Source organism: Methylibium sp. Root1272, assembly GCF_001425905.1.
Lineage (GTDB): Bacteria > Pseudomonadota > Gammaproteobacteria > Burkholderiales > Burkholderiaceae_C > Methylibium.
The window spans coordinates 223,166-278,211 of sequence record NZ_LMDY01000016.1; the positions used below are offsets into that span (position 1 = coordinate 223,166).

General features: G+C 70.1%; 52 protein-coding genes and 1 other RNA gene (2 of these 53 running past the window's edge). 27 read left to right on the forward strand and 26 right to left on the reverse strand.

The window, feature by feature from the left end; genetic code table 11:
- The 5 genes in view from ASC67_RS16630 to pqqB are tightly spaced (at most 40 nt apart) and all read right to left on the reverse strand, a layout consistent with a single transcriptional unit that may run on beyond the window.
- Positions 1-45, reverse strand: the 5' end (the start) of a protein-coding gene (locus tag ASC67_RS16630; protein ID WP_056323884.1) for an ABC transporter ATP-binding protein. Its footprint begins 705 nt before the window's first position; 45 of the gene's 750 nt are visible here — the first part of the coding sequence; it begins with the start codon at positions 43-45; the stop codon falls past the left edge of the window.
- Positions 46-85: 40 nt separating this feature from the next.
- On the reverse strand, positions 86-1,321 hold the full coding sequence (pqqE, locus tag ASC67_RS16635; protein WP_056323890.1) for a pyrroloquinoline quinone biosynthesis protein PqqE: 1,236 nt from the start codon (positions 1,319-1,321) through the stop codon (positions 86-88).
- A gap of 13 nt (positions 1,322-1,334) precedes the next feature.
- The gene (gene pqqD, locus ASC67_RS16640; RefSeq protein WP_056323896.1) at positions 1,335-1,604 is read right to left on the reverse strand and encodes a pyrroloquinoline quinone biosynthesis peptide chaperone PqqD; all 270 of its coding nucleotides are present in this window, start codon (positions 1,602-1,604) and stop codon (positions 1,335-1,337) included.
- Positions 1,601-2,344, reverse strand: coding sequence for a pyrroloquinoline-quinone synthase PqqC (gene pqqC, locus ASC67_RS16645; RefSeq protein WP_056323899.1), 744 nt, complete (start codon positions 2,342-2,344; stop codon positions 1,601-1,603). The genes pqqD and pqqC overlap by 4 nt, the downstream gene beginning before the upstream one ends.
- Positions 2,341-3,273 (reverse strand): pyrroloquinoline quinone biosynthesis protein PqqB, encoded by a 933-nt coding sequence (gene pqqB, locus ASC67_RS16650; RefSeq protein WP_056323903.1) that lies wholly within the window; start codon positions 3,271-3,273, stop codon positions 2,341-2,343. The genes pqqC and pqqB overlap by 4 nt, the downstream gene beginning before the upstream one ends.
- A gap of 283 nt (positions 3,274-3,556) precedes the next feature.
- Between pqqB and ASC67_RS16655 the strand changes: the two genes are divergently transcribed.
- Entirely contained in the window at positions 3,557-4,537 is a 981-nt protein-coding gene (locus ASC67_RS16655; RefSeq protein ID WP_056323908.1) for an alpha/beta fold hydrolase, read from the forward strand.
- A 70-nt stretch (positions 4,538-4,607) separates the two neighbouring features.
- Here ASC67_RS16655 and ASC67_RS16660 read toward each other — a convergent pair whose 3' ends face one another.
- Positions 4,608-6,740 carry a sigma-54-dependent Fis family transcriptional regulator gene (locus ASC67_RS16660; RefSeq protein WP_056323913.1) on the reverse strand — a complete coding sequence of 711 codons (2,133 nt, stop codon included), beginning with the start codon at positions 6,738-6,740 and terminating at the stop codon, positions 4,608-4,610.
- 413 nt (positions 6,741-7,153) lie between these two features.
- Here ASC67_RS16660 and ASC67_RS16665 point away from each other — a divergent pair, with 413 nt between their 5' ends.
- From ASC67_RS16665 to ASC67_RS16685, 5 genes are read left to right on the forward strand one after another with little or no spacing between them, the layout of a single operon-like run.
- Positions 7,154-7,630 (forward strand): 4Fe-4S dicluster domain-containing protein, encoded by a 477-nt coding sequence (locus ASC67_RS16665; RefSeq protein ID WP_056323918.1) that lies wholly within the window; start codon positions 7,154-7,156, stop codon positions 7,628-7,630.
- A 10-nt stretch (positions 7,631-7,640) separates the two neighbouring features.
- On the forward strand, positions 7,641-9,488 hold the full coding sequence (locus ASC67_RS16670; RefSeq protein ID WP_056323923.1) for an aldehyde ferredoxin oxidoreductase family protein: 1,848 nt from the start codon (positions 7,641-7,643) through the stop codon (positions 9,486-9,488).
- A gap of 43 nt (positions 9,489-9,531) precedes the next feature.
- Entirely contained in the window at positions 9,532-10,950 is a 1,419-nt protein-coding gene (locus ASC67_RS16675; protein ID WP_056323926.1) for an NAD(P)/FAD-dependent oxidoreductase, read from the forward strand.
- A 25-nt stretch (positions 10,951-10,975) separates the two neighbouring features.
- Entirely contained in the window at positions 10,976-11,230 is a 255-nt protein-coding gene (locus ASC67_RS16680) for a MoaD/ThiS family protein (protein WP_011830164.1), read from the forward strand.
- Entirely contained in the window at positions 11,230-11,532 is a 303-nt protein-coding gene (locus tag ASC67_RS16685) for a hypothetical protein (protein WP_056323932.1), read from the forward strand. The genes ASC67_RS16680 and ASC67_RS16685 overlap by 1 nt, the downstream gene beginning before the upstream one ends.
- Before the next feature lie 45 nt (positions 11,533-11,577).
- On the opposite strand, the gene ASC67_RS16690 is transcribed toward ASC67_RS16685, so the two are convergent.
- The 3 genes from ASC67_RS16690 to ASC67_RS16700 all read right to left on the reverse strand — a co-directional run bounded on the left by ASC67_RS16690 (position 11,578) and on the right by ASC67_RS16700 (position 14,206).
- Positions 11,578-13,011, reverse strand: a complete 1,434-nt coding sequence (locus ASC67_RS16690) for an aldehyde dehydrogenase family protein (RefSeq protein ID WP_056323937.1) — start codon at positions 13,009-13,011, stop codon at positions 11,578-11,580.
- A 219-nt stretch (positions 13,012-13,230) separates the two neighbouring features.
- Positions 13,231-13,416, reverse strand: a complete 186-nt coding sequence (locus ASC67_RS20690; RefSeq protein WP_156466807.1) for a hypothetical protein — start codon at positions 13,414-13,416, stop codon at positions 13,231-13,233.
- Positions 13,417-13,426: 10 nt separating this feature from the next.
- Positions 13,427-14,206 (reverse strand): sulfite exporter TauE/SafE family protein, encoded by a 780-nt coding sequence (locus tag ASC67_RS16700; RefSeq protein ID WP_082536081.1) that lies wholly within the window; start codon positions 14,204-14,206, stop codon positions 13,427-13,429.
- A gap of 50 nt (positions 14,207-14,256) precedes the next feature.
- On the opposite strand from ASC67_RS16700, the gene ASC67_RS16705 reads away from it, so the two are divergent.
- Entirely contained in the window at positions 14,257-15,168 is a 912-nt protein-coding gene (locus tag ASC67_RS16705; protein ID WP_235566366.1) for a LysR family transcriptional regulator, read from the forward strand.
- Here ASC67_RS16705 and ASC67_RS16710 read toward each other — a convergent pair.
- From ASC67_RS16710 to ASC67_RS16720, 3 genes are read right to left on the reverse strand one after another with little or no spacing between them, the layout of a single operon-like run.
- A complete protein-coding gene (locus ASC67_RS16710; protein ID WP_056323951.1) occupies positions 15,165-16,160 on the reverse strand; it encodes a cytochrome d ubiquinol oxidase subunit II in 996 nt (331 codons plus the stop codon). The two genes, ASC67_RS16705 and ASC67_RS16710, sit on opposite strands and share 4 nt — an antisense overlap.
- Complete coding sequence (locus tag ASC67_RS16715) at positions 16,157-17,539, reverse strand: cytochrome ubiquinol oxidase subunit I (RefSeq protein ID WP_056323956.1); 1,383 nt, start codon at positions 17,537-17,539, stop codon at positions 16,157-16,159. Before ASC67_RS16715 ends, ASC67_RS16710 begins: the two co-directional genes overlap by 4 nt.
- 24 nt (positions 17,540-17,563) lie before the next feature.
- Complete coding sequence (locus ASC67_RS16720) at positions 17,564-18,130, reverse strand: GbsR/MarR family transcriptional regulator (RefSeq protein WP_200946965.1); 567 nt, start codon at positions 18,128-18,130, stop codon at positions 17,564-17,566.
- 178 nt (positions 18,131-18,308) lie between these two features.
- On the opposite strand from ASC67_RS16720, the gene coaBC reads away from it, so the two are divergent.
- Together coaBC and dut are read left to right on the forward strand one after the other, a co-directional pair.
- Positions 18,309-19,553 carry a bifunctional phosphopantothenoylcysteine decarboxylase/phosphopantothenate--cysteine ligase CoaBC gene (gene coaBC, locus ASC67_RS16725; protein ID WP_056323961.1) on the forward strand — a complete coding sequence of 415 codons (1,245 nt, stop codon included), beginning with the start codon at positions 18,309-18,311 and terminating at the stop codon, positions 19,551-19,553.
- 4 nt (positions 19,554-19,557) lie between these two features.
- Positions 19,558-20,007, forward strand: a complete 450-nt coding sequence (gene dut, locus ASC67_RS16730) for a dUTP diphosphatase (RefSeq protein ID WP_056323965.1) — start codon at positions 19,558-19,560, stop codon at positions 20,005-20,007.
- Between the two features lie 29 nt (positions 20,008-20,036).
- Here dut and ASC67_RS16735 read toward each other — a convergent pair whose 3' ends face one another.
- Positions 20,037-20,558, reverse strand: coding sequence for a peptidylprolyl isomerase (locus ASC67_RS16735; protein ID WP_056323969.1), 522 nt, complete (start codon positions 20,556-20,558; stop codon positions 20,037-20,039).
- Between the two features lie 25 nt (positions 20,559-20,583).
- Between ASC67_RS16735 and ASC67_RS16740 the strand changes: the two genes are divergently transcribed.
- The 3 genes from ASC67_RS16740 to ASC67_RS16750 all read left to right on the forward strand — a co-directional run bounded on the left by ASC67_RS16740 (position 20,584) and on the right by ASC67_RS16750 (position 22,685).
- Positions 20,584-21,732 (forward strand): JmjC domain-containing protein, encoded by a 1,149-nt coding sequence (locus ASC67_RS16740; RefSeq protein WP_056323972.1) that lies wholly within the window; start codon positions 20,584-20,586, stop codon positions 21,730-21,732.
- A complete protein-coding gene (locus ASC67_RS16745) occupies positions 21,722-22,252 on the forward strand; it encodes a hypothetical protein (protein WP_056323978.1) in 531 nt (176 codons plus the stop codon). Before ASC67_RS16740 ends, ASC67_RS16745 begins: the two co-directional genes overlap by 11 nt.
- Before the next feature lie 142 nt (positions 22,253-22,394).
- A complete protein-coding gene (locus ASC67_RS16750; RefSeq protein WP_056324288.1) occupies positions 22,395-22,685 on the forward strand; it encodes a hypothetical protein in 291 nt (96 codons plus the stop codon).
- 103 nt (positions 22,686-22,788) lie between these two features.
- Here the strand turns inward: ASC67_RS16750 and ASC67_RS16755 are convergent, their stop codons facing one another.
- The 6 genes from ASC67_RS16755 to ASC67_RS16775 all read right to left on the reverse strand — a co-directional run bounded on the left by ASC67_RS16755 (position 22,789) and on the right by ASC67_RS16775 (position 27,782).
- Positions 22,789-23,556, reverse strand: coding sequence for an MBL fold metallo-hydrolase (locus tag ASC67_RS16755; RefSeq protein WP_056323981.1), 768 nt, complete (start codon positions 23,554-23,556; stop codon positions 22,789-22,791).
- Positions 23,557-23,594: 38 nt separating this feature from the next.
- Positions 23,595-24,764 (reverse strand): outer membrane protein assembly factor BamC, encoded by a 1,170-nt coding sequence (bamC, locus tag ASC67_RS16760; RefSeq protein WP_056323986.1) that lies wholly within the window; start codon positions 24,762-24,764, stop codon positions 23,595-23,597.
- 109 nt (positions 24,765-24,873) lie between these two features.
- A complete protein-coding gene (dapA, locus tag ASC67_RS16765; protein WP_056323989.1) occupies positions 24,874-25,755 on the reverse strand; it encodes a 4-hydroxy-tetrahydrodipicolinate synthase in 882 nt (293 codons plus the stop codon).
- Positions 25,756-25,814: 59 nt separating this feature from the next.
- Entirely contained in the window at positions 25,815-26,402 is a 588-nt protein-coding gene (locus ASC67_RS16770; RefSeq protein WP_056323994.1) for a bifunctional 2-polyprenyl-6-hydroxyphenol methylase/3-demethylubiquinol 3-O-methyltransferase UbiG, read from the reverse strand.
- Between the two features lies 1 nt (position 26,403).
- Entirely contained in the window at positions 26,404-26,535 is a 132-nt protein-coding gene (locus ASC67_RS21135; protein ID WP_255353692.1) for a hypothetical protein, read from the reverse strand.
- Between the two features lie 20 nt (positions 26,536-26,555).
- Positions 26,556-27,782, reverse strand: a complete 1,227-nt coding sequence (locus tag ASC67_RS16775) for an MFS transporter (RefSeq protein ID WP_056323998.1) — start codon at positions 27,780-27,782, stop codon at positions 26,556-26,558.
- Between the two features lie 155 nt (positions 27,783-27,937).
- Here ASC67_RS16775 and ASC67_RS16780 point away from each other — a divergent pair, with 155 nt between their 5' ends.
- The 3 genes from ASC67_RS16780 to parC all read left to right on the forward strand — a co-directional run bounded on the left by ASC67_RS16780 (position 27,938) and on the right by parC (position 33,190).
- Complete coding sequence (locus ASC67_RS16780; protein WP_056324002.1) at positions 27,938-29,917, forward strand: DNA topoisomerase IV subunit B; 1,980 nt, start codon at positions 27,938-27,940, stop codon at positions 29,915-29,917.
- A 39-nt stretch (positions 29,918-29,956) separates the two neighbouring features.
- Positions 29,957-30,631, forward strand: a complete 675-nt coding sequence (locus ASC67_RS16785; protein WP_056324007.1) for a class I SAM-dependent methyltransferase — start codon at positions 29,957-29,959, stop codon at positions 30,629-30,631.
- A 249-nt stretch (positions 30,632-30,880) separates the two neighbouring features.
- Entirely contained in the window at positions 30,881-33,190 is a 2,310-nt protein-coding gene (parC, locus tag ASC67_RS16790) for a DNA topoisomerase IV subunit A (RefSeq protein ID WP_056324013.1), read from the forward strand.
- A 28-nt stretch (positions 33,191-33,218) separates the two neighbouring features.
- Here the strand turns inward: parC and ASC67_RS16795 are convergent, their stop codons facing one another.
- From ASC67_RS16795 to ASC67_RS16805, 3 genes are all read right to left on the reverse strand, one after another.
- Positions 33,219-33,572, reverse strand: a complete 354-nt coding sequence (locus ASC67_RS16795; RefSeq protein WP_056324019.1) for a hypothetical protein — start codon at positions 33,570-33,572, stop codon at positions 33,219-33,221.
- A gap of 76 nt (positions 33,573-33,648) precedes the next feature.
- Positions 33,649-34,176, reverse strand: a complete 528-nt coding sequence (locus tag ASC67_RS16800; protein WP_056324023.1) for a disulfide bond formation protein B — start codon at positions 34,174-34,176, stop codon at positions 33,649-33,651.
- Complete coding sequence (locus ASC67_RS16805; protein ID WP_056324028.1) at positions 34,173-34,637, reverse strand: RidA family protein; 465 nt, start codon at positions 34,635-34,637, stop codon at positions 34,173-34,175. Before ASC67_RS16805 ends, ASC67_RS16800 begins: the two co-directional genes overlap by 4 nt.
- 101 nt (positions 34,638-34,738) lie before the next feature.
- On the opposite strand from ASC67_RS16805, the gene ASC67_RS16810 reads away from it, so the two are divergent.
- The 6 genes from ASC67_RS16810 to ASC67_RS16835 all read left to right on the forward strand — a co-directional run bounded on the left by ASC67_RS16810 (position 34,739) and on the right by ASC67_RS16835 (position 46,936).
- Positions 34,739-37,279, forward strand: coding sequence for a DNA internalization-related competence protein ComEC/Rec2 (locus ASC67_RS16810; RefSeq protein WP_056324031.1), 2,541 nt, complete (start codon positions 34,739-34,741; stop codon positions 37,277-37,279).
- Between the two features lie 36 nt (positions 37,280-37,315).
- On the forward strand, positions 37,316-40,819 hold the full coding sequence (locus ASC67_RS16815; RefSeq protein WP_056324035.1) for a DUF2126 domain-containing protein: 3,504 nt from the start codon (positions 37,316-37,318) through the stop codon (positions 40,817-40,819).
- A gap of 17 nt (positions 40,820-40,836) precedes the next feature.
- Complete coding sequence (locus tag ASC67_RS16820) at positions 40,837-43,509, forward strand: circularly permuted type 2 ATP-grasp protein (protein WP_056324039.1); 2,673 nt, start codon at positions 40,837-40,839, stop codon at positions 43,507-43,509.
- Entirely contained in the window at positions 43,487-44,446 is a 960-nt protein-coding gene (locus ASC67_RS16825) for a transglutaminase family protein (protein ID WP_082536082.1), read from the forward strand. The genes ASC67_RS16820 and ASC67_RS16825 overlap by 23 nt, the downstream gene beginning before the upstream one ends.
- Positions 44,447-44,519: 73 nt before the next feature.
- Positions 44,520-45,956, forward strand: a complete 1,437-nt coding sequence (locus tag ASC67_RS16830; RefSeq protein WP_056324044.1) for a circularly permuted type 2 ATP-grasp protein — start codon at positions 44,520-44,522, stop codon at positions 45,954-45,956.
- 23 nt (positions 45,957-45,979) lie between these two features.
- Entirely contained in the window at positions 45,980-46,936 is a 957-nt protein-coding gene (locus tag ASC67_RS16835; protein WP_056324049.1) for an alpha-E domain-containing protein, read from the forward strand.
- Between the two features lie 43 nt (positions 46,937-46,979).
- On the opposite strand, the gene ffs is transcribed toward ASC67_RS16835, so the two are convergent.
- Together ffs and ASC67_RS16840 are read right to left on the reverse strand one after the other, a co-directional pair.
- Positions 46,980-47,077: signal recognition particle sRNA small type (gene ffs / locus ASC67_RS20370), an RNA gene on the reverse strand.
- Positions 47,078-47,132: 55 nt separating this feature from the next.
- Positions 47,133-48,248, reverse strand: coding sequence for an AIR synthase-related protein (locus tag ASC67_RS16840; RefSeq protein WP_056324054.1), 1,116 nt, complete (start codon positions 48,246-48,248; stop codon positions 47,133-47,135).
- Between the two features lie 121 nt (positions 48,249-48,369).
- Between ASC67_RS16840 and dnaX the strand changes: the two genes are divergently transcribed.
- The 4 genes from dnaX (at position 48,370) to ASC67_RS16860 (ending at position 51,754) form a co-directional block, all read left to right on the forward strand.
- Positions 48,370-50,202 (forward strand): DNA polymerase III subunit gamma/tau, encoded by a 1,833-nt coding sequence (gene dnaX / locus ASC67_RS16845; protein ID WP_056324060.1) that lies wholly within the window; start codon positions 48,370-48,372, stop codon positions 50,200-50,202.
- Between the two features lie 24 nt (positions 50,203-50,226).
- The gene (locus ASC67_RS16850) at positions 50,227-50,553 is read left to right on the forward strand and encodes a YbaB/EbfC family nucleoid-associated protein (protein WP_011830121.1); all 327 of its coding nucleotides are present in this window, start codon (positions 50,227-50,229) and stop codon (positions 50,551-50,553) included.
- 166 nt (positions 50,554-50,719) lie between these two features.
- Positions 50,720-51,310 (forward strand): recombination mediator RecR, encoded by a 591-nt coding sequence (gene recR, locus ASC67_RS16855; protein ID WP_056324063.1) that lies wholly within the window; start codon positions 50,720-50,722, stop codon positions 51,308-51,310.
- 45 nt (positions 51,311-51,355) lie between these two features.
- Positions 51,356-51,754: an MAPEG family protein gene (locus tag ASC67_RS16860; protein WP_056324067.1), complete on the forward strand. Its 399-nt coding sequence runs from the start codon at positions 51,356-51,358 to the stop codon at positions 51,752-51,754.
- 27 nt (positions 51,755-51,781) lie between these two features.
- Here the strand turns inward: ASC67_RS16860 and ASC67_RS16865 are convergent, their stop codons facing one another.
- Positions 51,782-53,410, reverse strand: coding sequence for a transglycosylase SLT domain-containing protein (locus ASC67_RS16865; protein WP_056324072.1), 1,629 nt, complete (start codon positions 53,408-53,410; stop codon positions 51,782-51,784).
- A complete protein-coding gene (gene gloB / locus ASC67_RS16870) occupies positions 53,407-54,186 on the reverse strand; it encodes a hydroxyacylglutathione hydrolase (protein WP_056324077.1) in 780 nt (259 codons plus the stop codon). Before gloB ends, ASC67_RS16865 begins: the two co-directional genes overlap by 4 nt.
- Here gloB and ASC67_RS16875 point away from each other — a divergent pair.
- Both ASC67_RS16875 and ASC67_RS16880 read left to right on the forward strand, forming a co-directional pair.
- Complete coding sequence (locus ASC67_RS16875; protein WP_056324080.1) at positions 54,185-55,033, forward strand: class I SAM-dependent methyltransferase; 849 nt, start codon at positions 54,185-54,187, stop codon at positions 55,031-55,033. The genes gloB and ASC67_RS16875 overlap by 2 nt on opposite strands.
- A protein-coding gene (locus tag ASC67_RS16880; protein WP_056324084.1) for a ribonuclease H crosses the window boundary here: on the forward strand, positions 55,030-55,046 show its start. Its footprint extends 439 nt past the window's final position; only the first 17 of its 456 coding nucleotides appear in the window; the start codon lies at positions 55,030-55,032; the stop codon falls past the right edge of the window. The genes ASC67_RS16875 and ASC67_RS16880 overlap by 4 nt, the downstream gene beginning before the upstream one ends.

Here is a 55,046-nt window from a genome sequence, read left to right on the forward strand (position 1 = left end):
CGCGCGCTCGCCGTAGCGCTTGGTGAGGCCGCTGACGCTCAGCATCGCGGGCCGATCTCGCGGCGGGCGAGGCCGGGGCGGCGCATCACCGCGTCTCGGCGGCGGCGGGCTCGGTGTCGTGCTGCGGGCCGTGCCCGTCGTCGGACAGCGTGCGCGAGTTCGCGTCGGTGCGGTACCAGAGGTCGCCGCTGCGCGCCGCGCCGGGCACGAAGCGCAGCGGCTGCGGCGTGGCGCTGAGCGCGCTGCCGGCCTGGGCCACCGCGGCATCGAGGGCGGCGTCGATCAGGTGGCGGTCGGGGCTCTTCGGGCACACCGGGTCGGTGGCCGCCGCGTCGCCGGTGACGAGGAAGGCCTGGCAGCGACAGCCACCGTGGTCGACCGGGTGCTGGTCGCAGCTCAGGCAGGTGTCGCTCATCCACGACGTGCCGCGGTAGCGGTTGAAGGCGTCGCTGTCGCGCCAGATGCTGGAGATGCTGTGCTCGGTGACCTTGGGGAAATCGAAGCCCGGCAGCATGCGCGCACTGTGGCAGGGCAGGGCCGTGCCGTCGGGCGCGATCACCATGAACACCGCGCCCCAGCCGGCCATGCAGGGCTTGGGCTTGGCGTCCACGTAGTCGGGCGACACCCACAGGATCTTCATGCGGCCGGCCAGCCGCTGGCGGTGGCTGTCGACGATGGCCTCGGCGGCGTGCAACTCGTCGGGCGTGGGCATCAGCGCGGCGCGGTTGAGCCAGGCCCAGCCGTAGTACTGGGTGTTCGCCAGCTCCAGGAAATCGGCGCCCATGGCTTCGGCCATGCCGATGATGCGGTCCACGTGCGGCAGGTTGTAGCGGTGCATCACGCAGTTCAGCACCATCGGGTAGCCGAGCGACTTGATGATGGCGGCGACCTTGTTCTTGTGGTCGAAGGTGCGGGTGGACGACAGGAAGTCGTTCAGCTCCTTGGTGGAGTCCTGGAAACTCAGCTGGATGTGGTCGAGCCCGGCGTCCTTCAGCGCGCGCGCGCGCTTCTCGGTCAGGCCGATGCCGGAGGTGATGAGGTTGGTGTAGTAGCCGAGCTGGCGGGCCTCGGCCACCAGCTCCTCCAGGTCGTCGCGCAGCAGCGGCTCGCCGCCCGAGAAGCCAAGCTGTACCGCGCCCATCTTGCGGGCCTCGCGGAACACGCGCTTCCAGTCCTCGGTGCCGATCTCGCTCAGGTGGTCGGCGTAGTCGGTCGGGTTGGAGCAGAACACGCAGTGCAGCGGGCACTTGTACGTGAGCTCCGCGAGCAGCCACATCGGCGCACCGGGCGCAGACCGGAGCTGGCCCGAGGGCACGCCCATGTCGTGCACTTCCTCAGACGATCCAGTTGCGTTCATAGGCGTGTTGCAGAAAGTCGTCGACGTCACCGCGCAGTCCCTCGGCGCTGAAGCTGCGCTCGAGGTCGGCCGTGATCTCGATCACGCTCGCCTTGCCGTCGCAGCGCTTGAGGATCTCGCTGGCCGGTCCGTTGAGCTTGACCAGGCCCTCGGGGTAGAGCAGCACCCAGCAGTCCTGCGCGGGCTCGAACTGCAGGCGGTACATCGGCGCGAGGCGCGGGCAGGCGGTGTCGGCGACAGCGCTCATGGTCGGCGGTCCTCCGGCAGGTCGTCGGGGTAGGCGCGCTCCACGGCGTCGAGCATCGACCACAGCACGTCGAGCTTGAACTGCAGGATCTCGATGGCACGCTCCTGTTTCGCACGGGTGTCGCCGAACGCGATGGCGACCTCGAGCCCGTGCTCCACGTCGCGCTGCGCCAGCGGGATGCGGCTGCGGAAATAGGCCAGGCCCTCGGCGGCGATCCACGGGTACATGCTGGGCCAGCCGGCCAGCCGGTCGGCGTGGATCTTGGGCGCGAACATCTCGGTCAGCGAGGAGATCACGCCCTCGCGCCAGGGCGCGCGGCGCGCGAAGTTCACGTAGGCATCGACCGCGAAGCGCACGCCGGGCTGCACGTGGCGGTGCGACCAGAGGTCGTCGCGGCTCAGGCCTACGGCCATGCCCAGGCGCGTCCAGGTCTCGATGCCGCCGGCGTTGGGACCCTCGTGGTCGCCATGGCCATCGTGGTCGAGCATGCGCTCGATCCAGCGGCGCCGCGTGGCGCGGTCCTCGCAATTGGCCATGACCGCGGCGTCCTTCATCGGGATCGCCTGCTGGTAGTAGAAGCGGTTGGCCACCCAGCCGCGCACCTGGAAGGGCTGCAGCGCGCCGCTGTTGAGCCGCTTGTTGAAGGCGTGGTGGATGTGATAGCCGGACTCCTTGGCGCGCAGGCGCGCCTCGAACTCGGCGGGGGACCAGGGCGGGGCGAGCGACTTCTCACCAGTCACAAAACGATCTCCATGCCGTCGTGCGCCACCTCGATCCCGCGGCGCGCCAGTTCGGCGCGCTCGGTGCCGTAGTCGTCGAGGATGGGGTTGCTGTTGTTGATGTGGATCAGCAGCTTGCGGTGGGCGCCGGTGCGGTCGAGCGCGTCCATCATGCCGCCGCGCTGCGGCGAGCCGCTCTGCGGCAGGTGGCCCATGTCGGCGGCGAACTTGCTGCCCAGGCCGGCCTGCACCATCTCGTCCTCGGTCCAGAAGGTGCCGTCGACCAACAGGCAGTCGGCGTCGCGCATCCACTCCAGTTCCACGTCGCCCACGTCGGCCAGGCCCGGTGCGTAGAACAGCCGCTTGCCGGTCATGCGGTCGGTGACCTCGAGCGCGATGTTGTCACCCACCTTGGGGTCGTGGCGGTGCGGCGAATACGGCGGCGCCTTGCCCGGAATGGCGACGGCGCGGAAGCGCAGCGTCTCGAAGCCGTCGACGCTGAACTCGGCCACGCGCTGCTCGCCGGCCACCGGCAGCATGTGCCAGTGCACGCCGCAGTAGTGGTCCAGCACGGTGAGGATGGGCAGGCCGGTGGTGAGGTCTTCGAACACGCAGGGCGTCACGTACAGCTCGATGGGAGGGCCCTCGCGCAGGCTGAGCAGGCCGGTCGCGTGGTCGATCTGTGCATCCATCAACACCACCGCCTTGATCGGTGAATCGCGCAGGCCGTGCTTCGGGTGCAGCGCGGGCTGTACCCGCAGTTGCTGGCCGATGTCGGGCGAGGCGTTCAGCAGCACCCAGCGCTGGCCGTCGGGAGAGATGGCGATCGAACTCTGCGTGCGCGGCCGGATCAGCCGCGTGCCGCTGCGCGCGGCGGCGCACATCGCGCAGTTGCAGTTCCACTGCGGGCAGCCGCCGCCCGCGCCGGAGCCCAGTACCAGCACCTTCATGGCGCACTCCGGCGTCTGCCGCGCCGCTCGATCAGCAAAAACATCGGTCCCCTCGTCTTGTTCTGTCCAGCGCGAGATCGCGCACACTGCGAGCTCGAACCCGAACGCTACTCGCGCCCCGAAGGCAACGCCAGTCGATCATGATTTTCTTCCGAGCCACGGATGGGGCCTTGCGTATGCCGCGCAGGGCGTCCGTGTTACGGCCACGTGCTCGATGGTTGCCGCCATCGATGGACGGAGGTTCGCGCACGCCGGACGACGGCCGCAACCCCGCATTGACCCTGTGAGCCGCAGCGACGATCCGGGGCAAACCCTCGCCCCCGCCGCCCTGCCGGCCGGCGACTGGCTGGCGCCTGCGGACGGGCATCGGGTCTGGTGGTGCGAAGGCGGTGACCCGGCGGGCCTGCCGGTGCTGATCGTGCACGGCGGCCCGGGGGGCGCCAGCCGCCTCGAGCCGGCGCGCTGGTTCGACGGCCTGCCAGTGCGCTGGATCGCGATCGACCAGCGCGGCTGCGGCCGCAGCGAGCCGCTCGGCCAGACCGCCGGCAACGACCTGGGCGCGCTGCTCGACGACATGGAGCGCCTGCGCGCCCGCCTCGGCCTGTCGGGCTGGGCGGTGGCGGGCGGCTCCTGGGGCGCCTGCGTGGCGCTGGCCTACGCCGCGCGGCAGCCGCAGGCGCTGCGTGGCTTGCTGCTGCGCAGCCCCTTCCTCGGCACGCCGGCCGAGACGCGACGCTACATCGCCGGTTGGCTGCCCTGGCTGGGCGGCGCAGGCCGGGACTGGCTGGGCGAGGCCGCCGCGGAGGCCGTGGCCGCGTTGTATCAGGCAGAACCGGGGTTGCTCCACATTGGCGCAATGCAGGCCGACGAGCGGATCGCCCGTGCCTGGTCGGCGTTCGACGATGCGCAATCGGCGCCGGGTGGGGTCGCGGCGAGCGGCGCATGCTGCGATCCCGCCGCCTTGCCGGCCGCGACGCCGCAGCTGATGGCTTCGTGGCGCGTCCACGCCCACTACGCCGCCGCGTCCTGGGGGGTGGCGGGCGCCGGTGCGGCGGGTGTGCCGGCGCTGAACACCGGTGTGCCGGTCAGCCTGGTCTGGGGCGCGGCCGACGCGACCTGTGATCCGGCCGTGGCCCGGGCGCTGGCGGCGGCGCTGCCGGAGGCCCTGTCGAACGAGGTGCCGGAGGCCGGTCACCGCATGAGCGATCCCCGGTTGGCGCCCGCCTTGCGTGCTGCCGCGCGCGACTGGGCGCTGCGGTGCTGAGCCCACCCCTCTCCCCTCAGGCGGGAGAGGGTCGGGGTGAGGGCCGGTCGTCAGTCGCTCAGACCGCCGGTCATTCCGGCTCGCGCCAGCGCAATTTGCGGTAGATGGTGTTGCGGCTGATGCCCAGGCGCTTGGAGGCCACGGAGATGTTGCCGTCGGCGGCGTCCACGGCGTGGCGGATCATCTCGCGCTCGAGCTCCTCGAGCGTCTTGCCGCTGCTGTCGATGCCCGCCGCCGGGGCACGCGCCGCACCCGACGCGGAGGCCGCGGCCGTGCCGCTGGCCGGCGTCGCGCGCAGCAGGGCTTCCTCCAGGAAATCGTCCGACAGGTGCTCGCGGGTGATCACGGTCTCGCCGGCGGCCATCACGGCGGCGGTGTGCAGCACGTTCGCCAGCTGACGCAGGTTGCCGGGCCAGTCGTAGCGCTGCAGCAGGGCCTCGACGTCCGCGGCCAGCATGAGCTGCGCGCCGGGTGCCTCGTCGGCCAGCAGCCGGCGCACCAGGGCCATCAGGTCGGAGCGCTCGCGCAGCGGCGGCAGCTTCACCGCCAGGCCGTTGAGCCGGTAGTAGAGGTCCTCGCGGATGCGGTGGGTGTCGATCAGCTCGCGCGGGTTGCGGTCGGTGGCGCCGATCAGCGCCAGATCGACGTCCTGCGGCTGCAGCGCGCCCAGCGGCGTGACCTGGCGCTCCTGCAGCACGCGCAGCAGGCGCGCCTGCAGCCCGAGCGGCAGGCCGCCGATCTCGTCGAGGAAGAGCGTGCCGCCGGAGGCCTGCACCAGCTTGCCGACCGCGCCCTTGCGCCGCGCGCCCGGGAACACCCCTTCGGCGTAGCCCAGCAGTTCGGCTTCCAACTGCGCCTCGGGTGTCGAGGCGCACTGGACCGAGATGAAGGGCCGGTGCGCCCGCCGCGATTCGCGGTGGATGGCGCGGGCCAGCATCTCCTTGCCGCTGCCGGCTTCGCCGAGGATCAGCACCGGGATGTCGCGGTCGAGCACGCGCTTCAGCTTGGAGATCAACGACTCGACCTGCAGGTCGCCGGTGAGCAGCCGCGCGAAGGTGACTTCGGGTTCCGGGGTGGCTTCGGCCGTTGCCCCGCCTTCGACCGCGGTGGCCGGCCGGGAGCTCCGCAACACGGTGTCGCGGGCGGTCGCGGCCGGCGGCGTCGGGCTGTCTTCTTCTTCGGCGGCGAGCGTGGCAGTGGCGCCGTCGGTCCCCGCGTCGCGCGCGCCGCCGCCCGTGCCGGTCCATTGACCGGGCCACAGCGGCCAGTTGCAGCGCGCCTGCACATGCACCGTCTGACCGTTGGGCAGCGCCATGCGCATCGGGGCCCCCATCAGCGCGCGGCCACGGTCGACGATGGCGCCGAGCGGCGTGCCCAGCAGGCTGGCCACGGTGTGCATGCGCAGCGCGGCGCCGCTCATGCCCAGCAGGTCGAGCGCGCTGCGGTTGGCGCCGAGCAGTCGGCCGTCGCGGTCGATCGCGAGGATGCCTTCGAGCAGCGTGCCGATGAACTCCATGCGCGGGTGGATGTGCAGCCGCAGCGCGTCGCTGAAGTCGTCGTTCAGCCAGTGGTTCTCGATCATGCGCGCCGACATCTTCACCAGCCCCATGGTGTGCTGGTGGTAGCCGCGCCGGTCGCCCGACACGTCGAGCACGCCGAGGATGTTGCCGCGCGGGTCGAGGATGGGCGCGGCCTGGCAGGTCAGGAAGTGGTTGGCGTGCATGAAGTGCTCGTCGGCATGCACCAGCACCGCGGTCTCGTCGACCAGCGCGGTGCCCATGCCGTTGGTGCCCTTGGTGCACTCGGCCCAGTTCACGCCGGGCGCCAGCGCCACCTTGCCGGCCTTCTCGAGGAAGTCCTCGTCGCCGATGGAGTGGAGGATGGTGCCCTGCGCGTCGGTCAGCACGACCATGCTCTGGGTCTTCACGATCTGGTCGAACAGCAGTTCCATCACCGGCGCCGCGTGGGCGAACAGGCGGCGGTTGCGCTCGCGGGTGATGGTGAAATCGGCGCGCCCGAGCGGGGTGTAGTCGGGCGCGCCGATGCGGCTCAGGCCCAGCGCGGCACAGCGCTCGTGGGACTCGTTGATCGACAGCACGTGCTCGCCGTCGAGGGGCAGGGCGCTGGCGATCGGCCGCTGGGCCGCCTCTTCGCGGCGGCGGCGGCTGGTGGTCGGGTTGGGATGCACGCTGGGGATCGACATCGAAGCCTTCCTTTCATGCCGCCATCGGCGGCCAGTGTCTCGTGCGAGAGGGGACCCCTCGCCCGGCGAACGGATCAGCGCCAGATCGGGTGTGGACCTTCACATTCATTGTCAGCCTGCCGATCCTAGGAGATATGGAAATCTTGTTCAATTTCGACGCAGGCCTGGGCGGCGCGGTCAGAGCCTCCGGGCGTGCCCGGTGATACGCGAGGGAGCGACCGCTGGATGCTCCCACTTTTCGGTCGGCATGCTGCATGGGAGCAATTGTTCTGCGCTGGATCAGGGTAAGCACCGGATATGAAGTGGGGTGTTCAATCCAGAACATAGGCAGACTTGTTCCTAGCGCAGGGGCGGATTTGCCCGCGCGTCCGGAATGCCGACCCGATCACGAACCGCCAGCGGAGACGCCAGCCATGCAGAAGACCCTTCACCTTGACCCCGAGAAGTGCACTGGCTGTCTGCAGTGCGAGATGGCTTGCTCGTTCGAGAACTACGGCGTCTACGCGCCGAGCAAGTCGCGCATCAAGGTGTTCGACTTCCATCACACCGGTCGCAAGGTCCCGTACACCTGCACGCAGTGCGACGAGGCCTGGTGCCTGCATGCCTGCCCGGTCGAGGCCATCACGATCGACGGTGCCACCGGCGCCAAGATCGTCAACGAGACCACCTGCGTGGGCTGCAAGGTCTGCACCATCAGCTGCCCGTTCGGCACGATCAACTACGTGCAGGAGACCGGCAAGGTCCAGAAGTGCGACCTGTGCGGCGGCGAGCCGGCCTGTGCCGAGGCCTGCCCGACCGGCGCCATCACCTACGTCGATGCCAACTGGACCGGCCTGAACAAGATGCAGGCCTGGGCCGACAAGCTCGGCAACCAGAACGCTGCGGCTTGAGGAGAACACTATGTCTTGGGCTGGAAAGATCCTTCGCGTCAACCTCACCGCCGGTACCGTTTCCTCGGAGCCGCTGAACATGGAATGGGCGCGCGCCTACCTGGGCTCGCGCGGCATGGCCACCAAGTACCTCGTCAGCGAGATCGACCCCAAGGTCGACCCGCTGGCACCGGAGAACAAGATCATCTGGGCGACCGGCCCGCTGACCGGCACGATGGCCTCGACCGGCGGCCGCTACACCGTGGTCACCAAGGGCCCGCTGACCGGCGCGATCGCCTGCTCCAACTCGGGTGGCTACTGGGGCGCCGAGCTCAAGTTCGCCGGCTGGGACATGGTGATCTTCGAAGGCAAGTCGGCCAAGCCGGTCTACCTGTCGATCGAGGACGACAAGGCCGAACTGCGTGATGCTTCCCACCTGTGGGGCAAGAGCGTCTGGCAGACCGAGGAGATCATCAAGAAGCAGCACCAGGACCCGCTGACCCGCGTGTCGAGCATCGGCCTGGCCGGCGAGAACGGCGTGCTGTACGCGGCGGTGGTCAACGACCTGCACCGCGCGGCCGGCCGCTCGGGCGTGGGCGCGGTGATGGGCTCGAAGAACCTGAAGGCCATCGCGGTGCGCGGCACCAAGGGCGTCGGCAACGTGGCGAACCCGAAGGAATTCATGCGGGTGACCTTCGAGAAGAAGAAGATCCTCGCCGACAACGCCGTCACCGGCCAGGGCCTGCCGACCTACGGCACCCAGGTGCTGATGAACGTGATCAACGAGATCGGCGCCTCGCCGACGCGCAACCACCGCGACGTGCAGTTCGAGGGCGCCAAGGACATCTCCGCCGAGGCGATGGCCACGCCGCGCAAGACCGACGGCAAGAAGCCGCTGGTCACCAACCAGGCCTGCTTCGGCTGCACCATCGCCTGCGGGCGCATCCAGAAGATCGACCAGAGCCACTTCTCGGTCGAGAACAAGCCGCAGTACTGGGGCGCCTCCGGCGGCCTGGAGTACGAGGCGGCCTGGGCGCTCGGCAACGCCAACGGCGTGAACGACCTCGACGCGCTGCAGTACGCCAACGTGCTGTGCAACGAGCAGGGCATGGACCCGATCTCCTTCGGCGCGACCATCGGCGCGGTGATGGAGCTCTACGAGATGGGTGTGCTGACCAAGGAGCAGCTCGGCACCGACGCACCGTTCGGTTCGGCGCGGGCCTTGGTGCACTTTGCCGAGATGACCGCGCAGGGCGTGGGCTTCGGCAAGGAGATCGGACTGGGCTCGGCGCGGCTGACCGCGAAGTACGGTCACCCCGACCTGAGCATGAGCGTCAAGGGCCAGGAGTTCCCGGCCTACGACAGCCGCGGCATCCAGGGCATGGGCCTGGCCTACGCGACCTCGAACCGTGGCGCCTGCCATCTGCGCGGCTACACGGTCGCCTCGGAAGTGCTGGGCATCCCGGTCAAGACCGACCCGCTGGTGGCCGAGGGCAAGCCGGAGCTGGTGAAGGCCTTCCAGGACGCGACCGCGGCCTTCGACTCGGCCGGCATCTGCATCTTCACCAGCTTCGCCTGGGGCCTGGCCGATGTGCAGCCGCAGGTCGCGGCCGCCTGCGGCGAGGAGTTCACGCTCGAGAAGCTCAACGAGATCGGCGAGCGCGTGTGGAACATGGAGCGCGACTTCAACAACAAGGCCGGCTTCACGGCGAAGGACGACACGCTGCCCAAGCGCCTGCTGACCGAGCCGGCGAAGACCGGGCCGGCCAAGGGCCTGGTCAACAAGCTGCCGGAGATGCTGCCGCTGTACTACGAGGTGCGCGGCTGGGACGCCGGTGGCCAGCTCAAGCCCGAGACGCGCGCCCGCCTGGGCCTGTAAGCCGCGGCCGGGCGCCGCGGGCGCCGATGAAGAGAGAGAACGCATGAGACACCTGATCCTCGGCGCCGGCCCCGCCGGCGTCATCGCGGCCGAGACGATCCGCAAGCACGCGCCCTACGACAGCATCACCCTCGTCGGTGACGAGCCGGAGCCGCCGTACTCGCGCATGGCGATTCCCTACCTGCTGATCGGCAAGGTGGGTGAGGACGGGACCTACCTGCGGCGCGACGCGGACCAGTTCCGCAAGCTCAATATCACGGTGCTGCGCCAGCGCGCGACCCACGTCGATGCCGCGCGGCGCACCGTGACGCTCGACAACGGCAGCATCCTCGGCTTCGACAAGCTGCTCATCGCCACCGGCTCGAAGCCGGTGCGCCCGCCGATTCCCGGCATGGACCTGCCGGGCGTGCAGCCGTGCTGGACGCTGGAGAACGCGCGCCACATCGCCGAACTGGCGCAGCCGGGCGCCAAGGTGCTGCAGATGGGCGCCGGCTTCATCGGCTGCATCATCATGGAAGCGCTGGCGTTGCGCGGCGTGGAGCTGACGGTCGTGGAGATGGGCGACCGCATGGTGCCTCGCATGATGGGGCCGGCCGCCGGCAACATGATCAAGGCCTGGTGCGAGAAGAAGGGCGTGCGCGTCTTCACCGGCACCCGCGTCGAGGCGATCGAGGCGGCGCCGTCGACCGTGGCCGAGCCGGCCGCGGCGGCACCGGCCTCGGCCGAGGGGGGATTCATCGCCCGCGCGGCGGCGATGCTCGGCCTCGGCAGCAAGAGCCCGGCTCCGCCCGCGCCCGAGTGGCGCGAAACGGCCCCGGCGCCGCGCGGCAGCGCGATGCGGGTGCGCCTGTCGAACGGGCAGACGGTCGAGGCCGACCTGGTGATCAGCGCCACCGGGGTGAAGCCCAATGTCGCCTTCCTGAAGGACTCCGGCATCGAGTGCGGCCAGGGCGTGCTGGCCGACGAGCGCCTGCAGACCAACGTGCCGGGCATCTACACCGCCGGCGACTGCGCCGAGGCCTTCGACCTAGCGACGAAGGCGCGCGTCATCAGCGCGATCCAGCCCAACGCCGCCGACCAGGCCTACGTGGCCGCGATGAACATGCTCGAACGCGGCGCGGTGCTCAAGCGCGTGCCGCAGATCAACGTGCTCGACACGCTGGGCCTGATCTCGGCCAGCTTCGGCGACTGGCAGGGCGTGCCCGGCGGGCAGCAGATCGAACTCACCGACCTCGAGGGCTTCAAGCTGCTCAGCCTGCAGTTCGACGCGGACCGGCTGGTCGGCTGCAACAGCATCGGCTGGACCGAGCACGTCGGCGTGATGCGCGGGCTGGTGGAGGGCCGTGTGAGGCTCGGCGACTGGAAGGAGCGGCTGATCGCCGACCCGACGCGCCTGACCGAGGCCTACATCGCGCAGGGGCAGGCGCAGGAGCGCTGGGCCCAGGCCGGCGCCCACGTGTGAGCCGGTTCCGGGCGATGATCGCCGCATGAAGATCAGCTTCAAGCTCTACGCCACGCTCACCGACTACCTGCCCGCCGAGGCCCGCAGCGGCAACCGGGTCGAGCTCGACATCGCACCGTCGGCCACCATCGCGGACGTGATCGCGCCCTATGGCCTGCCGATGAAGCTGGTGCATCTGGTGCTCGTCAACGGCCACTACGTGGCGCCCGAGGATCGCGCCGCGCGCACCTTCCAGGAGGGCGACGTCCTGGCGATCTGGCCGCCGATCGCCGGAGGGTGATGCAGGCGCGCTATCCGCCGCGCTTCGAGCGCGAGATGGGCTGCACCGAGGCCGAATGGCTCGGCTGGCTGCCCGGCGCCTGTGGCGCGCGGTCGGTCGATCTGGCGGGTGACGCCACGGCGCAGGTGAGCCTCGGCGAGGGCGTGCTCGACCTGAACTGGTCGCCGCTGCCGGACCGGCAGATCGCACTGATGCGCCTGCCGCGGCTTGCGGTGAATTTCAGCTTCACGGCCGTCGACGAGGCGGACCGGGAGCGCTTCATGCGCTACTTCGACCTCTTCATGCAGCGCGGCGGCGGCTGAAGAGCGCCGAGGGGCCGTCGACCACGACGGCCCGCTCCGCCTGCCTCAGGCCGCCTTCGGTGCGTACCCGAGCACGGCCTTGACTTCCAGGAACTCGCCGAAGGCGTGGTCGCCCCACTCGCGGCCGTTGCCCGACTGCTTGAAGCCGCCGAAGGGCGCCTTGAAGTCGAGCGGCACGCTGTTGATGTTCACCTGGCCGGCGCGCAAGCGCGACGCGACCTTGCGCGTCGCCTCGGGGTCGGTGCCCGACACGTAGGCCGCCAGGCCATAAGGTGTGTCGTTGCCGATCTCGACGGCCTGGTCCACCGTGTCGTAGCCCAGGATGGTCAGCACCGGCCCGAAGATCTCCTCGCGCGCCACCGTCATCTGGTTGTTCACGTTGCCCAGCACGGTGGGCTTCACGTAGTAGCCGGTCTCCAGACCCTTGGGCTTGCCCGGACCGCCGGCGACCACGGTGGCGCCTTCCTCGATGCCCTTGTGGATCAGCGTCTGGATCTTGTCCCACTGCGTGGCCGAGATCACCGGGCCGAGGGCCGCGCCGCTGGCAGGGTCGCCCACCGTGGTGGCCTCGGCGGCCTCCTTGGCGATGGCCAGCGCCTCGGCCAGGCGCGAGTTCGGCACCAGCATGCGTGTGGGGGCATTGCACGACTGGCCGGAGTTGAGCATCACGCCCTGCACGCCGGCGGTGATGGCGTGCTTGAAATCGGCGTCGGGCAGGATGATGTTGGGCGACTTGCCGCCCAGTTCCTGGTGCACCCGCTTCACCGTCGGGGCGGCGTTGCGGGCCACCTCGACACCGGCGCGCGTCGAGCCGGTGAACGAGACCATGTCGACTTCGGGGTGGCTGGACAGTGCTGCGCCCACGATCGGGCCGTCGCCGTTGACCAGGTTGAACACGCCGGCCGGCACGCCCGCCGCGTGCAGGATCTCGGTCCACAGGTAGGCCGAGAACGGTGCGATCTCGGACGGCTTGAGCACCATCGTGCAACCCACCGCCAGCGCCGGCGCGACCTTGCAGGCGATCTGGTTGACCGGCCAGTTCCACGGCGTGATGAAGCCGCAGACGCCGATCGGCTCCTTGACCATCAGCGTGGTGTCGCGCAGTTCCTGGAACTTGTAGTTCTTCAGCACGTCGAGCGCGATCTGCAGGTGGGCGATGCCCATCGCCGCCTGGGCGTCCTTCGACAGCGCGACCGGCGCACCCATCTCCTCGGTGATGGCCGCGGCCATGTCGGCGTAGCGCTTCTTGTACTCGACGATGATGCGCTCGAGCAGCGCGACGCGCTCGGCCACGCTGGTCTGCGAGTAGCTCGCGAAGGCCTTGCGCGCGGCCTTCACCGCATGGTCGACATCGGCGGCCGAACCCATCGAGATGCGGCCCGCCGACGCTTCGGTGGCCGGGTTGACGACATCGAGGCTCTTGGCCTTGACCGGATCGACCCAATGGCCATCGATGTAGAACTTGAGGTAGTCGCGCATGGGGGCTTGCTCCAGGAAGGGATGAAACAACATCGGAAAAAGGACGGTGCCACGTGCGGAACCTGGTTCGTTCACCAGCGTCGTATCGACCCTGCAGGCCTTGCGGTCTTGCCGTCGTCGATCCGTGGGTCGCCCTCGATGGTCAGGGCGCGATGTTCAAACAACCGTGACGTGCCGAAGCCACCCGCACGGGTAGTTTTTCTGGCGAAAATTTCGTAGTTACCCTCGCTCTGCTCGTCGAGCAGGGCCTTGAGGGCGGTCGGCCGCACACGTCGACGCAGGAAGATCCCGGCCGCGGACCATCGCGGCGCGCGCCTCGTCCAGCACGTCGAGCAACTCGAGCGCCAGCCGATAGGCCTGCTCGAGCGCTTCGGCCAGCGCCAGTTCTGTTTCGCGCGTCGGCATGCCGGTTCCGCTACGGAGTCGATCTGAACAGCATCGCAATGCCGAGCAGGACGAACATCGCATAGAGCGCTCGCTGGAAGGTCTCAGCCGGCATGCGCCGCCGCAGCCGGGTGCCGGCCCACAGGCCTGCGAATGCGGCGAGCAGCGCGACGCCGCTGGCCGTCATGTCCGGCGTGGCGGTGCCCGGAGCTGCCGTCCACAGCACGATCGCCAGCGCGACGGTCGCTACCGTGAAGCTGAGGCCCAGGGCCTGGATCAACTCGTCCTTGTCCATCTGCAGTGATTGCAGGTAGGGCACCATCGGCAGCACGAACACGCCGGTGGCCGCGGTCAGCACGCCGGACAGGCTGCCGGCCAGCGCGCCCAGCCAGGCCTCGTGACGACGCGCCGGGCGCGGCAACGCAGGCCTGACCAGCCCCCACGCGCCATACACCACCAGTACCGCGCCGAGCGCGGCCCGCGGCCCGCGGCCTGCGCCGGCGAGGCTCGGCAAGGGGCTGAAGACGGTGAAGCACAGCAGGCCCGCCCACATCGGCCAGAGCCGGCGGCACAGGGCGCGCCAGCGCGGGCCGGCGCATTGCGCCAGGTTCGTGGCCAGCGAGGGCCACACCATCAGCGTGGCCGCGGCGGCCGGTGGCATCACCAGTCCGAGCAGTGCCATCGAGACGGTCGGCAGCCCCAGGCCCGACACGCCCTTGACGCCGCCGGCCAGCGCGAAGATCACGCCGATGACGGCGAGCAGTCCGATGTCCATGCCGGCATCGTCGCGGTGCGGTCGCGTGGTGTCCATCGCGCAGCGGCGCAGCTATCCTCCGGCAACCGCGAAGGATGATGAAGCCGATGGCCCGAGCCCGCACTGCAACAAGTTTCCGCATCGACCCCTTCGATCTGCGCCTGTTCGGCGCCGTCGCCGAGGCGGGTTCGATCACGGCGGGCGCGCGCGAGATGCACCTGTCGCTGTCCGCCGCCAGTGCGCGCCTGCAGCACCTGGAACACGCGCTCGGCGCCGCGCTGCTGGTGCGGTCGAAGCAGGGTGTGGTGCCGACCGATGCAGGGCACACGCTGCGGCGGCACGCCGGGCGGCTGCAGCGCGAGATGGAGGCGCTGCATGCCGAGATGTCGGCCCATGCCCATGGCGTGCGCAGCACGGTGCGCGTGCTGTGCAACACGGCGGCGATGACCGAGTACCTGCCGGCCTTGCTGGGGCGCTTCCTGGTCGCCCATCCGGACATCGACGTGGACCTTCGTGAGCTCGGCAGCGCGGACGTGCTGCGGGCGATGCGACAGGAGAACGCCGACATCGGCATCGTGGCGGACTACGTCGACACCGAAGGCCTGATCACGCGCGTGTTTCGCGAGGACCGCCTGGTGGTGCTGCAACCGGTGCGGAGCGGCAGGGCGGGGCGGCGCGCGCTGCGCTTCGCCGATGTGATCGACCAGCCCTTCGTCGGCCTGCCCGCCGAGAGCGGCCTGAGCCGCTTCCTGCAGGGTCAGGCGCTGCGCCAGGGGCGCGGACTGCACCACCGCGTGCGCGTGCGCAGCCTCGACGCGGTGGCCGGTCTGGTGGCCGACGGGGTCGGTGTCGCGGTGGTGCCGGCCGCGGCCGCCGCGCGGCTGGCGACCTCGCGCATCATCGTGCGGCCCCTGACGGACGCCTGGGCGACGCGCCGGCTGCTGCTGTGCACGACCGACGATGCGAACCCGGGCGCCGGATCAGCCGCGTTGCTGCGTTTTCTCTCGGACGCGTCCTAGCCGTAGCGCAATTCGGTGGCCTTGCCCCAGAACACGCGGTAGGAGAACACGGTGTAGGCCGCGATCGCCGGCACCGAGATGCAGACACCGATGAGGATGACCTTCAGCGCGGCCGGGCTGCTGGCGGCCTGCCAGATCGTCAGCTGGTCGATCACGACGAAGGGATAGATGCTGTAGGCCAGTCCGAGGAAGCCGAACACGAACACCGCGATCAGCAGCACGAAGGGCAGCCAGCACAGTTCCTTGCGAACGATGGGCTGGTCGAGCACGAGGCGGGTGGTGACGAGCGCGATGGCGGTCGTGAGCGGAATGGCCAGCAGCGCGATGATGGCCGGCAGCTCGAACCAGCGGTCGCGCACCGTCGCGCTGATCCACGGCGTGGCCAGCGAGATCAGCACCATGCCGCCGACCACCGGCCACCAGGCCAGCTTGGCCCATCGGATGGCCTTGCGCTGCAGATCGCCTTCGGTCTTCATGATCAGCCAGGCCGCGCCGAGCAGCACGTAGGCCGCCGGCAGCGCGAAGGCGATCGCTGCGGCGAACACCGGGTAGTTCCAGCCCTGGCCGAAGCCGCTGATGTAGCGGCCGAGCATCCAGCCCTGCGACATCGACGCGAGCAGCGAGCCGGCGAAGAACAGCCGGTCCCAGGTGGCCTTGTGCACGTCCTTGGCCTTGACACGGAAGTCGAAGGCCACGCCGCGCAGCATCAGGCCGATCAGCATCAGCGTGACCGGTAGGTAGAGCTGCGACAGCACCAGGCCGTGGGCCTTGGGGAAGGCGATCAGCAGGATGCCGATGCCCAGCACCAGCCAGGTCTCGTTGGCGTCCCAGAACGGGCCGATCGAGGCGATCAGCACGTCCTTCTCGGTGGCATTGGCGCGCGGCATCAGCAGGCCGACACCGAGGTCGTAGCCGTCGCTGACGACGTAGACGAGCATCGAGATGCCCATCAGCGCCATGAAGATCAGTGGCAGCGATTGATCGAACGTCATGTGGCACTCCCCTTGGCCAGTGCGGCGGCGGCGCGGCCCTTGGCCTGCTCGAGCGCGTCGGGCTGGATCACGTCTTCGGGCTTCTCGGCCATGTACTTGAGCACGCTGACGTAGGCCACGATCAGCGCGAGGTAGAGCGTCACGTACAGTGCGAGGCTGAGGGCGATCATCGAGGAAGGCACGTTGGTCGCGGCCACGTCGGCGGTGCGCAGCAGGCCGTAGACGATGAAGGGCTGGCGGCCGATCTCGGTCACGTACCAGCCCGCCACGGTAGCGATCCAGCCGGAGAAGGTCATGCCCGCCAGCACCCACAGCAGCCCGCGCGACAGGCGTTGCGGCGCCCAGCCAGCGCGGCGCCCCATCCACCAGCCGGCCCAGCTCACCAGCAGCATCAGCACGCCCACGCCGACCATCACGCGGAAGGCGAAGAACAGCGGCGCGGCCGGCGGGTGCGCGTCGGGGAAGTCGTTCAGGCCCTTGATCTCGCCGTCGGCATCGTGGGTCAGGATCAGGCTCGCCATCTTCGGGATCGCGATCTCGAAGTGGTTGGTGCGGGCCTTGTCGTCGGGCACCGCGAACAGCAGCAGCGGCGCGCCTTTCTCGGTCTCCCACACGCCCTCCATCGCGGCGATCTTCTGCGGCTGGTGGTGCAGGGTGTTGAGGCCATGCAGGTCGCCGACGAAGATCTGCACCGGGATCAGCAGCGCCGCGACGGTGAGCCCGACGCGCAGCACCTTGGGCGCCGAGCGCTCGGCCTGGCCGCGCAGCAGCTGCCAGGCGCTCAGCCCGGCCATCAGGAAGGCGCAGGTCAGTGCAGACGCCAGCAGCATGTGGGTGAAGCGGTAGGGGAAGGACGGGTTGAACAGCACCTCGGCCCAGCTCTTGACGTGGAACACGCCGTCGATCACCTCGTGGCCGGCGGGCGTCTGCATCCAGGAGTTCAGTGCCAGGATCCAGAATGCGCTGACGGTGGTGCCGAAGGCGACGAAGAAGCTCGCCATCATGTGGATGCGCTCGCTGACGCGGCCGTGGCCGAACAGCATCACGCCCAGGAAGCCGGCCTCGAGGAAGAAGGCCGTGAGCACCTCGTAGCCGAGCAGCGGCCCGGCCACGTTGCCGGCCTTCTCCATGAAGCCCGGCCAGTTGGTGCCGAACTGGAAGCTCATGGTGATGCCGCTCACCACGCCGAGCGCGAAGCTCAGCGCGAACACCTTGGTCCAGAAGCGGTAGGCCGCGAGCCAGGCGCCGTCGCGGGTGCGCAGCCAGCGCCAGCGGAAGAACAGCAGCAGCCAGCCCAGCGCGATGGTGATCGTCGGGAACAGGATGTGGAAGGTGATGTTGGCGGCGAACTGCGCGCGCGCGAGGATCAGCGGGTCCATGCGGTCGGTCCTTTCAGATCGGAGTCAACGCGGCTCGGGCGGCGGCGCGGCGGGCCTCGCCTTGCGGGCGAACTCCAGCAGCCGCTGAACTTTAGAGCCCATCTTCATCAGCTGGGAGAGGGTTTTCGCATCGAGCTTCTGGACGTCGTCGAACCAGGTGCTCATCAGCTCGATCAGTTCGTGCATGCCGCGCAGGCGCTGCTGCGCGATGCGGTCGGCCTCGCTGGTCGGCGTCTCGAGCAGCGCGCTGCGCAGCATCGTCAGCGTGGGTTCGATCTCGCGGCGCCGGCGCTCCTCGGCGAGCGTGCGGAAGATCTCCCAGGCATCGGTCGGGGCCTCGAAGTATTCGCGCCGATCGCCGGACAGGTGGCGCAACCGGACCAGCCGCCAGGCCTGCAACTCCTTCAGCCCCATGCTGACGTTGGAGCGCGAGAACTCCAGTTGCTCGGCGATGTCGTCCGCATGCAGCGGCGCCGGCGACACGAAGATCAACGCGTAGATCTGTCCGACCGTGCGGTTGATGCCCCAGCGGCTGCCCATCTCGCCGAAGTGCGAGACGAAGCTGTGGACGAGAGGGGACAGCGTGCTCATGCGGTGGGTGCGGAAGGTGATCGAAGTCTAGCTGAATTTTCAGTAATTACTGAAAATTCAGACTGTACCGAATGTGGTGGCGAGCGCGTGCCCTCGCGCGAGCGGCGGTGCCGGGCGGCCGCGATAATCGCGCCCATCCGGCGGCTCGACGAGCGGCCTCGACGACGAAAGCCTCACGATGACCGATCGCCCCGAGCCTGGCGGTGACCTCGCGAACCGGCAGCTCGTGCTGGGACTGAGCGGCGGCGTGGCCTGCTACAAGGCGGCCGAGCTGCTGCGCTTGCTGGTCAAGGCCGGGGCCAGCGTGCGGGTGGTGATGACCGATGCCGCGCAGCAGTTCATCACGCCGGTGACGATGCAGGCGCTGTCGGGCCAGCCCGTGCTGACCAGCCAGTGGGACGCCGGCGAGCCGAACAACATGGCGCACATCAACCTCACGCGCGATGCCGACGCGGTGATCGTCGCGCCGGCCAGTGCCGACCTGATGGCCAAGCTGGCCCAGGGCCGGGCCGACGAACTGCTGAGCCTGCTGTGTCTGGCGCGCCCCATCGCCCGCTGCCCGCTGCTGCTGGCTCCGGCGATGAACCGCGAGATGTGGTCGCACCCGGCCACCCAGCGCAACCTGGCGCAGCTGCGGGCCGATGGCGCGACGGTGCTCGGGCCGGCGAATGGCGACCAGGCCTGCGGCGAGGTCGGCGACGGCCGCATGCTCGAGGCCGCCGAACTGTTCGAGGACATCGTGGCGCAGCTCGCGCCCAAGCCGCTGGCCGGCGAGCGCGTGCTGATCACCGCCGGGCCGACCTTCGAGGCGATCGATCCGGTGCGCGGGCTCACCAACCGCTCCAGCGGCAAGATGGGTTTCGCGCTGGCGCGTGCCGCGCGCGAGGCCGGTGCCGAGGTCACGCTGGTGGCCGGCCCGGTGCACCTGCCCACGCCGCGCGGCGTGCGGCGCATCGACGTGCAGAGCGCCGAGCAGATGCTCGCGGCCGTGCTGCCGCTGGCCGCGACGCACGGCATCTTCGTCGCCACGGCCGCGGTCGCCGACTGGCGTCCGGCGCGGCTGGCCGAGCACAAGATCAAGAAGGACGGCAAGAAGCAGGCGCCGAGCTTCGAGCTCACCGAGAACACCGACATCCTGGCCACCGTGGCGGCACTGCCGAAGCCGCCGTACTGCGTCGGCTTCGCGGCCGAGAGCGAGCAGCTCGCCGTGCACGCGCGTGCCAAGCTCGAGCGAAAGAAGCTGCCGCTGGTGGTGGGCAACCTCGGGCCGGCCACCTTCGGCCGCGACGACAACGCGCTGCTGCTGGTCGACGCGCAGGGCGAGCAGCCACTGCCGGCCGACGGCGGCACGGCCGACAAGCTCACGCTGGCGCGTGCGCTGGTGGCCGAGATCGCGCGGCGCCGCGCCACCCTGGATATCTGAACCCATGACGACGATCGACGTGAAAGTGCTGGACCCGCGCATGGCGGACCAACTGCCCGCCTATGCCACTCCGGGCAGCGCCGGCCTCGACCTGCGCGCCTGCCTCGACGCGCCGCTGTTGCTCGAGCCCGGGCAGACGCAGCTGATCCCGACCGGCCTGTCCATCCACATCGGCGACCCGGGCCTGGCCGCGGTGATCCTGCCGCGCTCGGGGTTGGGCCACAAGCACGGCATCGTGCTTGGCAACCTGGTCGGGTTGATCGACTCAGACTACCAGGGACCGCTGATGGTGAGCTGCTGGAACCGCGGGCCGGTCGCCTTCACGGTGCAGCCGCTCGAACGCATCGCGCAACTGGTGATCGTGCCGGTGGTGCAGGCAAGCTTCCGGGTCGTCGACGACTTCGGCGCCTCGGAGCGCGGCGAGGGCGGTTTCGGTTCGACCGGCAAGCGCTGACGGCCCGAAGCGCGCGCAGCGCGGCCGGCTCAGTGCAACTGCGGTGAGGGCGGCACCGCGCTCAGCACCGAGAGCACCGAGGTGGAGACCGACCCGTGCTCGACCTCTTCGTCGCTGGCCGCGCGCACGTCGCGCACCTTGAGCGCGAGAACCAGGGCGATGCCGGCCAGCGGGTGGTTGCCGTCGAGCACCACGTGGCTGTCGTAGACCTCGGTGATCGTGTAGACGGTATCGAGCGGCAGGTCGCGCGTGGTCGTGCCCTCGGGCGGCCCGTCGAACTGCATGCCGGCCTCGATGTGCTCGGGGAACACGCTGCGTTCCTCGAAGAACACCAGGTCGGCGTCGTAGTCGCCGAAAGCGTGCTCGGGCTCCAGATGCAGCGTGGCCTCGAAGCCTTCGGACTGGCCGACGATCGATTCCTCGACCTTGGCCAGCAGGTCGTCGCCACCGACGAAGAACTCCACCGGCTCGGCCAGTTCGTCGATCAGCTGACCGTGCGCATCTTCGAGCCGCCAGGTCAGACTGACGACGCAGGGGGGCGTGATTTGCATGAAAGGATGATCGCACAATGAGGCCATGCCCCTGCCTCCCGCCATCGATACGCCGACCCCGTTGCTGGGCGCCCTGAGCCCGCGCCGGTTCATGCGCCGCCACTGGCAGAAGCAGCCGCTGCTGATCCGCCAGGCGCTGCCCGGCATGCCCCCGCCGCTGGGTCGCAGCGCGCTGTTCACGCTGGCCGGCAACGAGGATGTCGAGTCGCGCCTGATCGTGCGGCAGCGCGATCGCTGGACCCTGCGTTCGGGGCCGTTGCCGCGCCGCGCGCTGCCGCCGGTTTCGCAGGCCGGCTGGACCTTGCTGGTGCAGGGCCTGGACCTGCACGTGCCGGCGGCGCGCGAACTGCTGTCGATGTTTCGCTTCGTGCCCGAAGCGCGGCTCGACGACCTGATGCTGTCCTGGGCCAGCGACGGCGGCGGTGTCGGCCCCCATGTCGACTCCTACGACGTGTTCCTGCTGCAGGTGCAGGGCCGGCGCCGCTGGCGCATCGCGCCACCGGGCGACGACACGCTGAGGCCGGATCTGCCGCTGAAGATCCTGGCGCACTTCGTCCCGCAACAGGAGTGGCTGCTCGAACCCGGCGACATGCTCTACCTGCCGCCCGGCTGGGGGCACGACGGTGTGGCCGAAGGCGAGTGCATGACCGCGTCGATCGGTTTCCGCGCCCCGGCGCGCGGCGAACTGGCGCGCGAGGTACTGGGCCGACTGCTCGAGCGCGAGGACGAGGCGCCGCGGGTGCTGTACCGCGATGCAGCCCAGCCGGCGACCGATGCGCCGGGGCGCATCCCCGAGGCGCTGCAGCGCTTTGCGGCCGATGCGGTGTCGCGCGCGCTGCGCGATCCGCGGGCGCTGCAGGCGGCGCTGGGCGAGGCGCTCACCGAGCCGAAGCCGCACGTCTGGTTCGCACCGCCGGCCGAAGTGGCGGCGCTCGGCTCCGGCGTTCGCCTGGACCCGCGCACGCGCATGATGTACGACGCAGCCCATGTGTTCGTGAATGGCGAGTCCTGGCGCGCCGCGGGGCGCGATGCCGCATTGATGCGCCGGCTCGCCGACCGGCGCGCGTTGTCGACACGCGAATTGGAGCGGGCCAGCGAGCCTGCACGGGAGTTGTTGACGCAGTGGGCCGAAGACGGCTGGCTGCAGGTCGTGGGAGACGAGGATGACTGCTGAACCGACCGATGGATCGCAGGAGGATGCGCCGGCGCCTGCCGGTGGCACGCAGGTGATCGACACGCGCGAGGGCTTCGCCCGAGCCGTGCTGGCCGCACTGGACGAGTGTGCGGAGGCCGGAGCACAGCATCTCTGGTTGTGCGACCGTGACTTCGCCCGCTGGCCGCTCGGGCAGCCCGCGGTGATCGAGGCGCTGACACGCTGGGCCGGCTCGCGACGCCGGCTCACCGTACTGGCCGCCGGTTACGACGGCTTCGCGCAGCGCTTTCCGCGCTGGGTCCACTGGCGGCGCCAGTGGTCGCACATCGTCCAGTGCCTGGCGGTCCACGAGGAAGTGGCCGACAAGCTGCCGACGCTGCTGTTCGCGCCGGAACGGGTGGCCGTCCGCTTGCACGATGGCGAGCGCTACCGGGGCCGGATCTACCGCGAGACGGCGGATCTGGTGTCCTGTCGAGAACTCGTTGAGGCGCTTTTGCAACGAGCCGACGACAGCTTCCCTGTGACGACCTTGGGTCTATGAGGGTATGCACCATGTTCGGGATACACTCTTGGGCTAGGCATGGGGCTGCTCGAGCGGCCCTGGTCTTTGTCAGGAACTCGACGTTGTTCGGCGGGTTCCGCCACACCGGTGTTATTTGAACCCTTCGTTTGAGGACCTCATGATGAAAAAATCGCTCCTGCTTGCCACGCTGATCGCTGCTGCCGCCCTCGCCGCTTGCGGCAAGAAGGAAGAAGTCGCGACCGCCGTTGACGCTGCGGCGTCGGCGACCGCCCAGGCGGCTTCGGCTGCCACCGATGCGGCTTCGGCTGCGGCTACCGCTGCGACGTCGGCTGCCGCTGCGGCGACCGACGCGGCTGCTTCGGCGGCTGCCGGTGCTGCAGCAGGCGCTGCGGATGCCGCTTCGGCTGCCGGCGCTGCTGCTTCGGCCGCCATCGACGCTGCCAAGAAGTAAGTGCAAGCAGGAGGGTGACGGGGCGCAGGCCCCGATCGCTCTTCTGTTCAGGAAGCCGCCCTACGGGGCGGTTTTTTTTCGCCCCACGGATACCCTGTCCGGCTCAGGCCAGGTCCAGCCAGGCGAAACCCTGGCGCGCACTGGCCACCACGATGTCGGCGGCGTCGGTGCCGACCGCCGCGGCCAGCGCGGTGGCGGCCAGCTCCGGGCGGTTGTTCTGCTGGCTCAGGTGGGCCGCGACCACATGGCGCAGGCCGGCGTGCCGGCAGGCCGCCAGCACCTCGGCCGCGGTGTCGTTCGCCAGGTGGCCCAGGCGCCCGCCGACGCGGGCCTTCAACGAGGCCGGGTAGCTCGAGGTCGCCAGCAGATCGCGGTCGTGATTGCACTCCAGCAGCAGTGCATCGCAGCCTTGCAATGCACCCAGAAGGTGCGCCGTGATCGAGCCGGCGTCGGTGAGCACGCCCAGGCGGTGGTTGCCGTCGGTGCAACTCAGCTGCAGCGGCTCGGCGGCGTCGTGGGGCACGGTGTAGGGAGACAGCTCGAGGTCGCCCACCGCGACAGGGGCCCCGTCACTCACGAAGTGCAGCAGGTCGTCGTCGAGCTCGGGGGCGCCGATCGCGCGCCAGGTGCCGCGACTCATCCACAACGGCAGACGGTGGCGCCGGGCCAGGCTCAGGGCGCAGCCGATGTGGTCGCCGTGCTCGTGGGTGACGAACAGGGCCGTGATGTCGCTCGCGGCCAGACCGAGGCGGCCGAGCCGCAGCGCCAGTTCCTTGAGCGTGAAGCCGCAGTCGATCAGCAGGCGCGTTCCGCCTGCCTCCACCAGCGTGGCATTGCCGGTGCTGCCGCTGCCGAGGCTGCAAAAGCGCATGGCCGCGGCCGCCGAACCCGACGTTCAGGCCGCCGTCGTCACTTCAGGTCGGTGGCCAGCAGTTCCAGGATGCGCTGGGCGGCGTCGCCGGTCTCGGAGGCGCCCTGGTTGTTCAGCACCGTCACCAGCGTCGAATCCGCCTGGCTCTTCACCGCGATGCGGTAGCGCGCCAGGCCGCCCTGCGTGGCCGCGTCCTTCTTGCCGCCACCGAACAGCTTGCTGAAGAAGCCGGGCTCGTCCTTGCCGGCTTGCGCCTGGTCGACATAGCGCACGTAGTACAGACCTTGGGCGCGGTCGCGGTCCTCGACCGTGAAGCCGCTGCGGTCCAGCGCCAGGCCGACGCGCCGCCATGCGCGGTCGAAGCCCTCGTCGACCTGCAGCCCGGTGCCGGAGCCGGCCAGCAGCCGTGCACGGGCGGCAGGCGGCACCGGGGCGGCCGAGGCGGCCGCCGCTGCGGCTTCGGCGGCCTTGGCCTGCTCTTCCTTGGCACCGAGCTTGAGCATCAGGCGCGACAGCATCACCGCCTCCAGATCGGGGTCGGCTGGGCGCGGCTGCCATACCGTGGAATCCTTGCGCTCGCTGGTGTAGACCTCGACCATGCCGCGGTGGCTGATGTAGATCTCGGTGCCGCCCTCGGCCGTGCGCTCCAGGCGGGTGCGGTAGCGATCCCGCTCGCCGGTGTCGTAGACGGAATCGAACACCTTGCCGATCGTGCCGCGGATGATGTCCTGCGGCAGCTTGGCGCGGTTCTCGGCCCAGTTGGTTTCCATCAGGCCGGTGTCGCGCTGTTCGAGATCGAGCTGGAAGCCGCGTTCCTGCCAGAAGGCCTGCAGTTGCGGCCACAGTTGCTCGGGTGTCTGACGCGTGGCCAGCCAGCGTTGGCTGCCGGCGCGCTCGAGGCGGACATCGCCGACCACGCTGGGCGCGACGCTCGCGGCCGTGCCGGCGGCCGTGGGCGCCGAACTGTTCGGCGCCGGCGTCTGCAGGGTCGACGCGCTGATCGTGCCGCTGGCGGTCTGGTAGCGCTGATCGGGCGAGAGCTGGGTGAGGTCGGGCGGGATCTCGAGCGAGACGGATTTCGCCCCCTTGGTCTTGTAGTCGACCTTGTCGCCTTCCAGCGCAGTGTTGATCGTGCAGGCCGACAGGCCGGACGCCACCGCGATCAGCAGCAGACGGGCAGGAACGTTGAATCGACTTTGGAAACTCACGGGAGGCTTCTCCGGGGATCGGGCTGGGCAACAAGCCGCCTGGGCGGCGGGGCAGGGGAGCGCAAGGGGTCGTGGGTGAAGCAGCGGTGCGGTTCCGGATGTCGAAGCGCTACAGCAGCCCGGCGTCGCGCAGCGACTGCTCGACGGCCGGCTGCAGTGTCGCGCTCAGCGGCGTCAGCGGGAGCCGCAAGGCGCCGCCGCAGCGGCCCATGCGCTGCAGCGCCCACTTCACCGGAATCGGGTTGGGTTCGCAGAACAGCTGCTTGTGCACCGGCAGCAGCTTCAGGTGGATCTCGGCGGCGCGTTTCGCGTCACCGGCCATCGCCGCGACGCACAGCTCGTGCATCGCACGCGGTGCGACGTTGGCCGTCACGCTGACGTTGCCATGGCCGCCCAGCAGCATCAGCGCCACTGCGGTCGGGTCGTCGCCGGAGTAGATGGAGAAGCCCTTCGGTGCCTGCTTGATCAGCCAGCACGCGCGCTCGATGTTGCCGGTGGCCTCCTTCAGGCCGACGATGCCGGGCACCTGGGCCAGGCGCAGCACCGTCTCGGGCAGCATGTCGGCCACGGTACGGCCGGGCACGTTGTACAGCACGACCGGGATGTCCACCGCCTCGGCGATGCTGCGGAAGTGCTGGTACTGGCCTTCCTGCGTCGGCTTGTTGTAGTACGGCACGACCTGCAGCGTGCAGTCGGCGCCGACCTGCTTGGCGTAGCGGCTCAGCTCGATGGCCTCGCGCGTGGAGTTCGCGCCGGCCCCGGCCATCACCGGCACGCGGCCGGCGACATGCTCGACCGCGACGCGGATGATCTCGCAGTGCTCCTCGGGCGCGACCGTGGGGGATTCGCCGGTGGTGCCGACCACGCCGATGCAGTCGGTGCCTTCGGCGATGTGCCAGTCGATCAGGCGACGCAGCGCGGGGTAGTCGACGCTGCCGTCCTCGTGCATCGGCGTGACGAGCGCGACGATGCTGCCAACGATGGGTTTCATGGGGGATCCTCTGAATCCTGGGATTTTAGCCAGCCGCGGCAACGAGGCTGACGCAGCGGCTACAAGGGATAACGCGGTGGCCCGGCCGACGCCGCCGCGCCGGGGTTCGCCTCGTGCACGGCGGCGATGCGCTGCACGAAGCGCAGCGGCGTCTCCAGCGTGCCGTCCTCGTAGCCCAGCACGCGCCAACCACCGCCGGCGCCGCGCACGGCGTCCAGCAGTTCGCCCGGCCGCAGCAGGAAGTCGGGGTTCGACGGCTTGCCGACGGTCTGGTTGCCGAGCGCGAATGTTTCGTAGATCAGGCGGCCGTCGGGCGCCACGCAGTCGAGGATCGCCGGCAGCAGCGGCCTCCACAGGTAATTGGTGACGATCACCACATCGAAGGTGCGGCCCTCCAGCGGCCACGGACCGGACTCGATGTCGGCGGTGATCAGCTCGGCCTGCGGGCAGGCGGCCGCCAGATCCTCGAGGGCCGCCGCGTCGCGGTCCACGCCGGTGACGTGCTGCCCTTGCGCCGCGAGCCAGCGCAGATGCCGGCCGGAACCGCAGGCCAGGTCGAGCACGCGACGTCCGGCCGGAAGCGCGCGCGTCCAGCGCACCACCCAGGGCGACGCCATGAGCCCGCCATGCAGCGATGCCGCGGTCATCCTAGAAGCAGCTCCACACGCGGTTGGCCAGGTCGACCACCAGGTCAGGCTGCAGATAGGCCATGAACACCGCGGTCAATGCGGCCGCGGCCGCGGCCCAGACCAGCATTCGCTTGAACGAGAGTGCTCTCATCGCGGCCGTGCCACCACGTGTCATGCCGGGACCGGGGCGCCGCCGCGCGTGATCGCGGTCTCCCGCACCGGCAGGTTGATGAGCGCGGCGAACACGCCGAGCGCGACCGCGATCCACCACACCACGTCGTAGCTGCCGGTCGCGTCGTAGAGCTTGCCGCCCATCCATACGCCGAGGAAGCTGCCGACCTGGTGGGCCAGGAACACGAACCCGCCCAGCATCGAGAAGTGCTTGACGCCGAAGATCTGCGCGACAACCGCATTGGTGGTCGGTACCGTCGACAGCCACAGCAGGCCCATCGCGATCGAGAACGCGTAGACCGAGGCGGGCGTCAGCGGCAGCAGCAGGAAGGCGATGATGGCCACCGAGCGCAGCGCATAGATGGTCGCCAGGATGTGGCGCTTGGCCAGATGCTGACCCAGCACGCCGGCCGCGTAGGTGCCGAACACGTTGAACAGGCCGATCAGCGCCAGCGCCGTCGTCGCCACCTGCGGCGACAGGCCGTGGTCCTTCAGGTAGCTCGGCATGTGCACGCCGATGAAGACCACCTGGAAGCCGCACACGAAGTAGCCCGCCATCAGCAGCTGGAAGCTGCGGTAGCCGAAGGCCTCGCGCACGGCCTCGCCGATGCTCTGCTGCGGTTCGGCCGTGGCGACGCTTCGTGGCGCTTCCTTCAGCCCGAAGGCGAGCGGCACGATCGCCAGCGCCGAGCAGCCCAGGACGATCAAGGCCACCTGCCAGCCGAAGGCTGAGATCAGCCCGCTTTCCACCGGCACCATCAGGAACTGTCCGAAGGAGCCGGCCGCTGCGGTGATGCCCATCGCCCACGAGCGCTTCTCGGGCGCAACGTTGCGACCGATCACGCCGTAGACGATGGCATAGGTGCAGCCGGCCTGCGCCATCCCGATCAGCAGCCCGGCACTGCCGTGGAAGGCCAGGCCCGAGGTGGCCAGCGCCATCAGCACCAGCCCGGCCGCGTAGAGCACGGCACCGGCCACCAGCACCTTGAAGGCGCCGTAGCGGTCGGCCAGCATGCCGGCGAACGGCCCGACCAGACCCCAGGTGAGGTTCTGGATCGCCAGCGCGAGGCCGAAGGTCTCGCGGGTCCAGCCGCGGTCCATCGTGACCGGCTGCAGCCACAGGCCGAAGCCGTGCCGGATGCCCATCGACAGCGTCACGATCGCGGCGCTGCACAGCAGCACCTGGGTCATCGAGAGCGTCTGCGGGGCGCGGGTCGGCGAGGTCATCGACGGATTGTCACGACTTTCACGTTCCGACGCTGGCCACCCGGCTTCGCCCGGCCCGCTGCGGTGATGCCACGCACCGGCAACGAGGCGCGCGCGGGCGCTGTGGTAAGCCCGCGCGCCGGTGCACGCGCGGCGGCTCCCTAGAATCTTCCTCCATGGCAACCAAACCTTCTTCGCCGGGCCGTTACGGCGAATCGTCCATCCGCGTGCTCAAGGGCCTGGAGCCCGTGAAGCAGCGGCCGGGCATGTACACCCGCACCGACAATCCGCTGCACATCGTGCAGGAGGTGATCGACAACGCCGCCGACGAGGCGCTCGCCGGCCACGGCCAGCGCATCGCCGTGACGCTGCATGCCGACGGCTCGGTCGGCGTCGACGACGACGGCCGCGGCATCCCCTTCGGCCTGCACCCCGAGGAGCAGGTGCCGGTGGTGGAGATCGTGTTCACGCGGCTGCACGCCGGCGGCAAGTTCGACAAGGGCTCGGGCGGCGCCTACAGCTTTTCGGGGGGCCTGCACGGCGTGGGCGTCAGCGTGACCAACGCGCTGTCGACGCGGCTGCAGGTCGAGGTGTTCCGCGAGGGCAAGGTCGCGGCGCTGGCCTTCGCCGGTGGCGACGTGATCGAGCCGGTCAGCACGCGCAAGGCCGGTGCTGCCGACCGCCGGCAGGGCACGAGTGTGCGGGTCTGGCCCGACCCGAAGTACTTCGAGAGCGCCGAGCTGCCGAAGAACGAACTGGTGCACCTGCTGCGCAGCAAGGCGGTGTTGATGCCGGGCGTGAGCGTGACGCTGGCGCATGAGAAGACCGGCGAGTTGCAGACCTGGCGCTACGAGGGTGGGCTGCGCGACTACCTGATGCAGACGCTGCTGGCCGACCCGGTGATCCCGCTGTTCGAGGGCGCGCACTACGCCGAGGAGGGCGAGACCGAGAACTTCGCCGAAGGCGAGGGCGCGGCCTGGTGCGTGGCCTTCACCGAGGACGGCGCGGCGGTGCGCGAGAGCTACGTGAACCTGATCCCCACGGTGGCGGGTGGCACCCACGAGTCGGGGCTGAAGGACGGCCTGTTCCAGGCGATCAAGGGCTTCATCGAGCTGCACGCGCTTTGCCCGAAGGGTGTGAAGCTGATGCCCGACGACGTGTTCTCGCGCGCCAGCTTCGTGCTGAGCGCCAAGGTGCTCGACCCGCAGTTCCAGGGCCAGACCAAGGAGCGGCTCAACTCGCGCGACGCGCTGCGGCTGGTCTCCACCTACGTGAAGCCTGCCTTCGAGCTGTGGCTGAGCCAGCACGTCGAGCATGGCCGCAAGCTGGCCGAGCTGGTGATCCGCCAGGCCCAGGCGCGCCAGCGCGCCGGGCAGAAGGTCGAGAAGCGCAAGGGCTCCGGCGTGGCCGTGCTGCCCGGCAAGCTGACCGACTGCGAGAGCCGCGACCTCGCGCTCAACGAACTCTTCCTGGTCGAGGGCGACTCGGCCGGCGGCAGCGCCAAGATGGGCCGCGACAAGGAGACCCAGGCCATCCTGCCGCTGCGCGGCAAGGTGCTCAATTCCTGGGAGGTCGAGCGCGACCGCCTGTTCGCCAACAACGAGATCCACGACATCTCGGTGGCGATCGGCGTCGATCCTCACGGTGCCAACGACGAGCCCGACCTGTCCGGCCTGCGCTACGGCAAGATCTGCATCCTCAGCGACGCCGACGTCGACGGCTCGCACATCCAGGTGCTGTTGCTGACGCTGTTCTTCCGGCACTTCCCGAAGCTGATCGAGCGCGGCCACATCTGCATCGCCAAGCCGCCACTGTTCCGTGTGGACGCGCCGGCGCGCGGCAAGAAGCCGGCGGCCAAGCTCTATGCGCTGGACGAGGGCGAGCTCACGGCCATCCTCGACAAGCTGCGCAAGGAAGGTGCCCGCGAGACCAGCTGGACCATCAGCCGCTTCAAGGGCCTGGGCGAGATGAACGCCGAGCAGCTGTGGGACACCACGCTCAATCCCGACACGCGCCGCCTGCTCCCGGTGAGCTGGGGCGTACTCGATTTCGGTCAGACCGAAGGCTCGTTCAACAAGCTGATGGGCAAGGGCGAGGCCGCGTCGCGGCGCGAACTGATGGAACTGCACGGCGATGCGGTCGAGGTGGACGTGTGAGTCGGACAGGTTGACAATCGCCGTGAAGGAGCACGCCACATGAGCATGTTCGATCCAGCCGCGTTCTTGTCGACTCTGAAATCCGCCGTCAATGCGTTTCAGCTTCGTCAAGTCGAGGCAGCGATTCCCAAGGTGCCGCTTCGGGCCGAGCATGTGGCGAATTGCAGGCTGTTGCTCAATCGCCAGGCCTTGTTGCATGAACTCCCGACCCGAAGCGTCTGCGCCGAGATCGGCGTCGATCAGGGTGATTTCACGGACGCCATTCTTCGCGTTGCGCAGCCGAGCCAACTGCATCTGGTCGATACCTGGGGGAGCAGGCGCTACAACGAAACCAAGTTCGAGCAGGTGCGCAATCGTTTCGCGCGGGAACTGCAGTCGGGCACGGTGGTGATCCACCGCAAGCTCTCGCTGGAAGCCGTGTCCGATTTCGAGGATGCGTGTTTCGACTGGATCTACCTGGACACCACGCACGCCTACGAGCTGACGGCGCAGGAGCTGCGCGCCTATGCCGCCAAGATCAAACCGGGCGGTTTGATGTGCGGGCACGATTACTCGATGGGCAACTGGATCAAGGCGTATCGGTATGGCGTCATCGAGGCTGTGCACGAATTCTGTGTGACGGATGGCTGGGAACTGGTCTACCTGACCCTCGAGCCGATCGAGTGCCAGAGTTTCTCGATCCGCCGTATCGCCGCGCCCGTGAGGGCGAGCTGAGGCTGGCTCGGCCCAGGGCCCGCTTGCCACGGGACCGAGGTCCCGCGCCGGTAGACTCGCAGTCTGACCCGTGCCAGTTCGATGGGCATCGCTGTTGAGCATGGCCCGACGCCGTCGGCCAACAGCAAGGTCGTACGCCTGCCTCGCTGCCAGCACGACGGCGTGCAGGCGCTCTGCCCCTCACAGGCAAGATGAGCGCTGCGAGCCGCTGGTCCAGCGCCATCCATAGACCCGCATCCTTCTTTCTGCATGAGCGATCTTTTCGATATTCCTGCCCCCGCTGAGTCCGGCGACGCGATCACCCTCGCCCACTACGCCGAGCGGGCCTACCTCGAGTACGCACTGAGCGTCGTCAAGGGCCGGGCGTTGCCCGATGTGTGCGACGGCCAGAAGCCGGTGCAGCGCCGCATCCTGTATGCGATGGAGCGGCTGGGTCTGGCCTTCACCACCGCCGGTGGCCCCAAGGCGATGAAGAGCGCGCGCGTCGTCGGCGATGTGCTCGGCCGCTACCACCCGCACGGCGACACCGCAGCCTACGACGCGCTGGTGCGCATGGCGCAGGATTTCTCGCAGCGCTACCCGCTGATCGACGGCCAGGGCAACTTCGGCTCGCGCGACGGCGACGGCGCGGCGGCGATGCGCTACACCGAGGCACGCCTCGCGCCGATCACGCGGCTGCTGCTCGACGAGATCGACGAGGGCACGGTCGATTTCATCCCCAACTACGACGGCTCCACGCAGGAGCCGAAGCAGCTGCCCGCGCGCCTGCCCTTCGTGCTGCTGAACGGCGCGAGCGGCATCGCGGTCGGCCTGGCGACGGAGATCCCCAGCCACAACCTGCGCGAGGTGGCTGCGGCCGCGGTGGCGCTGATCAAGCAGGAGAAGCTGTCCGACGAAGAACTGTTCGCCTTGCTGCCCGGTCCCGACTACCCGGGCGGCGGACAGATCATCAGCGCCGAGGCCGACATCCGCGACGCCTACCGCAGCGGCCGCGGTTCGCTCAAAGTGAGGGCGAAATGGAAGATCGAGGATCTGGCCCGAGGCCAGTGGAACCTCGTGGTCACCGAGCTGCCGCCCGGCACCAGCACGCAGAAGGTGCTGGAGGAGATCGAGGAGCTGACCAACCCCAAGGTCAAGACCGGCAAGAAGGCGCTGAGCGCCGAGCAGGCCCAGCTCAAGACCACCGTGCTCACGGTACTCGACACGGTGCGCGACGAATCCGGCAAGGAAGCGGCGGTGCGCCTGGTGTTCGAGCCCAAGAGCCGCGCCGTCGAGCAGCAGGAGCTGATCAACGTGCTGCTGGCGCACACCAGCCTGGAGACCTCGGCGCCGATCAACCTGACGATGGTCGGCGCGGACGGCCGGCCGACGCAGAAATCGATGCGCCAGATGCTGGCCGAGTGGATCGGTTTCCGGCTCGAGACGGTGCAGCGCCGCACCCGCCACCGCCTGGGCAAGGTGCTGGACCGCATCCACATCCTCGAAGGCCGGCAGCTGGTGCTGCTGAACCTCGACGAGGTGATCCGCATCATCCGCAACGCCGACGAGCCCAAGCCGGCACTGATCGAGCGTTTCCGGCTCAGCGACCGGCAGGCCGAGGACATCCTCGAGATCCGGCTGCGCCAGCTGGCGCGGCTCGAGGCCATCAAGATCGAGCAGGAGCTCAGGAACCTGCGCGAGGAGCAGGGCCGGCTCGAGGACATCCTGAACAGTCCGGCCGCGCTGAAGCGCACTGTCGTGAAGGAGATCGAGGCCGATGCCAAGGCGCACGGCGACGATCGCCGCACGTTGATCCAGGCCGAGAAGAAGGCGGTCGCCGAGGTCAGGGTGATCGACGAGCCGGTCACGGTGGTCATCAGCAGCAAGGGCTGGGTGCGCGCGCGCCAGGCCCACGGCCACGACGCTGCGGCCTTCGCCTTCAAGGCTGGAGACACGCTGTACGGCACCTTCGAGTGCCGCACCGTCGACACGCTGCTGGTGTTCGGATCGAACGGGCGCGTGTACTCGGTCGCGGTCAGCGGCCTGCCTGGGGCGCGCGGCGATGGTCAGCCGATCACGTCGATGATCGAACTCGAATCGGGCACCCAGCCGCAGCACTACTTCGCCGGGCCGGCCGATGCGACGCTGCTGCTCGCCAACACCGGCGGCTACGGCCTGCTGGCGAAGGCCGGCGACCTTCAGTCGCGCCAGCGGGGCGGCAAGGGCTTCCTCACGCTGGCCGAGGGCGAGAAGCCGTTGCCGCCCAGCCGTGCCGATGCCGCGGTGCAGATCGCCTGCCTGAGCCTCGCCGGGCGCCTGCTCGTGTTCTCGCTCGGCGACCTGAAGCTGCAGCCCAAGGGCGGCCGTGGGCTGACGCTGATGGACCTGGAGGCCAAGGATGCGCTGGTCAGCGTGGCCGCCTTCGACAAGACCCTGCGCGTGCTGGGCAGCGGCCGTGGCGGCAAGGCCAAGGACGAGACGCTCGGCGCGGCTGCGGTAGCCGTCTACAAGGGCGTGCGGGCGCGCAAGGGCAAGCCGGCCGACATCGGCTTCAAGCCGACCTGGTTGCTGCGCGCCTGAGCGTTTTGCCGGCGGCTGCTGGAGCCGATCACTTGCCGCGTGCGGCCCGGCGCGGACGCGCCGGTGTGCCGGCCGGTGGACGGGACGCGGCGGTCTTGCGCGTCACGCTGCGGCGGTGCGGGGCCGTGGGGGTCGCCGCCACGCGCAGCGGCACCGCGGCGGGCGGGCTGGGCGGTACGACGGGCCGCGCGGGCACGGCCCCCGGCAGGCCGGGCCAGGCGAGGCGCCAGTAGCGCCACCAGGCCTCGGTCGCCTCGGCGGCCTGCTGCCACAGCACGCGCTGTGTCTCGGCGAGCGCCTGCGGTGTCCACAGCGCGGCATCGCGTGTGGGCGACGGCACGCTGTCGCCATCGGGAAACCAGAAGCGATGCCAGGGGGTCATGGCCCATCTCCTACGGCGCAGCACTGCGCCTCGACGGTCAGCATAGTCCCCGCGCGTGACCGGGTCTTGACCGGGATCAGGAGCGCAGCTTGCGGTGCCACAGCAGCAGCGCCGCCGTGAGCCCGATCAATGCGAACAGCAGGCCACTCCACACCTCGAAGGGCTGGCCCAGCAGCCGGGCCGACGCCGCCTCGGCGCAGGTGGCCGTCACCTGGAACAGCCAGGGCACTGCGGTCTCCAGCCCGGTGACGCTCAGGAAGCGATCGGCGAGCGTGAACGCGCAGCTGCTGTCCTTGGCCGCGACCTGGTGCTGGAACACGGCCGATGCGATGCCGCCCACCGACAGCGCGAGGACCAGCCCGCTCGTCACCACCGTCACCGCACACACCGGTGCGGCCCAGCCGATCAGCGCGACCCCGGCGATCGCGAGATAGAGCACGCGCTGGAAGATGCACCAGGGGCAGGGCAGCATGCCGAAAACGTGCTGCGCGACCAGCGCGCCGCCGACCGCGGCGATGCAGGCCAGCGCCACCAGCGCGAGCACGCCGCGCGGCAGCCGATGGAACACGCTGGCGTGATGCAGGCGCGCGGTCGCAACGTTCACGCAGCCACCTCGGCGATCAGCTCGATCTCGACGCAGGCGCCCAACGGCAATTGCGCCACGCCGAAGGCGCTGCGGGCGTGGGCGCCGCGGTCGGCACCGAACACCTCGCCGATCAGCTCGGAGGCGCCATTGGTCACCAGGTGGTGCTCGGTGTAGGTGGGCGCGCTGTTGACGAGGCTCATCAGCTTGACGATGCGCACCACGCGTTCCAGGTCGCCGCCGACCGCGGCGTTCAGCGTGCCCAGCAGGTCGATCGCCACGGCCCGTGCGGCGGCCTTGCCGGTGTCGGTGTTCATGTCGGTGCCCAGTTGGCCGACGTGCGGCTTGCCCTCGCGCTTGGCGATGTGGCCGGACAGGAAAACCAGGTTGCCGCTGCGCACGAAGGGCACGTAGGCGGCGGCCGGCACGGCGACCGGCGGCAGCACGATACCGAGGTCTTTGAGACGTTGCTGGATCGACATGATGGAGGCTCCTTTTCGCGGGCGACGATCCTACCGCGCGGCCCGTCACCCCAGTCGTGCAGGGCCTGCCGGTCGGCGCATCGGCTTCCTACACTCGACCGATGCCCTCGTTTCCGCCGCTGCCGGGCCTGCGACTGCTGGCCGCCGGTGCCGGTGTGGTGCTGGGATCGTCCCTGCAGTTGCAGCAGGCCCGGCTGTGGCTGCCGGTTCACTACACCGCGCTCTCGGCGCTGGGCCTCGCGGTGTTGGTTCTGCTGTTCGGCCTCGATCGTCGCGGTCCGCTGCGAGGAAAGGCCCACGTGCTTGCGCTGGCCATCGTGCCGGCCCTGGCCGCGGCGAGTTTCGGCGTGACGGGCCTGCGCGCTGGCGAGCGCCTGGCCGAGCAACTGCCGGCCGAACTCGAGGGCCGCGATCTCGCGGTGATCGGCGTGATCGCCGGGCTGCCGCAGCGCTCGCCCGAGGCCTGGCGATTCCACTTCGAGCCGCATTCGGCGCGCATCGGCGACCGCGTGATCGATCTGCCGTCCCGCTTCTCGCTCGGCTGGTACGCCACGCCCGACGGCGCCGAACTGCCCGCGCTGCGCGCCGGCCAGCGCTGGCAGCTCACGCTGCGCCTGAAGCGCCCCCACGGCCTGTCGAATCCGCACGGCTTCGACTACGAGCTCCATCTCTTCGAGCAGGGTGTGCGCGCCACCGGCTCGGTGCGCACGGTGCACGACACGCCCAACCGCCTGCTCGGAGACGGCGAGGGCCACGTCGTCGACCGCCTGCGGCAATCGGTGCGCGACGCGATCACGGCGCGCGTGGCCGATGCCTCGTCGGCCGGCGTGCTGGCCGCGCTGGCGGTGGGCGACCAGGCCGCGATCGAGCGCGACGACTGGGCGCTCTATCGCCAGACCGGCGTCGCACACCTCATGTCCATCAGCGGCCTGCATGTCACGATGTTCGCGTGGCTCGCGGGTCTGGGCGTGGACGCACTGTGGCGTCGCAGCCGCCGTGCGATGGGGGCCTGCCCGGCGCCGCTGGCAGCGCGCTGGGGCGGCCTGGCGGCGGCCTGCGCCTATGCAGTGTTCGCTGGCTGGGGTGTGCCGGCGCAGCGCACGGTGCTGATGCTGGCCAGCGTCGTCATCCTGGGGGCGGCCGGATTGCGCTGGAGCTGGCCGCTGGTCTGGACGGCGGCCATGGTCGTCGTGACCGCGATCGATCCCTGGGCCCTGCTGCAGCCGGGCTACTGGCTGTCCTTCGCGGCCGTCGGCCTGTTGCTGGCCTCGGGCGAGGCGCGCGGACTGGTCGCAGCCACCAGCGGGCTGGCGACGGAACCGATGCGGCTGCGCTGGCAGGGCGCTGCGGCGTGGCTGGTCCGGCTGCTGTCCGGCGGTCTGCGCACGCAGGCCATCGCGACGCTGGGTCTCGCACCCTTGACGCTGGTGTTCTTCCAGCAGTTGTCGCTGGTCGGCTTTGCCGCCAACCTGGTCGCCATCCCCGTCATCACGCTCGGCGTCACGCCGCTGGCGCTGCTGGGCGTGCTGCTGCCGCCGTTGTGGGGGCCGGCAGCCTGGACGGTGGCGCAGCTGAACGCCGGGCTGCAGTGGCTGGCCACGCCGGACTGGGCGGTCTGGTCCGTACCGGCCGCCGCACCGTGGGCCGTGGCCTTCGGCCTGCTCGGCGCCGCGCTCGCCCTGCTGCCGTTGCCCTGGACGCTGCGGGCCCTCGGCCTGCCGCTGCTGCTGCCCCTGCTCGCGCCCGCCGTGCCGCGGCCGGCAGAGGGCGCCTATGACATGACGGTGATCGACGTCGGCCAGGGGACTTCGGTGCTGCTGCGCACCGCGCGCCACGCGCTGCTCTACGACACCGGGCCGCAGTACGCGCGCGAAGCCGATGCCGGCGGGCGGGTGCTGCTGCCGCTGCTGCGCTCGCTGGGCGAGGAACGCCTGGACCTGCTGATGCTCAGCCACCGCGACAGCGACCACGTGGGCGGCGCGGCCACCGTGCTGCGCGGCCTGCCGGTGACGCGCCTGGCGAGTTCGCTCGAGGCGGGCCATGGCCTGCTGGCGCTGGCCGGCGCGCTGGGCGTCGATCGTGAGCCCTGCGTCGCGGGCCGGCAATGGACCTGGGACGGCGTGCAGTTCGAGCTGCTGCACCCGACCGCCGAGGCCCTGGCGTCGGCAGAGCGGGTGAAGACGCGGCCCAACACCCTGAGCTGCGTGCTGCGGGTCAGCGGCCGCTGGGGTGGGCAGGTGCACACGGTACTGCTGACCGGCGACCTGGAGCGCGAGCAGGAGGCGCGCCTGGTGGCCCAGCACGGCCGGGCGCTGGCGAGCGAGGTGCTGCTGGTCCCTCACCATGGCAGCAAGACCTCGTCCAGCGCGGCCTTCCTCGACGCGGTGGCGCCGCGCATGGCGGTCGTGCAGGCCGGCTATCGCAACCGTTTCGGCCATCCGGCACCCGAGGTGCTGGCGCGTTATGCCGCGCGCGGTATCGAGGTCCTCGACAGCCCGCGCTGCGGTGCCTGGCGCTTCGGGCCGATGGGCGCCGCCTGCTGGCGTCCACAGGTCCGGCGCTATTGGCATCATCCTGACGCTGACAGCACGCACAATGGCGTGGAAGTTGCTAACCCTGTCGGGCCGGAATCGACCGACTGACACCGGCACGCACTGCCCGTCCCGAAGGAGAGTCTCTTGTCGATTCACGTCGCGCTGAACCACGTCACGCACTACCGCTATGACCGGCGCGTTGCGCTCGGCCCCCAGGTGGTCCGCCTGCGCCCGGCGCCACATTGCCGCACACCGATCCTCAGCTACTCGCTGCGCGTCGAGCCTGTCGATCATTTCGTCAACTGGCAACAGGACCCGTTCGCGAACTACCTGGCGCGTCTGGTGTTCCCCGAAAAGACCACCGAGTTCAAGATCACCGTCGATCTCGTCGCCGAGATGTCGGTCTACAACCCCTTCGACTTCTTCCTCGAACCCAGCGCCGAGAATTTCCCCTTCAGCTACGAAGAGGGCCTCAAGCGCGAACTCGCGCCCTACCTCGTGACCGGCGAGCCGACGCCGCGCTTCAAGGCCTTCGTCGACAGCGTGCCGCGCAAGACGCAGCGCACCATCGACTTCCTGGTCGGCCTGAACCAGCGCCTGCAGAGCGACATCAGCTACCTGATCCGCATGGAGCCCGGCGTGCAGACGCCCGAGCAGACGCTGGAGAACCGTTCGGGCTCCTGCCGCGACACCGGCTGGCTGATGGTGCAGGCGCTGCGCCACATGGGCCTGGCGGCGCGCTTCGTGTCGGGCTACCTGATCCAGCTCAAGCCCGACGTGAAGGCGCTCGACGGCCCGAGCGGCGCCGAGACCGATTTCACCGATCTGCACGCCTGGTGCGAGGTCTACCTGCCGGGGGCCGGCTGGATCGGCCTCGATCCCACCTCGGGCCTGATGGCCGGCGAGGGCCACATCCCGGTGGCCTGCACGCCCGAGCCGTCGAGCGCGGCGCCGGTCGAGGGTGGCGTCGACGAGAGCGAGGTCGTGTTCACCCACTCGATGAGCGTCTCCCGCATCCACGAATCGCCGCGCGTGACCAAGCCGTATACCGAAGAGCAGTGGGGCGAGGTGCTGTCGCTCGGCGAGCAGGTCGACCTGCAGCTGAAGGCGCAGGACGTGCGACTCACACAGGGCGGCGAGCCGACCTTCGTATCGGTCTACGACCGCGAAGGCGCCGAGTGGAACACCGCCGCACTCGGTCCGACGAAGCGCGGCTTCGCCAACGAACTGGTGCAACGCCTGCGCGCGCGCTACGGTGTGGGCGGCTTCCTGCACTTCGGCCAGGGCAAGTGGTACCCGGGCGAGCAGCTGCCGCGCTGGGCGCTGAGCATCTTCTGGCGCGCCGACGGCGAACCGTGCTGGATCGACCCCACCCTGTTCGCCGACGAGCGCCAGCCCACCGGCTACAGCGAGGTCGAGTCCAAGGCCTTCATCGAGCTGCTGGCGCGCAAGCTCGGCCTGGCCACCGACTACATCCAGGCCGGCTACGAGGACACCTGGTACTACCTGTGGCGCGAGCGCCGCCTGCCGGTCAACGTCGATCCCTTCGATGCGCGGCTCGACGACGAACTGGAGCGCGCCCGCCTGCGCAAGGTGTTCGACCAGGGGTTGACCAAGGTCGTCGGCTACATGCTGCCGATCAAGCGCGAGCCGGGCGCGCCGGGCCTGGTCGGGCCGAGCTGGACCACTGGCCCGTGGTTCTTCCGTGACGAGCGCATGTACCTGATGCCCGGCGATTCGCCGATGGGCTACCGGCTGCCGCTCGATTCGCTGCCCTGGGTCACCAAGGGCGACTTTCCTTACCTGATCGATGCCGATCCATTCGCGCCGGCCGGGCGACTGCGCTCGGTCGCCGCGCTGCGGGCGCAGTACGGCGAGCACGCCTTCCGCGGGGCCGATGCCGATGCGGCCGGTCTGGCCAGCGGCGACGCCAGCGCTTCGGCGCTGGCCGGGGCCGCGGCAATTGGTGCCGGCGGCCTGGGCGGCGCGCCGGGTGTGGCGCAGCCTGCTGGCGCGGGCCTGGGTGCTGGCGCTGGCGCCGGTGCGAGCGGTTCGCCGCGCGCTGCCGCGGCCCGCCACGGTCTGACGCATGCGCCGGCCCGCTTCGAATCGGCGGCCTGGATCACGCGGACCGCGATGTGCGTCGAGGTGCGAGGCGGCATCCTGTACGTCTTCATGCCGCCGCTGGAACTGCTGGACGACTACCTCGACCTGCTGTCCGCGGTGGAGGCCACGGCCGCGGCGCTGGGCATCAAGCTCGTGCTCGAGGGCTATCCGCCGCCGCGCGACGTGCGGCTGAAGATGCTGCAGGTGACGCCCGATCCCGGCGTGATCGAGGTCAACATCCATCCGGCCTCGAGCTGGGAGCAACTGGTCGACCACACCGAGTTCCTCTACGAGGCGGCGCACGAGACGCGCCTGTCGACCGAGAAGTTCATGCTCGACGGCCGCCACACCGGCACCGGCGGCGGCAACCACTTCGTGCTCGGTGGTGCGACACCGGGCGACAGCCCCTTCCTGCGCCGGCCCGACCTGCTGGCGAGCCTGCTGGCCTACTGGCACAACCACCCCAGCCTGTCCTACCTGTTCTCGGGCATGTTCATCGGCCCGACCAGCCAGGCGCCACGCATCGACGAGGCGCGCAACGACCAGGTGTTCGAACTCGAGATCGCGCTGAAGGAGATCGAGAACCAGACCTCGCGCTTCGGCCAGGTGCCGCCGTGGATGGTCGACCGGAGCTTGCGCAACATCCTGATCGACGTCACCGGCAACACCCACCGCGCCGAGTTCTGCATCGACAAGATGTACTCGCCGGACGGCCCCACCGGCCGCCTGGGCCTGCTGGAACTGCGCGCCTTCGAGATGCCGCCGCACGCGCGCATGAGCCTCGTGCAGCAGCTGCTGCTGCGCGCGATGATCGCGCGCTTCTGGCGCACGCCCTACACCGGCGGCAGCACCACGCGGCTCACGCGCTGGGGCACCGAGCTGCACGACCGCTTCCTGCTGCCGACCTTCGTGCAGATGGACTTCGCCGACGTGCTGGCCGAACTGCGCCAGGACGGCTTCGCCTTCGATCCGGCCTGGTTCGCGCCGCACTTCGAGTTCCGCTTCCCGATCATCGGCGAGGTCACGGTGGCCGGCATCGAGCTGACGGTGCGGACCGCGCTCGAGCCCTGGCACGTGATGGGCGAGGAGGGTGCGCCCGGCGGCACCGTGCGCTATGTCGATTCGTCGCTGGAGCGCGTGGAGGTCAAGGCGACCGGTCTGAACGGCAACCGCCACGTGGTCACCGTCAACGGCTGGGCGCTGCCGCTGCAGCCCACCGGCCGGGTCGGGGAGTTCGTGGCGGGCGTGCGCTACAAGGCCTGGGCGCCGCCGTCGGCACTGCACCCGACGATCCCCGGCCATGCGCCGCTCACCTTCGACATCGTCGACAGCTGGATGAGCCGTTCGATCGGGGGCTGCCGCTATCATGTGGCGCATCCTGGTGGTCGCAACCATGACAGCTTCCCGGTCAACGCCTACGAGGCCGAAAGCCGACGGCTGGCGCGCTTCTTCAAGCTCGATCACACGCCGGGCAAGATGAAGGTCCAGCCGGCCCAACCGAGTCGCGAGTTTCCCTTCACCCTCGATCTGCGCCACCTCTGAGTCTCGATCCCGCCGCCGTGCAGCAGTCTTCGCTCGAATTCGACGCTTCCGGCGGCTGGCATTCCGATGCGGTGCTGCACGGCGTGCTTCACGCCGCGCGGCGGGCCGATCCGGGCCACTACGACGAACTGTTGCAGGACACCGGTCAGGCGCTGCGCGAGCGCTGGCAACACTTCTTCGAGCTGCTGGGCGCCGACGGGCTGAGCGGCCTGGACCGGCGCGCCGGCCAGATCGCGCAACAGATCCACCGCAACGGCGTGACCTACAACGTCCACCAGCCGGCCGGCGTCGGCGGCGAGAGCGTCAAGCGGCCGTGGTCGCTGGGCGTGCTGCCGCTGCTGATCGAGCCGGCCGACTGGCAGGTGATCGAGGCCGGCATCGCCCAGCGCGCGCGCCTGCTCGAGGCGATGCTGGCCGACTGCTACGGGCCGCAGCACCTGCTGCAAGAGGGACTGCTGCCCCCGGCCCTCGTGCTGGGCCATCCGAGCTACCTGCGGCCGCTGCACGGCATTGCGCCGGCCGGCGGGGTGCGGCTGCATGTGCTGGCCTTCGACATCGCGCGCGGGCCCGGTGGCGAGTGGTCGGTGGTGTCGCAGCGCAGCCAGGCGCCGTCCGGTCTGGGCTATGTGCTGGAGAACCGGCTGATCGTGTCGCGCCAGTTCCCCGAGGCCTTCCGCGAGCTGCGCGTCGAGCACATCGCCTCGAGCTACCGCAGCCTGCTCGACTCGCTGCTCGGGCCGGCCTCGGTGATCGCCGCGGCCGACGGCAGCGCGACGCCACGCCTCGCGCTGCTGACCCCGGGACCCTACAACGAGACCTATTTCGAGCAGGCCTACCTGGCGCGCTACCTCGGCTTGCCGCTGGTCGAGGGCGGCGACCTGACGGTGCGCGACGACCGCCTCTACCTGAAGACCGTGCAGGGCCTGGAGCCGGTGCACGGCCTGCTGCGGCGGCTGGACGACATCTGGTGCGATCCGCTCGAACTGCGCGCCGACTCCGCCCTCGGCGTGCCGGGTCTTCTGCAGGTGCTGCGCGCCGGCCGGCTGGTGATGGCCAATGCGCTGGGCACGGGTTTCGTCGAGTCGCCGGGCATGCTGGGCTTCATGCCGGCGATCTCGCGGCGCTTGCTCGGCGAGCCGCTGGCGTTGCCGGCACTGGCCAGCTGGTGGTGCGGCGAGGGCGCGGCCTGGCGGGCCACCCGCGGCGAACTGGCGGCCCGCGTGATCCGGCCCACCTACCAGGGTGTGCGGGGCCGCAGCTTCGAGCCGCAGATCGGCGGCACGCTGCCGCCGGCCGCGCACGAGCAATGGCGCGCGCGCATCGAGGCCGAGCCCGACGCCTACACGCTGCAGCGCTACCTGCCGTTCTCGCAGACGCCGTGGTGGGAGTCGGGCAGCTTCCTGCCGCGAACGGCGATGCTGCGCGTCTATGCCATCGCCGACGGCCGCGGTGGCTACCGCGTGCTGCCCGGGGGCATGACGCGCATCGCGGCGCGCGATCCGCACATCGTGTCGATGCAGCACGGCGGCGCCAGCCTCGACACCTGGGTGCTGCGCGAGGGCGCGGTCGACACCTACTCCATGTTGCCGCAGCGCCTGCGGCCGGAGGAGATCGCGGTGCACCAGCGGCCGGTGTCGAGCCGCACCGCCGAGAACCTGTTCTGGATGGGGCGCTACACCGAACGCACCGAGCAGCTGGTGCGGCTGGCGCTGGCCACCGCGGCACTGGTCGAGGACGACGACGACACGCCGTCGGCGGTGCTCGACGCGATCTCCGAGCTGACGCAGCGCAGTGGCCTGGCACCGACCGGCGTGCCGTCGCTGACGCAGTCGCCGCGGGTGTTCGAGCGCTCGGTGGTCGCCGCGCTGGCCGACCCCGAAGACCACCACAGCATCGCCTACAACCTGGCCGCGCTCGACCGCGTGGCCGGATCCTTGCGCGAGCGCCTGTCGATCGAGCACGGGCGCCTGGTCCGCTCGATGGTCGAAGACTTCCACGCCCGGGTCACGAGGGCAATGACGCCGGTACCCGCCGGCAACGACGACGAGGATGGCGAGAGCGAGCAGGCGATTCCGGCCGTGCCCGGGCTCGCCACCGACACGATGCGTGGCGCGCTCGAGCACCTGGCGAGCCAGCTCGCGGCGGTGACAGGCGCACAGAGCGACCGCATGACGCGCGACGATGGCTGGCGCCTGCTGACCGTCGGGCGCCAGGCCGAGCGCCTGATCGCGATGAGCGGCACGCTGCGCTGCTTCTTCGAGGCTGGCGCGGTGCACAGCGCCCACGGCTTCGACCTGCTGCTCGACCTGTTCGACAGCAGCCTGACCTACCGCGCGCGCTATCCCGGCCGCCAGGAGGCGCTGGCGCTGCTCGACCTGCTGGTCATCGACCCGGCCAACCCGCGCGCGCTGGGCTGCGTGCTGCGCCGCCTTCGCACCGAGCTGGCCAAGCTGCCCGGCAGCGCGGGTTCGGTGGAGGAGATGCTGGGTCTGCTGCCGCCGTTCGGCGTCGGCACGACGCTGGTCGAGCTGTGCCGCAAGGCCGAGCCCGGCCAGGAGTCGGGGGTCGACGACGAGCTGGTGGTCGCGCTCGCCGACCGCCTGGCCGAAGCCGGAGCGCGGCTCTCCGACGACGTGGGGCGGCGCTATTTCGCGCTCGCCGGCCTGCATGAACAGCATCTTTCGGTCTGAGCCTCAGGCGCCGTCGCCGCGTCCGGCCGACGCCCTTCGCGGGCCGGTCGAGCTGGAGGTCGTGCACGTCACCGAATACCGCTATTCCAGCCCGGTCGAGCTGGCGCAGCACATCGCCGTGCTGCGGCCGCGCGACGAGGCCGCACAACAGCTTCTGGGCTTCGAGATGGAGATCGAGCCGGCGCCGGCGCAGCAGCACGACGACTGCGACGTCTACGGCAACAGCCGCCGCGTGTTCACGCTGACGGCTTCGCACCAGCACCTGCGGGTCTGCGCCACCAGCCGCGTGCGCGCCCACGCGCCCGAGCGCCCGCCGGCCGCGGCGCTGCCCTGGGAGGCCTGCCGCGCCCACTGGCGCTACGAGTCGGGCCGCCCGCTGGACGCGGCGGTCGAGTTCACCTTTCCGTCCACGCTGGTGCCGCACCACGCCGTGCTGCGTGACTGGGCCCTGCCGTCCTTCCCGCCGGGCCGCGGCATCGACGAGGCGGCCACCGAGCTGATGCACCGGCTGCACGCCGATTTCACCTACGCGCCGCACAGCACCGAGGTCGGCACGCCGGTGCTGCAGGCCTTCGAGCAGCGGCGCGGCGTGTGCCAGGACTTCGCCCACGTGATGATCGGCAGCCTGCGGGCGCTCGGCCTGTCGGCCCGCTACGTCAGCGGCTACCTGCTGACCGAGCCGCCGCCCGGCCAGCCGGCGTTGCAGGGAGCCGATGCCTCGCATGCCTGGGTGGCGGTGGCGGTGCCGCGCGAGGACGGCTCGGCGGACTGGCTGGAGCTCGACCCGACCAACGATTGCGAGGCCGGCCTGACCCATGTGCGCCTCGCACTGGGGCGCGACTATGCCGACGTGACGCCGCTGTGCGGCGTGATCCGTGGTGGCGGCCGCCACCAGCTCGATGTGCGCGTCGGGACGCGCGTGGTGCCCGCAGCATGAGCCCGCTTCGACCGGCAAAAGCGGGCTGCTTGGCACAATCTCTGCTAGCTCCAGTCTCAGCGTGGGAGACACGATGAAGAAGTTCTACGACGAGATGCATGCCAACGGCGACAAAGTGCGCGAGCACTACGCCGGCTACGAACGCTGGCTCGCCCAGCAACCGCACGAGTCCATGAAGGGCCACCGCGACGAGGCGGAGATGATCTTCCGCCGCGTCGGCATCACCTTCGCGGTCTACGGCGCGAAGGACGAGGACGGCTCCGGCACCGAGCGGCTGATCCCCTTCGACCTGATCCCGCGCATCATCCCTGCGCAGGAATGGCGCGAGATGGAGAAGGGCCTGAAGCAGCGCGTCAACGCGCTCAATCGCTTCATCCACGACGTCTACCACGACCAGGAGATCATCAAGGCCGGCATCGTGCCGGGCGAGCAGGTCTTCAAGAACGCACAGTTCCGCCCCGAGATGATGGGTGTGGACGTGCCGGGCAACGTGTACTCGCAGATCGCCGGCATCGACATCGTGCGTGCCGCCAACCCGGACGGCTCGGGCAACTACTACGTGCTCGAGGACAACCTGCGCGTGCCCAGCGGCGTGAGCTACATGCTCGAGAACCGCAAGATGATGATGCGGCTGTTCCCCGAGCTGTTCAGCAGCCACCGCGTCGCGCCGGTCGCTCACTATCCCGACCTGCTGCTCGACACCCTGCGCGCCGTGGCGCCGCCCGGCGTGGCCGAGCCGACCGTGGTGGTCATGACGCCGGGCATGTACAACTCGGCCTACTTCGAGCACGCCTTCCTGGCGCAGCAGATGGGCGTGGAGCTGGTCGAAGGACAGGACCTGTTCGTCAAGGACAACTACCTGTACATGCGCACCACGCAGGGCCCGCGCCGCGTCGACGTGATCTACCGGCGCATCGACGACGACTTCCTCGACCCCAAGGCCTTCCGCGCCGACTCGACCATCGGCTGCGCCGGCCTGCTGTCGGTCTACCGCGCCGGCAACGTGAATCTGTGCAACGCCATCGGCACCGGCGTGGCTGACGACAAGTCGATCTACCCCTACGTGCCGAAGATGATCGAGTTCTACCTCGGCGAGAAGCCGATCCTGAACAACGTGCCGACCTACCAGTGCCGCGAGAGCGAGGACCTGCAGTACGTGCTGGCTCACCTGGGCGAACTGGTCGTGAAGGAAGTGCACGGCGCCGGCGGCTACGGCATGCTGGTCGGCCCGGCCGCCAGCAAGGCGGAGATCGAGGAGTTCCGCGTGCAACTGGTCGCGAACCCCAACAACTACATCGCGCAGCCCACGCTCGCGCTGTCGACCTGCCCCACCTTCGTGGAGAGCGGCATCGCGCCGCGCCACATCGACCTGCGGCCCTTCGTACTTTCGGGCAAGACGGTGCAGATGGTCCCGGGCGGGCTGACGCGGGTGGCGTTGAAGGAAGGCTCCCTGGTCGTCAACTCGTCGCAGGGCGGCGGGACCAAGGACACCTGGATGCTCGAAGCGTGAGCCGGGCCTGAGGAGACACGACCATGTTGTCAAGAACCGCAGACCACCTGTTCTGGATGGCCCGCTACACCGAGCGCGCGGAGAACACCGCCCGCATGCTCGACGTGAACTACCAGACCTCGCTGCTGCCGCAGTCCAGCGAGGCCACCGAGCAGGGCTGGCGCGGCCTGCTCAGCATCAGCGAGCTGACGCACGACTACCACCGCCTGCACGACAGCGTGAACCCGCACGAAGTCATGGAATTCATGGTGTGCGACGAGTCCAACCCGTCGAGCATCCACTCCTGCCTGCGCGCGGCGCGCGAGAACGCCCGCGCGGTGCGCGGCACGCTGACCACCGAGGTGTGGGAGACCGCCAACACCACCTGGCTGGAATTCAAGCGCCTGATCGCCGATGGCAGCTTCAAGCGCGATCCGGCCGACTTCTTCGAGTGGGTGAAGTTCCGCTCGCACCTGTCGCGCGGCGTGACGCTGGGCACGATGCTGCAGGACGAGAGCTTTCACTTCCTGCGCATCGGCACCTTCCTCGAGCGAGCCGACAACACCGCGCGCCTGCTCGACGTGAAATTCCACGGCGCGCAGTCCGAGTTCTTCGGCGTGCGCGAGCAGCGCGAGCCGGTCGAGGTCGACTTCTACTACTGGAGCGCGATCCTGCGCTCGGTGTCGGGCTTCGAGGTCTACCGCAAGGTCTACCGCAACGTGATCCGCCCCGAGAAGGTGGCCGAACTGCTGATCCTGCGGCCCGACATGCCGCGCTCGCTGGCGGCCTGCATGGACGAGGTGGTCGGCAACCTGAAGATGGTGGCGAACGAGCAGAGCGGCGAGACGCTGCGTCGCGCCGGCCGGCTGCGCGCCGACCTGAGCTTCGGTCGCATCGACGAGATCCTCGCCACCGGCCTGCATGCGTTCCTCACGCAGTTCCTCGACCGCGTCGGCGACCTGGGCGTTGGCATCAGCCGCGACTTCCTGGTGCCGGTCTGACACGGACGCAGCCCGTCTGGGCTGCGTGGTGCGAAGGGAAGAGGGTGACGAGCCCGACCCCGGCACTGGAGGCTAACGGTTAGGGCTGCTTCGTTCCCGACCTGACCCGGTTGGCCGCGCCCCCATGCGGGGAGGCCCGTCACCGTGGATTGTAGGTGACGGGTCGGGCGTCGCCGGATCGAAGGGTGAAAGGCCGTCAGCGCAACTGCAGGTCGTCGTCGCCGAACCGCACGCCGATCGGCTCGATCAGCAACTGCTTCGGACCCGCCTCGACCGTGCCCGCCACCCAGGCGGCAACACCTTGCTCGCGTGCGACCTCGACGGTGCGCTGTGCATCGGCGGCCTTCACGAACAGCGCGAAGCCGGCGCCCATGTTCAGCGTGCTGTAGGCCTCGCGCGCGTCGTGGCCGGCGTGCTCGGCGATGAAGCTCAGCACCGGCGGCACCGGTGGCACGGTGTGGATGCGGTAGGTGTGCGTGGCCGGGTGGCGCAGCAGCTTGCGCCAGCCGTGGCCGGTGATGTTGGCGCTGTAGTGCGGCACGATCTGCGCGTCCCACAGCGCCTCGGTCACCGGCGAGTACAGCGTGGTCGGCGCGAGCAGCGCCTCGCCGTAGTTCAGGCCCGGCGCCACCTCGGTGAGGTAGCCCTGCGGCAGGCGTTCGACCAGCTTGCGCGCGAGGCTCAGGCCGTTGGCATGGATACCGCTGGAGGCGAGCAGCACGATCGCGTCGCCCGGTGCCAGCGCATCGCCGACCGACAGCCGCGACTTCGGATTGATCAGCCCGGTGCAGGAGGCCGCGAGGTCGATGCGGCCGGCCTCCACGATGCCGGCCAGCGCCGGCGTCTCGCCGCCGCCCCAGGCCACGCCGCAGGTGTCGCAGGCCTGCTTCCAGCCCGCCACCAGCGCCTGGGCGCGCTGCGCGTCGGCGAACCATTCGCTGCCGCCTGCTGCCCAGTAGGCCTGCACCACCAGCGGCGTGGCGCCGACGGTGATCAGGTCGTTGATCGCCATCGCGATGGTGTCCTGCGCGATGCCGGCGTAATAGCTCTGGCCGGTCAGCGCCTTCATCTCGTCGGCGACGAGTGCCTTCGAGCCCAGGCATTCGACGATGCTGGCCAGGTAGAACGGCCCGACGTCGACCACGTAGGCCGACTCTCCGCGCGACGCGGCCACTTCGCCGAAGCCGTGCGCGGCGAGGTTCTTCGCGGTGTCCTTGGCGGCGCGTTGCGCGGCCACTTTCAGCGGGTCGATCAGGTCGTAGTTGACGCCGGCCTGTTCGTAGCTCAGCGGAGGGGGTGGGGGCGTGGTCATGGTCGGCAGGGCGGGGTGCCCGAAGAGCGGGTGGCGCGGCGCGGGCAGGCCGCGGACTCGCCCCGATTATCCGGCACCCCTGCGGCCGGGGGCTTCCACCCCGGCCGGTAAACTGCCGCGCATGAGCACCCTGGTCCTGGCCCGCAAGTACCGCCCGCGCCACTTCGGCGAGATGGTCGGCCAAGAGCACGTGGTGCAGGCGCTGGCCAATGCACTCACTTCTCAGCGGCTGCATCACGCCTACCTGTTCACCGGCACGCGCGGTGTCGGCAAGACCACGGTGTCGCGCATCCTGGCGAAGAGCCTCAACTGCACCGGGCCCGACGGCCAGGGCGGCATCACTGCGCATCCCTGCGGCGTGTGCCCGGCCTGCCGCGACATCGACGCCGGCCGCTTCGTCGACTACACCGAACTCGATGCGGCCTCGAACCGCGGCGTCGACGAGATCTCGCAGTTGCTGGAGCAATCGGCCTACAAGCCGGTGGTGGGGCGCTTCAAGGTCTTCATGATCGACGAAGTGCACATGCTCTCCAGCACCGCCTTCAACGCGATGCTCAAGACGCTGGAGGAGCCGCCCGAGTACCTGAAGTTCGTGCTGGCGACCACCGACCCGCAGAAGGTGCCGGTCACGGTGCTGTCGCGCTGCCTGCAGTTCAACCTGCGGCCGATGGCGCCCGAGACGGTGCTGGCGCACCTGGAGCAGGTGCTGGCGGCCGAAGGCATCGCGGCCGAACCGGGTGCGCTGCGACTGCTGGCGCGTGGTGCCCACGGCTCGATGCGAGATGCGCTGTCGCTGACCGACCAGGCCATCGCCTTCGGTGCCGGCACGCTCCAGGAAGCTGGTGTGCGCCAGATGATGGGCGCCGTGGGCCGCAGCCACGTCTATGCGCTGATCGACGCGCTCGCCGCCGGTGACGGCGCCGGCGTGGTGGCGACCACCGATGCCTTGCGAGCCGAGGGCCTGTCGGCCGAGGGCGCGCTGGAGGAGATGGCGGTGGTGCTGCAGCAGCTCGCGTTGCTGCAGGTCGTGCCCGATGCGCTGGACGCCGCCGATCCCGACACCGCGGCACTCGCGCAGCGCGCCGGCCTGCTGCCGGCCGACGAGACGCAGCTGCTCTACAGCATCGCGCTGCACGGCCGCGCCGAGCTGGCGCTGGCGCCCGACGAATACAGCGGCCTGGTGATGGTGCTGCTGCGCATGCTGGCGTTCCGGCCTCCGGGTGCGGCGCGTGCCGAGACGGTGGTGCGGCCGGGCCAGGCCGCGCCCGCAGCTGCACCGCCTGCCACGGTCGCTGTCGTGCGCGGCCCGGCGCCTGCGGTACCGCTGGTGCGTTCGTCGGCGACCGCCAGCCTCGCCGTGGCGCCGCCCGCCAAGGCGGACCCGGTGCCGCCCCCACCGGCCGCGTCCGGCCCGGCCAGCGTGCCGCCGTGGGAGGAGGACATCCCGCTGGCGGAGGAATCGTCCTTGCCCTCGGTCGCGATGGCGTCGCGCGCCGCGGCGCCGACCGCCGCACGGGGCGATGCGGCCGGCAGTCCTGCGCCGATCGAGATGACCCGTGGGCCGCTGGGCGACCGCTGGGCCGCGCTGGTGCGCCAGCTGACCGATGCGAATGCGATCGCGGCGCTGGTGCGCGAGCTGGCGCTGCAGGCCGAGTGCGTGGCCATCGATGCCGGCGAGACGCGCCTGCGCCTGCGCGTCGAGCGCGAGAGCCTGCGCAACCCGAACCATGCCGAACGCCTGCAGGCGGCGCTGACCGCAGCGCTGGGCCATGCGGTGTCGCTCGACATCGAGGCTGGCGCGGTGAACGACACGCCGGCGCGGCGCGATGCGGCGGCGCGCGAGCAGCGCCAGCGCGAGGCCGAGGCGCTGATCCACAACGACCCGCTGGTGCTGCAGCTCACGGCGCAGTTCAAGACGGCACGCATCGTGCCGGGGTCGATCAAACCCGTCTGACGTATCGAACCACCGGAGAACGACATGCTCAAAGGACAACTGGCCGGCCTGATGAAGCAGGCGCAGGCCATGCAGGACAACCTGAAGAAGGCGCAGGACGAACTGGCGCTGATCGAGGTCGAGGGCCAGTCGGGCGCCGGGCTCGTGAAGGTGCTGATGACCTGCAAGCACGACGTCAAGCGCATCACCATCGACCCCAGCCTGCTGGCCGACGACAAGGACATGCTCGAGGACCTGGTGGCCGCGGCCTTCAACGACGCCGTGCGCCGCGCGGCGGCGACCAGCGAAGAGAAGATGGGCAAGCTGACGGCGGGGATGCCGCTGCCGCCGGGCATGAAGCTGCCGTTTTGATGGCTCCCCCCCGTTGTGGATGGACCACCCCCGTTGCGGCTGCGCCGCTCCCCCTCGAGGGGGCGACGCTGGCGGGCCGGCGAAGCCGGACCCGCGGCGTCTGTTGGGTGGACGGTGGCTTACAGCCATCGCTGCGTCGCATTCGTGATGATCGAGCTGCTGATGCATGGCCACGTCCTCCTCGCTTGAGTCGCTGACCGACGCGCTGCGCCGCTTGCCGGGCGTGGGCGTGAAGTCGGCGCAGCGCATGGCCTATCACCTGCTGCAGCACGACCGCGAGGGCGCGCTGCGGCTCGCGCGTGCGCTCGAGCAGGCGGTGGCGACGGCGCGGCATTGCGAGCGCTGCAACACCTTCACCGAGGCCGAGGTGTGCAATACCTGCCTCGACCCGGCGCGCGAACGCCGGCAGTTGTGCGTGGTCGAGACGCCGGCCGACCAGGCGGCGGTCGAGCGCAGCGGCAGCTACCACGGGCTGTACTTCGTGCTGATGGGGCGGCTGAGCCCGCTCGACGGCATCGGCGTGCACGACATCGGGCTGGAGAAGCTGCTGGCCCGCGCCACCGATGGCGAGGTGCAGGAGCTGATCGTCGCCACCAACTTCACCGCCGAGGGCGAGGCCACCGCTCACGTGATCGCGCAGGCGCTGAAGGGCCGCGGGCCGAGCGTCACGCGGCTGGCGCGCGGCGTGCCGGTCGGCAGCGAACTCGAGTACGTGGACCTGGGCACCATTGCCCATGCATTGAGCGATCGACGCTAGGCGCGCCGCGCCGGCCTGAGTCGATCCCGACCTGGAGACGATGTGATGACAATGCTGCTTGTGAGCGTGCTGGCCGCGGCGCTGATGCCCATCGTGTGCGCCGGCATCGCCAAGAGCGGTGGCTTCGGCAAGCCGCGCGGCGAGGGCGGTTTCGACAACCATGCGCCGCGCGAGTGGCTGGCGCGCCAGGGCGGGTACCGGGCGCGTGCGAACGCGGCCCAGGCCAACTGCTTCGAGGCCTTGCCGTTCTTCGTCGGTGCGGTGGCGATCGCGCTGGCGCTCGGGGCCACAGCGGACCGCGTCGGCGCGTTGGCGCTGGTCTGGGTCGGCCTGCGGGCCGCCTTCGTGGCCTGCTACCTGGCGGATCGCGCCATGCTGCGCTCGGCGGTCTGGGCGCTGGCGCTCGCGGTCAACATCGCGATCCTGTTCGCGCCGCGCTACTGACGCGGACGCACGGCGCGGCGGCGCGCCTCAGCGGCTGTTGGCGGCCACGCGGTTCTTGCTCTGCGCGGTCGGTCGCGCCGCCACCGTCTTGCTCGCCGGCTTGCGCTTGGCCGCGGTCGACGTGGCCGTGCGGGTGCTGCGGGTCTTGGCCGTCGCGCCGGCGGAGCTCTTGCGGGCCGTGGCGGCCTTGCCTGGCAGGTAGAGCACGACGGCCTGGCCGGTCTTGAAATGCGCGCTGGCGGCGACCTTGTTCCAGCCCGCCACGCTGGCGGCGCTGAGCCGGTAGCGTGCAGCGATCGAGGCGACGCTGTCGTTCTTGCGCGCCTTCACGGTGGAGCGGCGCAGCGCCGGGGCCTCCGGCGCGAGCAGCATCGTCGCGTTGTCGGCCACGCGCTCGGACACGTCGTCGTGATGGCGGTGCGGGTGGCGCGGCACCATCAGCGTCGAGCCGGCGCGCACCAGCATGCGCGGCGGGATGCGATTGGCCTCGCGCAATTCGGCTTCGCTCATGCCCACCCGCTTGGCGGCTTCGGCCGGCTTCATCGTTGTCGGCACGACCCAGGCGGTCCAACTGGCCAGCGGGCCCTGGTAGCCGGGCAGCACGCGCACGAACTCGTTCGCGTTGTCGTAGGGCAGCAGCACCTGCGGCGTGCCGGCGGCCAGGATCACCGGCTTGTTGAGCGACGGGTTCAGCGCGTGGAACTCGTCGAGCGGCAGGCCGGCCAGGCGGGCCACCAGGGCCGCGTCGATGTCGCGCTGGATCGGTACGCTCAGGAAATACGGGTGGTTCTCGATCCCGGGCAGAGCCAGCCCGAAGGCCTCCGGCCGCGCGATGATGTTCTTCACGGCTTGCAGCTTGGGAACGTAGTAGCGCGTCTCGTCCGGCATCTTCAGGCTGAGGTAGTCGGTCGGCAGGCCGAGCTTCTGGTTGCGCGCGATCGCGCGGCCCACGCTGCCCTCGCCCCAGTTGTAGGCGGCCAGCGCGAGATGCCAGTCGCCGAACATGCCGTGCAGCTTCTGCAGGTAATCGAGCGCGGCCCGCGTGGAGGCCAGCACGTCGCGCCGGTCGTCGCGGAAAGCGTTCTGCGCCAGATCGAAGTGCTTGCCGGTCGACGGGATGAACTGCCACATGCCCGAGGCCCTGGCGGTCGACATGGCCTGCGGATTGAACGCGCTCTCGATGAAGGGCAGAAGCGCCAGTTCGGTGGGCATGCCGCGCCGCTCGATCTCCTCGACGACATGGAACAGGTAGCGGCTCGACCGCTCGGTCATGCGCTGCACGTAGTCGGGCCGCGTGGCGTACCACTGCTCGCGGTCGCGGACCAGCGGCGTGTCGATGTCGGGCATCGCGAAGCCGCGCCGCACGCGCACCCACAGGTCGCGTTGCGCCGCGATGGCGTCCAGGTCGACGGGCTCTTCCGGGCGCACCGGATCGGTCGGCGGGCCGGCCGCGACGGCGGCTTCGTTCGGCGCGGCGGCGCTGGGAACTGCGACCTCGGGGACCGGTGTGGCGACGGACGCGGGGGTGCCGGCGTTGATGACGGGCACTGGTGCCGGGTCGGGCAACGGGGCGGTGGCACAGGCTGCCAGCACGAGCGTCAGGGCCAGCACGGACAGCGTGGCGCGACGCTTCGGCAAGAGCAGCAGGTCAGTCATCGGAATTCGTTCTTCCACTGTCGCAACGCCGCGAGCACGCTCACCGCATCGTCGCCTGCAGCGCCATGCGCGCGGGCACTGGTTCGGACCTGCGTGGCCGTGACGCGCAGGAAGGGGTTGACCTGTCGTTCGCGTGCCACCGTGCTGGGCAGCGTGGGCAGGTCGCGCTGTCGCAGCGACTCGCACTGCGCGACGTAGTCGATCAGATCGGCGTTGCCGGGTTCCACGGCACGGGCGAATTTCAGGTTGCTGAGTGTGTACTCGTGGGCGCAGCACACCCGCGTGTCGCCGGGCAATGCGGCCAGGCGCGACAGCGACGCGTGCATCTGCGCCGGCGTGCCCTCGAACAACCGGCCGCAGCCGCCGCTGAACAGCGTGTCGCCGCAGAACAGGATCGGCGCCTCGCCGGCCGGCTGGCCGAAGTAGGCGATGTGGCCCGCCGTGTGGCCGGGCACGTCGATCACTTCGAAGCGCGTGCCGAACAGTTCGATCGCCTCACCGTCGCGCAGCGGCCGGCATGGCTGCGGGATGGCCTCGCGCGCCGGGCCGTAGACCGGACCTTGCCCGTCGGGCAGGCGCGCACGCAGCGCATCGACACCGCCGACATGGTCGCCGTGATGGTGGGTCACTACAATCGCCGCGAGCTTCAGTGACCGCTCGTCGAGCGCGCGAGTCACCGGCGCGGCTTCCCCCGGATCGACGACGATGGCCGACACGCCATCGTGGAGCATCCAGATGTAGTTGTCCGTGAAGGCGGGAACAGCGATCAGGTTCATGGTGCAGGAAGCGTCGAGTATAGATTTGCCCTTGTGGCTGCAGACCCCGCCCGGCCGGTATGTGTTGGCGTGGGAGCAGGCGCGCATCGACACGCATGTGGCCGATGTGTTCGGATTTCACGCATTGCAGCTCGGCCTGCCGGAGATCGACGCGCTGCAGGCCAACCGCATGCCGCACCGTTGGCTCGCACTGTCGGCCCGCGAGGGCGCCGTGACGACCGTTCGGGAAGACGGCGCCGCCGCGCCGCGCGCGGTCGCGCTGTCGTGCGATTTCGATGCCTTGCCGTTTGTGAGCCAGAGCCTCGACCTCGTGGTGCTGCCGCACACGCTGGAGCTGGCGCGCGACCCGCATCACACCCTGCGCGAGGTCGAGCGGGTGCTGGTGCCGGAAGGGCAGGTCGTGATCACCGGGCTGAACCCGACCAGCCTGTGGGGTCTGCGCCAGGCTGGCGGACGTGCCGCGCAGCGCCTGGGTCGCCGCAGCGACGACGAGCGCCTGTTCCTGCCGCGCGCTGGCGAGTTCATCGCCTACCGGCGCCTGCGCGACTGGCTGCGCCTGCTCAGCTTCGAGGTCGAGAGCGGCGGCTTCGGTTGCTACCGGCCGGCCTTGCGATCGCAGGCCTGGCTGGACCGCTACGCGTGGATGGAGCGAGCCGGCGAACGCTGGTGGCCGGTGTTCGGGGCGGTCTACCTGCTCAAGGCCGTGAAGCGCGTGCGTGGCATGCGCCTCATCGGCCCGGCCTGGAAGAAGGCGCCGAAGCCGCGCGCCGCGCCGGCCGTCGTGAGCCACAAGCACCACCGGGCCGGATCGTTGCCCGACGACAGAGAAAAGAGACTCGAGACATGAAGTGGCTTGCCTA

Bases quoted from the DNA above. Each gene is read 5' to 3' on its own strand.
- ASC67_RS20690 (WP_156466807.1), bottom strand. From the start codon at position 13,416: ATGCCGACGCGCGAAACAGAACTGGCGCTGGCCGAAGCGCTCGAGCAG.
- ASC67_RS16660 (WP_056323913.1), bottom strand. From the start codon at position 6,740: ATGTCGATCCCCAGCGTGCATCCCAACCCGACCACCAGCCGCCGCCGC.
- pqqD (WP_056323896.1), bottom strand. From the start codon at position 1,604: ATGAGCGCTGTCGCCGACACCGCCTGCCCGCGCCTCGCGCCGATGTAC.
- ASC67_RS16775 (WP_056323998.1), bottom strand. From the start codon at position 27,782: ATGACCTCGCCGACCCGCGCCCCGCAGACGCTCTCGATGACCCAGGTG.
- ASC67_RS16710 (WP_056323951.1), bottom strand. From the start codon at position 16,160: ATGACGTTCGATCAATCGCTGCCACTGATCTTCATGGCGCTGATGGGC.
- pqqE (WP_056323890.1), bottom strand. From the start codon at position 1,321: ATGGGCGTGCCCTCGGGCCAGCTCCGGTCTGCGCCCGGTGCGCCGATG.
- ASC67_RS16825 (WP_082536082.1), top strand. From the start codon at position 43,487: ATGAACAGCATCTTTCGGTCTGAGCCTCAGGCGCCGTCGCCGCGTCCG.
- ASC67_RS21135 (WP_255353692.1), bottom strand. From the start codon at position 26,535: ATGAGAGCACTCTCGTTCAAGCGAATGCTGGTCTGGGCCGCGGCCGCG.
- dapA (WP_056323989.1), bottom strand. From the start codon at position 25,755: ATGAAACCCATCGTTGGCAGCATCGTCGCGCTCGTCACGCCGATGCAC.
- ASC67_RS16770 (WP_056323994.1), bottom strand. From the start codon at position 26,402: ATGACCGCGGCATCGCTGCATGGCGGGCTCATGGCGTCGCCCTGGGTG.
- dnaX (WP_056324060.1), top strand. From the start codon at position 48,370: ATGAGCACCCTGGTCCTGGCCCGCAAGTACCGCCCGCGCCACTTCGGC.
- ASC67_RS16785 (WP_056324007.1), top strand. From the start codon at position 29,957: ATGAGCATGTTCGATCCAGCCGCGTTCTTGTCGACTCTGAAATCCGCC.
- ASC67_RS16755 (WP_056323981.1), bottom strand. From the start codon at position 23,556: ATGCGCTTTTGCAGCCTCGGCAGCGGCAGCACCGGCAATGCCACGCTG.
- dut (WP_056323965.1), top strand. From the start codon at position 19,558: ATGACGACGATCGACGTGAAAGTGCTGGACCCGCGCATGGCGGACCAA.
- ASC67_RS16735 (WP_056323969.1), bottom strand. From the start codon at position 20,558: ATGCAAATCACGCCCCCCTGCGTCGTCAGTCTGACCTGGCGGCTCGAA.
- ASC67_RS16740 (WP_056323972.1), top strand. From the start codon at position 20,584: ATGCCCCTGCCTCCCGCCATCGATACGCCGACCCCGTTGCTGGGCGCC.
- ASC67_RS16850 (WP_011830121.1), top strand. From the start codon at position 50,227: ATGCTCAAAGGACAACTGGCCGGCCTGATGAAGCAGGCGCAGGCCATG.
- coaBC (WP_056323961.1), top strand. From the start codon at position 18,309: ATGACCGATCGCCCCGAGCCTGGCGGTGACCTCGCGAACCGGCAGCTC.
- ASC67_RS16680 (WP_011830164.1), top strand. From the start codon at position 10,976: ATGAAGATCAGCTTCAAGCTCTACGCCACGCTCACCGACTACCTGCCC.
- ASC67_RS16835 (WP_056324049.1), top strand. From the start codon at position 45,980: ATGTTGTCAAGAACCGCAGACCACCTGTTCTGGATGGCCCGCTACACC.
- recR (WP_056324063.1), top strand. From the start codon at position 50,720: ATGGCCACGTCCTCCTCGCTTGAGTCGCTGACCGACGCGCTGCGCCGC.
- ASC67_RS16685 (WP_056323932.1), top strand. From the start codon at position 11,230: ATGCAGGCGCGCTATCCGCCGCGCTTCGAGCGCGAGATGGGCTGCACC.
- ASC67_RS16690 (WP_056323937.1), bottom strand. From the start codon at position 13,011: ATGCGCGACTACCTCAAGTTCTACATCGATGGCCATTGGGTCGATCCG.
- ASC67_RS16665 (WP_056323918.1), top strand. From the start codon at position 7,154: ATGCAGAAGACCCTTCACCTTGACCCCGAGAAGTGCACTGGCTGTCTG.
- ASC67_RS16705 (WP_235566366.1), top strand. From the start codon at position 14,257: ATGGCCCGAGCCCGCACTGCAACAAGTTTCCGCATCGACCCCTTCGAT.
- ASC67_RS16805 (WP_056324028.1), bottom strand. From the start codon at position 34,637: ATGTCGATCCAGCAACGTCTCAAAGACCTCGGTATCGTGCTGCCGCCG.
- ASC67_RS16745 (WP_056323978.1), top strand. From the start codon at position 21,722: ATGACTGCTGAACCGACCGATGGATCGCAGGAGGATGCGCCGGCGCCT.
- gloB (WP_056324077.1), bottom strand. From the start codon at position 54,186: ATGAACCTGATCGCTGTTCCCGCCTTCACGGACAACTACATCTGGATG.
- ASC67_RS16720 (WP_200946965.1), bottom strand. From the start codon at position 18,130: ATGAGCACGCTGTCCCCTCTCGTCCACAGCTTCGTCTCGCACTTCGGC.
- ASC67_RS16830 (WP_056324044.1), top strand. From the start codon at position 44,520: ATGAAGAAGTTCTACGACGAGATGCATGCCAACGGCGACAAAGTGCGC.
- ASC67_RS16860 (WP_056324067.1), top strand. From the start codon at position 51,356: ATGACAATGCTGCTTGTGAGCGTGCTGGCCGCGGCGCTGATGCCCATC.
- ASC67_RS16670 (WP_056323923.1), top strand. From the start codon at position 7,641: ATGTCTTGGGCTGGAAAGATCCTTCGCGTCAACCTCACCGCCGGTACC.
- ASC67_RS16700 (WP_082536081.1), bottom strand. From the start codon at position 14,206: ATGGACACCACGCGACCGCACCGCGACGATGCCGGCATGGACATCGGA.
- ASC67_RS16715 (WP_056323956.1), bottom strand. From the start codon at position 17,539: ATGGACCCGCTGATCCTCGCGCGCGCGCAGTTCGCCGCCAACATCACC.
- ASC67_RS16840 (WP_056324054.1), bottom strand. From the start codon at position 48,248: ATGACCACGCCCCCACCCCCTCCGCTGAGCTACGAACAGGCCGGCGTC.
- ASC67_RS16780 (WP_056324002.1), top strand. From the start codon at position 27,938: ATGGCAACCAAACCTTCTTCGCCGGGCCGTTACGGCGAATCGTCCATC.
- pqqB (WP_056323903.1), bottom strand. From the start codon at position 3,273: ATGAAGGTGCTGGTACTGGGCTCCGGCGCGGGCGGCGGCTGCCCGCAG.
- parC (WP_056324013.1), top strand. From the start codon at position 30,881: ATGAGCGATCTTTTCGATATTCCTGCCCCCGCTGAGTCCGGCGACGCG.
- ASC67_RS16875 (WP_056324080.1), top strand. From the start codon at position 54,185: ATGGTGCAGGAAGCGTCGAGTATAGATTTGCCCTTGTGGCTGCAGACC.
- ASC67_RS16795 (WP_056324019.1), bottom strand. From the start codon at position 33,572: ATGACCCCCTGGCATCGCTTCTGGTTTCCCGATGGCGACAGCGTGCCG.
- ASC67_RS16810 (WP_056324031.1), top strand. From the start codon at position 34,739: ATGCCCTCGTTTCCGCCGCTGCCGGGCCTGCGACTGCTGGCCGCCGGT.
- ASC67_RS16750 (WP_056324288.1), top strand. From the start codon at position 22,395: ATGAAAAAATCGCTCCTGCTTGCCACGCTGATCGCTGCTGCCGCCCTC.
- ASC67_RS16865 (WP_056324072.1), bottom strand. From the start codon at position 53,410: ATGACTGACCTGCTGCTCTTGCCGAAGCGTCGCGCCACGCTGTCCGTG.
- ASC67_RS16675 (WP_056323926.1), top strand. From the start codon at position 9,532: ATGAGACACCTGATCCTCGGCGCCGGCCCCGCCGGCGTCATCGCGGCC.